This window comes from Vibrio sp. 2-Bac 85, from assembly GCF_037546705.1.
Taxonomy (GTDB): Bacteria; Pseudomonadota; Gammaproteobacteria; order Enterobacterales; family Psychromonadaceae; genus Psychromonas.
The window spans coordinates 1-57,671 of the sequence record NZ_JALAAB010000005.1; the positions used below are offsets into that span (position 1 = coordinate 1).

The window sequence follows — 57,671 nt, forward strand, 5'->3', positions numbered from 1 at the left end:
GATATTAAATAACTTTATTCGATATTAAATAACTTTAAGCATTAACATCCCATTCTGCTTGAATAACAATAAACCATAAGGAACAACTGCAATGACTAATACGACCAAAACTGCCTTAGTAACCGGTGCATCGCGAGGCATTGGCCGCGCAATAGCAGAACGTTTAGCTAATGACGGTTATAGCGTGATTGTAAACTATGCCGGTAATAAAGAGAGTGCACAGGAAACGGTCAGCATTATTCAAGCGAAGGGCGGGCAAGCTGTTGCTATACAAGCTGATATCGCCAGTGACGAAGATGTGAAACGCTTATTTAATGAGAGTATGGCGATTAACGGACAATTAGATGTTGTGATCCATAATGCAGGCATGATGACCATGACAAAAATAACGCCAGAAGGCTTAGCTGATTTTGATAAAACCATTCAAACCAATTTACGCGGTGCCTTCCTAGTGCTTGCTTATGCCGCACAACACTTAACAGATGGTGGACGAATTATTGCAATTTCTACCAGTGTGATTGCCAAATCATTTCCAGCTTATGGCCCTTATATCGCGTCAAAATCCGGAGTAGAAGGGTTGGTACACGTACTCGCAAACGAGCTAACTGGCCGCAATATTACTGTGAACGCGATAGCACCAGGCCCAATCGGTACAGAGCTATTCTTCACGGGTAAATCAGAAGAACAAATCAATGGCATGGCAAAAATGTCTCCCTTAGGTCGCATTGGTTCACCAGAAGAAGTCGCCAACGTAGTTGCAAGCATCGTTGGTCCAGATGGTAATTGGATAAACTCACAAGTCATTCGTGTCAACGGTGGTTTAGCTTAATAAGTTATTTGCCTAAACGACATAAAGGCAATATTCGGTAAATCTCAAAGCCTGCTTTCTTATTAATAAATTGACGCATTCACATGCGCTAATTAAGTGGCAGGTTATTTATCATTATTCTTGCTGAGAGAGTATTTTATTGCGTTCGACAATGTAAGCACTAAAATTCCGGTGCAAATTTAATGTAAAAAAAAAATAATAACAGCGCGATGGTTAATACGTTTGTAAACATATACCCATGCTACCTCAAGATGCAAAGTCAGCAAGGCAAATTGTACCGAGATGCTAGGCATAAAATTGAAGTATAGTTATTCTACATAGAGATTTTATAACAACGCAGATTGGTGCAAGTTGCCTTGCCCTTCGGGGCGCAACCTCGAAAATCAGCCCTGCGTTGCAACAATCAAAAAGGGAGTAACCATTACCTCGTGTTGCGCCTGACAAAGCATCTTGAGGTGGCATGGGTATAGCATTAGCTGTTAAATCTTGCGGGTAATAACTATGGTCAGCGGTCTCAATATTTTGACTAAAAAATTGACCCTCCATCAAGGTCATCGCTTTCATAATGAGGGGGAGCACCCACCCATTTATTGCCCCGATCATTGGTTTGATAATAAGGTTTTGCATCTTGCATGGTGACGTGTATTCCCATGTTGCTTCAAAATGCTTATCAGGCTCGATTTTGGATATCAGAGCAGACCATATGAGTTAATGGCCACTCTCTGTTGCAATGTGGGATTGGTTAATAAGCGAAGCCGATAGGGCAACGCAAATAAAACTAATTCGTATTATTATAAAAGATTAGCAACTGAACCTCGTTCGATTAACTCAACGGATACGCTAGAACGTGTTGTTGTTTTATTTACGCTATTGGCATTAGTCACCAGTTTATGTAAGGCTGTTTGAGCAATTTTATTATAATCGGTAGCGATTGTTGTCAGTGGTGGTTTAGATATTGCGCCCATCCCTAAATTATCAAAACCAATAACAGAAACATCTTCAGGTACGCGAATACCAACACTTGAGAGGGCTTCTATTAGGGATAATGCGATCATGTCACAAATGCAGAAAACTGCAGTGCACTGATCGAAAGCATTCTCTTTTATCAATAAGGGTAAAATCTCTCGAGCGCCAAAATCTCCCGATGGATTAGTGATTAATGCTTCACCAGCCAACCCTCTACTAGATTTAACTTTATCGATGTAATCAATGAAATCGATAACAGTATCTGCTCTATTATATTCTATACCTGACATCGTTAACGCACGTAGAAAACCATCCGTTCGCTGGAAGGTCGAGTGTCGGTCGTTGGCCGTGAGTATTTTTATACTTCGATGACCATTTTTAATAAAATAATCGGCTGCCATAAACCCACCAAACTCATAATCTGGAGAAATACTCTGTGTTTTCATATAGGGGTCTACGCCGTTAATGATAATAACAGGGGTACTGTTTTGGGCTGCTAAATCAATGATATCTTTATTTGGGTTACCTAAAACCAATAATGCTTCGGTATCATTGAATTTTTGACTGACTTGGTTTAAGGATGTGAGTTGATTAAACATCGACATCTCGAGTTGAATAAACAACTTATTCGCTTCAATTTTTAACTCACTTAGTAGGTTTCCATAAAAAGTATGAGAGGCCACTGCGGAATCGTCGCAGATTACCGTTAACTTATTAAACGGTAATGATATATCAACACTTTTTCTTTTTTTTACATAACCTATTTGTTGAATTACTTTTTGTACTCGAGATATAACTTCAGGTTTCACCAGAGGATTATCGTTTAACACTCTAGAAACTGTTGCCTTTGATACCCCAGATAACTCTGCAATTTGCTCAAGAGTAGGTTTGCGTTTAATTATTTCTTGCTTATTCAAGGTTGAGTCCTTGTTTTAATTGTTTTTAGATTTTACCAAAATAGTGCAACCCGAGTTAACGTTAGAAGGCAGTCTAGCACTTTTTAATACATAATCCATTAATTACTGAAACGTTTCATAAAAATAAATGTTTCAGTGGGGTGAGTTTAGTCACAGAAATTATTTTAACACCTGTATACCATGTTTCAGGCAAGTTAAGGGGGAGTTAAGTGATTTAGATGTTGATTTGAACTCTTTTTATGAAATGTTTCAATTTATGACCATGAGTTGTTTCTTGAACAGGTGAGGCTTAATAAATGATGAATGACTTGGAAAAAATAAAATTAAATATTGTTGATAGTGTTGAACGTAACGCACCAATTATTGGTTTAAGAAATCCAATGATAGGTGCAGGCGCAGATGCACATCAATGGATATATCCTGAAGAATACTTTTGGACTGATTCTTTTTGGACTGGTGAGCTGTGGCTTGCATATATGGTTACCGGCAAGCAAGAACTAAAAAATATGGCTCGTATGCGCAATGCACATTTACAAAAAATATTAAATACACCGCTTTGGTTAAACCATGATTTAGGTTTCGAGTTTAGCCTTTCAGCAGTTGCTGATTACAAATTGACTGGTAATTTAAAGGCTAGAGAATTGGGTTTAAGAGCAGCAGAAGCTTTAAGGAGTCGATACAACTGGAATGGTGAATATATTGTTGCTTGGACTGCTGGTGCAGAAGATAAAGCACATGCTGAAAGTGTTCAGGGTAAAATTATTATCGACTGTATGCAAAATTTACCCTTATTACTTTGGGCTTACGAAGAAACTAATATTGAGTCATTTAAACAAGTCGCTATTGGACAAGCTGAAACATCACTTAAGTATTTAGTACGTGATGATTTTAGCACTTACCATACTTTTGACTTCGATCCTGTTACCAATAAACCCCTAAGAGGCTGTACACATCAAGGATACAGTGATGAATCATGCTGGAGTCGAGGCCAAGGTTGGGCAATACACGGTTTTGCACAAATGGCCATTATGACGGGGGATCATCGTTATGCAGAGTTAAGCGAAAAGCTGACTGAATATATGCTCGACAAAATCACTGACGACATGGTGCCTATTTGGGACTATTTACTGCCTGAGCATGAAACGCAATTTAAAGATACTTCTGCAGGCTCCCTTACTTCCGCGGGGCTTTATATCTTATCTGAATATTTTAGTAAACGTGGTCAAAAAGATAAAGCCGAATATTATCAAAAAATAGCAACTCAGATGTTATTAGCATTGCGTGAAAATTATGATTTGACGCAACAAGAGGGAGCACAAGGTTTGCTTTCTAATTCAGCTTCTTCAGTACCTCATTCGATACAACGAAACTTGCCTAATTTGGCAAATGCAATGCTTCCTTATGGAGATTATTACTATTTTGAAGCAACTTTACGATCAATTGGACATACCAAGTTTTTTTGGTAAACAACAAATAAAATAAGGAAAGGTGATGTATGAAAGGTCTTAAATTAAAACTATTACTTGTAAGCGCTTTAGTGATGGCTACAACCAACTTACAAGCAAAAACTTACAAATTTGCGACAAATATTCCTAGTAAAGATGCCGCTGGTACTTTGCTAACTGCAATGGGCGAAAATATTAAAGATCGTACCGAAGGGCGAGTTAAAATACGTTTCTTTTGGAATGGTACTTTAGGCGGGCAAGCTCAATACTTACAACAAGTGCAAAGTGGTGTAATTGACTTAGGATTAGTTAATAGTGCTACCTTAGAAAATTTAGCTCCTGAAATCACAGCTGTGAATCTACCTTATGTATTCCGTAGTTTAGATGAATACAAAAGTACAATGTTGAATCCTGAAGTTGCAAAAATTATTGAAGATTCAATTGCAGCTAAAAATGTTTACTTATTCGGGTTCCTCAGTAATGGCTTTAGAAGTATTTATACAACTAAACCGACTTCATCATTGAAAGACTTAGAGGGGCTTAAACTTAGAACTTCTCCTAGTGAAACCTATATGACTTTGGTTCGAAACTTAGGGGCTGTACCGACACCAATGGACTTTGGTGAAGTTTATCCTGCGCTTCAGCAAGGGATTATTGATGGGGCAGAAGGTGGTTTAGCTGGTCTGTGGGAAGTGAAGTTTGGTGAAGTATCAAAATATGCACTACGTACTGAGCATACTAGATTGACAGACTTTCTTGTTTCCAGTGAAAAATTCACTAAATCAGTCAGTGCTGAAGATATGAAAATAGTGAAAGAAGAATTCTTAAAAACCAGTAAAGAGTCTTTCAGCGCAGTAGCGAAGCAGATTGAAAAATCTGAAGCGTTAGCAGAATCTAAATTAGGTGTTCAATATACGGTTATTGATAAAGAACCACTTATCAAACGTATGCAACCTATGTATGACAGCGCGCTTGCTGATCCTGTTAAATCTAAATTGTTGGAAACTATATTTAAAATACAAGGACGTTAGGCTTTAACTGGCAAGATACTTCTTGTCAGTTTCACTATTTTATACCAATTAATTTAATGAATAAATCAGATGTTGTATGGGTCATTTCTGCACTGGCAGGGCGTGAGCGTGGGAGAGAGCATTCTGCATTTAAAGTTCACCACGCAGTTAAGGGGCCCACTTAACTAGATTGAACAGCTCTTTAGTTTTTTGGTAATCGTATATTGCATATTAGGATATTCGCATGAATCAGTTAAATTCAACAACACCAAAAGTCATCGAATGCAAGCCTTGGTCTTTTAACCAAGTTTTGGAAAAATTTTTAAAAACAGTGCTCGTTTCATTACTTGCTATCATGAGTATTCTCATTGTTTATCAAGTGTTGGTGCGATATGTTTTTAATTCTCCTAGTGCAATGTCTGAAGAGTTACTACGATTTTCGCTAATTTGGCTAGGGATCCTAGGTGCTGCATTGTGTTTTATTAAATCAACACATCTCAGCCTGCCGTTATTGCTGGATCATGTGACGTCATCGACACGCCATAAAATGAATCTATTTAATCTCTACATGTATGTGTTACTTGGTGCTGTGATGACTTGGGGAGGGTATGTAGCATCATCAAAAAACTTCAGTATGTTAACCCCAACCATGCAAATACCTTTGGGTTTTGTACAAAGTGTTTTCATTATTAGCGGTCTAATAATTGCCGGAAGTCAACTCTATAAAATATGTCAAGATATCAGCAAAAAACCTAAACAAGGGGTTATATTAGCAATCTATATAGCGTTGTCGATTTTCATATTCTTTGGATTTACCTATGTAAAAGGCTTAGATAGCTTTGATACATATCTTTATGACAACATTGAAATAATTTCTTTCTTTATGTTGTTTGTTTCATTTATATTTTTCCTTCTAATGGGAACATCAATTGCTGTTGGTTTAGCATTTTCAGGCATATTTACGTTATTTCTACAAATTGACTTTGTCAATCTCATTGGCACCACCAGTGAGAAATTATTCAGTGGTTTAGATAGTTTTGGCTTTTTAGCTCTGCCTTTTTTCATTCTTGCGGGGAATATTATGAATCAAGGAGGCATTGCAAAGCGACTCATAATTTTTGCTATGTTAATTGGTAAAGGAATTCCTGGCAGCCTTTGGCAAACGAATATTGTCGCAAATATGATGTTTGGGTCACTATCTGGTTCTGCTATAGCAGCCTCTACAGCTATTGGTGGAATAATAACGCCAATGGCCAGAGAAAAGAAATATGACATGCCTTTCTCAACAGCCGTTAATGCAAGTTCATCTATTGCAGGAATGCTTATTCCACCAGCGGGTGCTTTTATTGTTTACTCTATGATCACTGGAGGGGATGCATCAATTGCTGCCTTATTCTTAGCAGGTTATTTTCCAGGGCTTATTATTGGTGCGAGTGTTATGTTGGTGGCTTATCATTTTGCTAAAAAAAATAACTATCCAGTAGATACTACACACTACGCATTAGGTGATATTGCCAACATTATTTGGCGCGCATTACCAAGTATGTTCCTTGTTTTTGTTGTTATAGGAGGAATTATTGGCGGGATGTTTACTGCCATTGAAGCCTCTGGTATTGCCGTAGTATATAGCCTATTGCTAGCGCTTTGTTATAGAACACTGACTATCAAAGGCTTAATTAAAACGCTTTATGATTCTGCTTTAAGTAGCGCTGTGATCTTATTCTTGATTGCTTGCTCTAGCTTGATGAGCTGGTCAATGACCTTCGCTAGTATTCCGGAGGTGGTAGGTGAGATGCTAATTGCAGTGAGTGATAACAAATATGTCATTTTATTGGTTATTAATATCACTCTATTACTGGTTGGTGTGTTTATGGATATGGCTCCAGCACAGCTTATTTTTACGCCTATTTTATACCCTGTCGTGACTGGGTTAGGTGTGGATCCAGTACATTTTGGCGTGATCATGATTTATAACCTATCAATGGGCATCGTAACTCCACCTGTTGGTACAGTATTATTTGTCTCATGTGGTATTAGCGGTGAAAAAATTACCAACGTAATTAAACCTCTTCTCCCCATTTTCTTAGTACAATTTGTCGGGTTGTTATTAGTCACCTACCTTCCAATTATTAGTCTAGGTTTACCTCGATTCTTTGGCTTAATAAATTAAAAGGATGAATTAATGAAGTACTCGTTATTCTCTGGCAACACTATAGTTAATAAAATTGACATTCAACAACTAGCGAAGGATTTAAAATGAAGTATTCATTATTCTCTGACAACCCTATGGTTAATAAAGCTGATTTTCAGCAGCTAGTGAAAGATTTATTTGAACCATTGATTCCATTTTATGAGAAGCAAGGTTCACTGATTGATTTTGATGAAGGCGGAGCTTGTTTTGACATGGTCGCAAGTTCACTGGAAGGTGTTGCTCGCCCATTATGGGGGTTAGTGCCTTTACAGCTAGGTGGTGGCAATTTTGAACACTGGGGATTAATGCGTCAACTGATCATACAGGGCACAGACCCTAGCTCAAATGGATACTGGGGTATTTTACATGATGTTGACCAACGTAGTGTAGAAATGGCCGCAATTGGTTTTTTTATCGCTCTATTACCAGAACAAGCTTGGCAACCGTTAACTAAAGCACAGCAAGAGAACTTAGCGATTTGGTTAGCCAGTATTCAATATAAAGAAACATCGCATAATAATTGGCTCTTTTTTACTTTAATCATTCAACATGCTCTTAAAACAGTGGGTCGAGAAGATCTAGTTGACTTGAAATTAGAACAGAAATTCTTAGGTAAAATAATAAACTGGTACCTAGGTGATGGTTGGTATGGTGATGGCGATATTGAAGCAATTGATCACTATGGTGGTTTTGCTTTACATTATTACAGTCTCATTTATGCAACAAAATTCGATCACAAAAATGATCAACTCGCTAAACTTTTCAAAGCAAGAGCAGATGCGTTTGCAATTCCATTTAGTTACTGGTTTGCAGACAATGGCGATACCTTAGTGCAGGGACGTTCATTAACTTATCGTTTTGCCTGTTGTGGTTTTTGGGCTGCTTACGCCATTAGCGATAATACGGTATTCACTCTAGGCCAAATTAAAGGACTTTGGGCAAGGCATCTACGCAGTTGGAAAGATAAACCAATTTTTACCGAGAGCGGCATTCTTACGCGTGGTTATAGCTACCCGAATCTACAAATGTGTGAAGTCTATAACTCACCCACATCACCGTATTGGGCAATGAAAGCATTTTTACCTTTAATGCTTGCTGATGATGCTGAATTTTGGACAAGTAAAGAAGAAGCTATTGAATATCTGGCTGAAATACAAGCGATGCCAGCAAACAAAACCATTGCTCAACGTGTTGATGGCAACTCAATTATTCACTATGGGGCTGCCGTTCATCCTGGTTTTCAGCTAGATAAATATAATAAATTTGCTTATTCAACCTTCGGTGGAATGGACTGTAATGCTTTATTGTATTCAGAAAAATTGAGCTTCGGCGATAATATTTTAGCGCTGAGTTTCGATGGTGGTTGTAATTGGCAGATGCGACAAAAGAATCTTGATGTGAGTATCGAGGGAGCTAGGCTCAATATAACGTGGTCAACGGGTAAAATAAATATATTTACAACCATTGATGTTGGCGTAAATGGTCAGTGCATCAGAACCCATTCATTTGCTAGTGATGAGGATGTTTGGATCGTAGAAAGTGGTTTTGCTGTTGGTAAGTGGTATCAAGAAGAGCTGATAATGAATGCAGGAAATCATACCCCAAATAATGAGGCTTCAGAAATAGCTGTTAAAGGCAGTAATGGCACTTCAGTAATAAAAAGCTTAGATAAACATCTAAAATCTATACATGTCACTACGCGAGTTAATAGTGATGCATCTTTTCCTCGCAGTGCAGTTCCTTTTTTATTAACTAAATTAAAATCAGGAAAGCATATTATCTCAAGTCAGTTTAAAATGAATAAATGATTTTTTGCTGGTTAAGTTTCAAGATTGATAGTTATTATCGGTCTCCTTAGTCACCATCATAAAATGGTGGCCAATAATAAGTACCTGGAACTGGTCAGGTACTTTTTTTACTCGATTTTAAAAGTGTTGAGTGTTTGATTTTATTATTTAACAGTTCTTCGTATGCAGCCCCATCAAGTGGCATTTCAACGGTCATCTCTTTAAAAGATGAAAAAATCATCGCATTAGCTAGTTCAACTGATTTAACTCCTTCTTCAGCTGGTGCGATAAGGGTTAATTCTTTATCGAGAATACAATCACAGAAGTTCTCTAAAATGACTTGATGCTCCTGCGTTTTCTGCTCTTTAATTTCAACATCTATCTTCTGTACTTCAGGCTTTGAAAACCTTTGCTTTGCTTGCTTACTAAATATTGACATTTCTTGCTGATTACGGGTAAAAGTGAGCTTATCGTCTTCTAAGACAAATTTTCCTAATTCTCCTGTTACCTCTAGTCGATTTGTTCCCGGCGCTTCTCCTGTTGAAGCAATAAATATACCTGTAGCACCATTTTTAAATTCACAGTAAGCAGTTACGTTATCTTCAACTTCAATCTGGTGGTATTGACCAATTTGGCAGAATGCTCTCACCTTGATGGGGAGGCCAAAAAACCATTGAAAAAGGTCAAGCTGGTGAGGGCATTGATTAAGGAGAACACCTCCTCCTTCTCCTTGCCATGTGCCTCGCCAGCCACCGGAATTGTAATAGTGTTCAGTTCTAAACCAGTCCGTAATGGTCCAGTTAATTCGACGAATTTCGCCAAGCTCTCCATCTTCGATTATTTTTTTTATTGCTAGGTGGGCAGGCTTTGTTCTCTGGTTGAACATTGCTGCAAAACGAAGATCTGGTCGAAGGTTATGTGCGGTAATCATTTTTAGGGCATCAGCTTTATGGACTGCAATAGGCTTTTCAGTCAAGACATGAAGGCCTGCTACGAAAGCTTTTAATGCGATTGTGGTGTGCTCGTAATGTGGAGTTGCGATGATAATTGCTTCAATATCGCCAGAATTTATCATTTCATCCACATCGTAGTAAGCTTTAGCATTTATTTTTTTAGCGAATATATCGGCTTTATTTTTTTGTAAAGCACAGATAGCGGTAATATTTGCGGTAGGCATTTTACCCAGCGTAGCAGCATGGGCCATGCCCATATTGCCGATACCTACAATACCAATATTTACTTTTCTGTGTAACATTAACATATCCTTGTGCCTGAAAGATCCTACTCACATCTTACTTGAATAGGCTCTTTCAGGCACGAGTTCCATGCACTGAGTAGATCACAATGTGAGCTAGCGATTATTATCTTTTTGATTGTTGTAATTGAGACCTTTTTGTTCAAATGTTAATCAAAGCAATCAACTGGCAAATAAACAAAATATTCAATTATCGCAGCTACAAAATGAACAGTTTATTATTTTTAATCTCGATGAAGCACTCGACTTGTTCGATGAAATAATTATGCTTTGTAAACACTAAAATTCCGGTGAAAATTCAATATAAAAAAATAATAACAGCGCGACGGTTAATCCGTTTATAAATATTGCATTAGCTGCAAAGCATGAAATACAGCAAAGTATGGCAAGTTAAATAGGATGAAAAGCTTTTGTATTGAGCTAGATTCAGATAAATTAACTTTAGTACCTAATTTTGAGTAATCAGCTTGATAAAAATATTTTAGATTCAAAATATTCAAGACAGATAAAACTGGACTACACTCAACACTTATTTGTATTTTACCTTCAGGAGCTGATGTTGAAACATTCTTTATTCTTTCGCTTTTTCGTTATTCGTTTTTCACTTTTACGTTTTGGTTTACCTATTTTTTCAGCGCTTATCTTCACGTTTGCATGGACTTCAGTACAAGCTTGCACAAAAGAAGATCCAACGTGTGTTCAAGTCCAAGTAAATAATGTAAAGAATCAACCTTTGGCTAATATGGTGGTATATCTTGAACCGTTAGCAAATCAGGTTGTTCCACAGCAGAATAAGACGCTTGAAATTAGCCAACATAGCAAATCTTTTATTCCCTATATCAGTGTTAGCCAAAAATCCGATAAGGTTAACTTTGTGAATAAAGATGATATTACCCATCATATTTATTCAGCCGATAGTGAAAACAAATTTTCTTTTAAAATTCGCGCCGGTGAGACTGATTCATCAACACATTTTGATCACGCTGCTGAAATTGCTATGGGATGTAATATTCATGATTGGATGAGCGGTTACCTTTTAGTTGTTGATACATCATATTTTGCTAAAACTGATGAGCAAGGAGTGGCGAGTTTTACATTAACTGAATTAGGAAAGTACAGAGTAGTGGTTTGGCACCCACAAATGCGCGCTGAAAATAATCGCATGATAGTAGAAAAAGACCTATTAAGTGCCGAGAACACCACATTTACGCTACAAAAAGCGATGGATGATATCCCCGTGCAAACAAGTGATGATTTTGATTTTATTTCCGATTACTAGCCGCAGAAAATATAAGAAGTTAATGCATGAAAAGTTTACAGAATAAAATATTTTTATTTTTTGTCATCCTACTATTAATGGTTCAATCGATAGCTTTTTGGACCCTTTACAGCGGTAAAAAGAATCAAGAAGCAGCAGAAATCAATAATCGTTTAACCACTGCAAAAACAATTTTTACTGAGTTATTTGATCGCAGATTGACTTACCTATCAACGTTTGCCGAAACTGTCGCTAAAGATTATGGCTTGAAGGAAGTGTTTAACGAGGATACGCGCAGTTTATTGTTTGCTTTAAATAATCATAGAAAGCGTATTGATGCTGACTTAGCGATGACAATCACAGCAGAAGGCGTTATCAATGGCCAACTACAACGATACTTCATCAATGGAAAAGATAAAATTCGACAAGGCGCGGAGCGAGACACTATTTTTCGTTTTAATGAGTGGCTTGGTGCTGGGCAAGCCGCCCATCTTTATATGATTGACAATGCACTTTATCAACTGAGTTTATCACCCGTAACTGTTGGTGCTAAAACATTAGGATGGATTGCTTTTGGTTTTGAAATTGATCACCGATTAGCGAATGAATTTAAAAAAATAACCGACTTAACTACTGACTTTATTATAAAAGATGAAGGTAAGTGGCGATTAATTTCAATTAAAGAAAATAACAAAAACTATAATCACGCACTTAAATTAGCAGTGCAGGTTATTGACAATAAAACACCCGATAAATACATAGCAACACACTCACTGATTAACGAATTTGATGATAAAGAATTAGGTGTAGCAATGCATGGCTTACGCGCTAATTTTGTGGCGTTATTACAAGAACAATGGTGGAAATTTTTATTTCTAGCTGCGTTAACACTATTGTTATCGCTTACTAGTGCTTATTTTATCGCAGCTTCTATCAGCAAACCTATCAAGCGCTTAGTTACTCAAGCAAAAGTGATTGCCAGTGGTGATTATCAGCAAAAAGTGTCGTTAAAAGATAAAAATGAAATAGGTCAACTTGCTGAAGAATTCAATCAAATGCAAGCGGCAGTATTATTACGAGAAGAAACGATCACCCATAGTGCAAATCATGATCCTCTCACCGATTTACCGAACCGTAACTTGCTTAATAAAACAATTAACCAACAGATTGCACAACAACAAAGCTTTCAAGTTTTTCATTTAAACCTGAGTCGTTTAAATGACGTAAACGATACATTAGGCCGTGATGTTGGTGATAAAGTGATCAAAGAATTTGCTGGTCGTTTACAACGCTTATGCCAAAAAAATGATTTTAAAGCGTTAGCTCATATAGGGGCGGATGAATTTGTTTTGTTGGCAGAAAACATGAATGTAGATGACATTATTACGCAACTCAATGTTGAGCTAGAGCCTACATTTAACTATCAAGGTATTAGTTTACACTTTCAAGTTCGAGTTGGTATTGCAGTTTATCCAGAGCATGCGACTGACGCGAAGTCATTATTACAAATGGCTGTTATGGCGCTTCACAGTGCAAAAAAACAAAGTAAATTAGTACAAATATATCACCCAGATCTTGATATCAATACCGTTGAACGTTTAAATTTAATTAATGATTTAAAGCAAGCTATTCCAGCAGGGGAGTTAGCGTTACATTTTCAACCTAAAATGTGTTTAAAAACCAGAAAGGTAACCCATGCCGAAGCCTTAGTTCGCTGGGAACATCCTACTTTAGGTATGATCCCACCCGATAATTTCATCTATATTGCAGAGCAAACAGGTCAAATTAAAGCCCTAACTCGTTGGGTGTTTATTACTGCATTAGCGCAATACAACGCTTGGAAAATACAAGGTATAGATTTAAATATAGCCATCAATATTTCAGCTGAAAATTTAAAAGAAAGTGACTTTCATCAGTTTATTTATCAAAGCATGATAGCCGCCAATGTCCCAGCTAAAAAAATTACGCTTGAGGTGACGGAAAGCTCAGTGGTAGAAGATCCTGAAGCAGCGATTAAAGTCTTAGCTGAGTTTAAAGACTACGGAATGAAAATATCTATTGATGATTACGGAACTGGCTATTCCTCATTAGCACAATTAAAACAATTACCCGTACATGAATTAAAAATAGATAAATCATTTATCCAAAATATTGAAAATGATGAAGACGATCAAATCATAGTACGCTCGACTATCGAACTTGCCCACAATATGGGATTGCATGTAGTAGCTGAAGGTATAGAAGATGAGTTTGCATTAAATTGGTTATCAGATAATGGCTGTGAATTAGCACAGGGTTATTACATCAGCAGGCCTAAACCAGCAATCGACTTAACACCCTGGTTATTAACTCACTTAAACATTAAAGAAATTAAGGGAAGTACGTGATTAATACGGGTATTAAGTCTTTACATCTATTATGGCTTGTTGCTTGCCTTCCTATGCAGGTAGTTATTGCTGCGGAATATAATGCTCATGGTATCTTAGACTTTAGAGTTAACCACATTAACTCATCCGGTCAAGGCTATCTAAAGGGTGGGCAAGGTAAATTAGGGCTAGGTGATGGAGTACATTTTTCAGCTGCACAAATAGGCGCAGATTTATCTGTATCATGGGATAATGGCCTAAGTGCTCATGGCGTCTTTAATGCTTATCCAGAAGCAACTAGTGATGGAGAAAAATCCGCCTTAGGATTGACTGAGATCTTCTTAAAATTCCGTTCAATACCCAATAGTGCCGGTTATCGCCTACAAACTAAAGCTGGTCTTTTCTACCCTGAAATCTCACTTGAAAATAATGCCTATGCGTGGGCAAGTAAAGATACCTTAGACTCCTCAACATTAAATACCTGGATTGGTGAAGAAATTCGAGTAGTCGGTACAGAAATAAAAGTAACGCGGTTAGGTCGAATAAATAACGATAAATATGACCTATCATTTTCAGCAACAGCCTTTATCAATAACGACCCAGCAGGGGCTTTATTAGCTTGGCATGGTTGGGCAATAAGTAACAGGCAAACTCTTTGGAATGAACAACGTACTTTTCCGTGGTTTCCTGCTCGTGAAGATGGAAAAAATTTAGCAGGACAAGCGCATAAATCAGATCCTTTTTTAGAGCTTGATAACCGTGTTGGATACCATACGCGAGGCGAGTGGAAACTAAGAGGAAAAGGCTCAATATCAGCAGGTTATTATGATAATAGGGCCATCCCCTATAAAGTAGTCGATGGTCAGTATGGGTGGCGAACACGTTTTTATCACTTAGGAGCACGCTGGCGTTTGAGTGATAATTTATCCTTAACCGCACAGTACTTGTCTGGCGATACCTTGATGCAAAGTCAAGCAAAAGAAGATGTGGTTAATAATGACTATGCCAGTGGTTTTGTTGCTTTACATTATAATTGGCACGCTTTAGTCGCCAATAAAAAGCATAAAAGTACACTCAGAGTTGAAGACTTTTCAGTGACTGATAATGATAAAACAGAAGGTGACGATAACAACGAAGATGGCCAAGCATTAACATTTAATCATAGTTACCGATTGAGTAAGCAGTGGTTTTTATCCGCAGAATTCACTGTGATTGACAGCCACCGGCCAGCGCGCTCTTATAGTGGACAACCTGTCGATTTAGTAGAAACACAATGGCAGTTTGCAACACGTTATTTTTTATAAGTTTTAGTATCCATATTGAATAAATAAGTAGTTATTTATTATTTACCACAATACCTACCATATAGGTCAAGAAGGCAACAACAAAGCCATCACTCACTGTGGACGAACAACCTCACCGTTGAGTTTTCCCAAGTCATCCATTCCTTTTAGCAAAGCCAAACAGGACGTTTGGCTTAAGCTCATTCAGCACATGGATGTGCTGATGCGTTAAAAAGGAATTGATTACTTGGATAAGAAAACGATCCGGTGTCAGTCTCTTTGCCGCCTTTCTCTTCTGATAAGAGAAAGACGTGTCGCCGACAGGGCGAAACCACTGCTATTAATAATCAAGTTGCCCCGACGAGCATAGACGAGCCACATAACTCAAAGCATTTATTGCTCGCCTTTGATTTTTAATAAAAAAGGATCACCAACCTTTAGTCCAATACAGCAACAACAAAACCATCACCCATTATGGACGAACAGACCCACCGTAAAGTTTTCCCAAGTCATCTATTGCTTTTAGCAAAGCCAAACAGGACGTTTGGCTTAAGCTCATTCAACACAGGGATGTGCTGTATGAGCTGATGCATTAAAAAAGCAATGGATTACTTGGATTAGAAAACGCCTCGGTGTCAGTCTCTTTGCCGCCTTTCTCTTCTGATAAGAGAAAGACGTGTCGCCGACAGGGCGAAATCCCAGTTAATAAATATCAAACAGACTAGCCGAGCGCAGACGAGCCAAAACTTAAAGCCATACTCAAGTGAAATTCAAAGCAGTGCTAGCATTCCCTCGCTGAATATGTGGAACGAGATTAATGGTGCTATTTTCAGTGTTTTATATTAATGAGTAATTAATCCCTATTCAACGTACAACTAAATATCGATATATAACACAGTAACAACCAAACCATCACTCACTGTGGACGAACAACCCCAGCGTAAAGTTTTCCCAAACTAAACTGACATTTTAGCAATCGCAAACAGGACGTTTGCGATAATGTCAGAATGGCCATGGACGGCCATCCTGACATGGTGCGTTTAAAATGACAGTTTAGATTGGATCAGAAAACGCCTCGCTGTCAGTTTCTTTGCCGCCTTTCTTTTCTGATAAAAGAAAGACGTGTCGCCGACAAGGCGAAAACACAGCTATTAATAATCAAGCTGCCCCGACGAGCAAAGACGAGCTAAAACACCAAACCAAAGTCATTAAAGTACAAGATAACTTGTTCACAGCAAAAACTTTGCACGTCCATGCGAAGCATTTAAAACCAGCTTATACTAAATTGACTAAACCAAAAAAGTCAGCACAATTAAATATTAAATTTTCCCATCTATGTATGTTGAGTCTCAATTCGATGACCGATAAGGATAATCAGAATGAAAACTAAACCAGACACATTAACTGAAAAATTAAGACTAAATATTGTGCGTCATAAAATACAAAGCATGTGTAAACAAAAATATCACAAAGAACAAAACGACCCCAATGGATACGATGTTCAAGCATCCTGTGTTGCCATTGCTGATTACGAAAGCATCGCATTACAAATCGAGGCCAACACTACCGAAGCATTTTTAAACGTTTTAACTGAAAAAGCAGAATATGCCCAACAACATTGCGCTTTTCCTGGGGAATTTAACGGAGGTAAAGCCACCTATGGTAGTTTACAAAGCGATCTCCAATATTGGTATGAGCATAAACTGATCAACTACTCTTTCATCGATTTATTGATGATTGCTTCCTATCATCGACTTCTACAAACTTTTAAAAAATAAAATGAAGCACTGAGCTAAGCCCCTTCAATCATTACCTTGTTAGGAAAATAAAAAATAAACGAATTAGTCTCAGTATTATTCAACGCAAAACGATAACAAACGTGTGTTGTGAGTTAATTTAAACTATCATTAAAGAGGTAGTTTAATCAGTGAGGAAATAACTGACAATGCATAATAAAATCGCCAAAATATTAGAACAATTAAATGCCGTTTTATTAGGTAAAGAGCAGCAAACTAAATTAGCCTTAGTCTGTTTACTTGCCGATGGACACTTACTCATTGAAGATTTACCGGGCATGGGCAAAACAACACTGGCTGGCGCGTTAGCTAAAACATTAGGGTTAGACTATCAACGCGTACAATTTACCAGTGACATGCTGCCCGCTGATATTTTAGGCGTGTCGATTTTTGACAAACAACGTCAACAGTTTAGTTTTCATCAAGGGCCTGTTTTTACACAAGTACTATTAGCCGATGAAATAAACCGAGCCAGCCCTAAAACACAAAGTGCACTGTTAGAGGCGATGGAAGAGCGCAAAGTATCCATTGATAAACACAGCTACTCATTAGGTCAGCCATTTTTTGTAATCGCCACACAAAACCCACAAGATCAAGCCGGAACGTTTCCACTACCAGAATCACAATTAGACCGCTTTATGATGCGCATCGAGTTAGGTTTCCCAAATAAAGATGCCGAATTAGCCATGCTTAAAGAGCAAACCGCAGTAACATCAATTAACGCGATCATCGATAGTCAGCAATTACAAACCATGCAAGTGGCGGCAAAACAAGTACAAGCGAGTGATGCTTTACTCAACTATCTCATTCGCTTAGTAAATGAAAGCCGATATGCTGCCGAGTATGCTAATGCGCTGTCACCACGTTGTTCAAAATCCTTATTAAATGCCGCAAAAGCGATGGCCTTTATCGAACAGCGGGATTACGTAGTACCTGAAGATATTCAAGCCGTTTTTGCAGCGGTGACCGATCATCGATTAAACGGAGTGCACGGCGTCAAGCAAGGTAGCCAAGCCTTAAGTCAAACCCTACTCAATAGTGTTGATCCGCTACAATCATGATCGTTCATAAGTTGAAGGCATTAAAAGCAAAATACTTTGAGCGATGGCTTAGTAAACGTATGCCGGCGGTGGAGCAAATTACCCTCAATCGTAGCAATACATTTATTTTTCCATCACGTTTTGGCGGCATGTTATTAGCGACTTGCTTAGTCATGTTTCTGATTGGCACCAACTATCAAAATAACTTAATTTTATTGCTCGTCTTCTTCCTCTTAAGTTTTATGGTCACTTGCTTGTTATTCAGCTATCAAAACTTATCTGGCTTAAACCTAACTGCTGTTGCCAGCGATGATCAATTTACAGACCAAGCATCAATCTTTCGTTTACGCGTCAATGCTAAAAAAGGTGAAGCGCAACAAACACAGTATTTCTTTAAAAACAGCACCTCCAATATTAACAGCGTGGTTGACCAACAAAGTGTTCAACTCTTTGCTAAAAGCACACAACGTGGCTGGTTTAAACCAGGCCGAGTAACGGTTCAATCTTATTATCCCTTTGGCCTATTTAAAGTGTGGACTTATTTAGACTTTGGGTTTTCTTGTTTGCTCTATCCAGCACCCCTTGAGAATAAATTACAGAACATTACCTTAAGCGGAAAAGAGACCGCAATAGGTGGACATCAAAAGAAAGTTGGCTTTGATACGTTTAATCACTTAAAACCATTTCAGCAGGGCGAATCCTTAAAGTCGATTGCTTGGAAACAAGTCGCACAAGGTAAAGGCTTTTTTACTAAACAGTTTGAGCAAGAAATAGGTGGCGATGTTTATCTATCGTTATCCGCTTTAAAAGGCGTCAGTCTAGAAGATAAACTAGCAATGCTCACTTACCAAGTGATCAACTACCAACAACAGGGCGTTCGTTATGGGCTAGACCTTGGGCAAGTAGTGATAAAAGTTGATACCGGTGCTAGCCATAAAACCACTTGCTTACGCGCCATTGCCCTATACGGACTAAACAATGCTTGAGTTCTTAACCCGCCAAAGCTTATCGCTTATCCTGTTAAGTTATGCCTTGATCATGGTGTTATTAACGGACCAATTACACAGTGTGATGATCATTTTTGGTCTCTTGTGTGCGTTATGGCGAGTGGCTGTTTTTACTGGGCGTGTCGCCTTATTAAGCAAACTAATAACCAATATTTTTACCCTTATTTGCAGTGCATTAGTAATTGCTTTGGTCTACCGACAGGGGATGCTAAGCATCCTAGTACACCTTGTGGTCTTAGGCTTTAGCTTAAAGTTTCTTGAGCTTAAATCAGTGCGAGATGTGCACTTTTTTGTCAATACAGGGTTTGTTTTAGTCGCGCTGTTTCTGGTGTTTAATCAAAGTATGCTGATGGCCGGAATCGCCATGGTTAGTACACTTTTGTTATTAACTATTCTGTTATCACTCCACGCCAAAGCCTTAGCAAATTATCAACAAGTTAAGTTATTGAGCAAAGCGGTGTTACTCAGTGTCCCCTTGGCCGTTGTATTATTCGTCGTATTACCCAGACTCCCTTCAATGTGGAAAATGCCACTTCAAAACAAAGCAACCACAGGGTTAAGCGATAGCGTCAGCCCTGGTAGTATTGCTGAATTAAGTCAATCTTCTGAACTTGCCTTTAGAGCCAGTTTTGATGGCAACATACCCGCAACTGCAACACGTTATTGGCGCGTCTTAACCTTAGATCAATTCGATGGCAAAACTTGGACCCAAAGCTCACAGCTTAAGTACCAAGAACAACAGGTGAAAATAGGGAAAGGGCCGATATTTAATCGCGGCAGTTTACAATATCAGAGTAAAAATACTCGCGCGAGTACGCAGTCAGCAGCGACTAAAGAAAATAGCTATCAGATAATCATCGAGCCACATTACAAGCATTATTTGCCAAGCTTAGATTTTGCAAAGGCAACAGCTGGGCGTGTTTTATTGAGTGACTATAGCTTGCGTACGCTAAAGCCAGTGTTCAAACGTCAAGCCTTTACTATTGATCAATTTAGCCAAGTTGACCGTACATTTCAGTCATCGCAATCCCTTAAACAGTTTCTGCAATTACCCAAAGGCGGCAACCCAAAAACAAAAGCCTGGATAGCCACACAACAAGCGTCAGGGTTAGATAGCTACAGCATCTTAGAGCAATTATTAGCAAAATTTAACCAAGATAACTTTCGTTATACGCTACAGCCAGCCCTATTAGGCGAACAACAAATTGATGATTTCTTGTTTACGTCACAGGCAGGGTTCTGCGTGCATTATGCCAGTACCTATTTGTACGTTGCCAGAGCATTAAATGTGCCTGCACGTATGGTCACGGGATATTTAGGCGGGGAATTGGACAGCGATAGCGAATTCTTAAGTGTGCGCCAGTACGATGCCCATGCATGGGTTGAAATATGGAAGAATGAACAATGGCAACGTGTTGACCCCACTGCTTACGTAGCACCTGAGCGAGTAGAGCAGGGCATCATGCAAGGGTTGGACGACCAAAGTGAGTTTTTATCGGGACAATATTTATCAATACACCGCTGGCAAGCGAATCCGTTCCTTAATCAACTAAGAAGCGCCTTTGCCAAAGCCGATTACCTGTGGGCAGTGTGGGTGATAAATTATGATAATGAAAAGCAATTTAAATTATTACAAAATTTACTCAAAGGATTACCTTGGTTAAACCTCTCGATATTGATTTTGTTATTACTCTTGTCAGCGGCCAGCATATTAATACTCTGGGTATTTAAACCATGGCAAACTGAAAAAGTACCCAGTGAAGATCGCCTATTTAACAAACTCTATCAAAAAAGCACACAACAGCACCTAATAAGAGAAAAGGGCCAAACCGTTGCTGACTTTTGCCACGCACTCAGTCAATTAAAAGCAGCAGAACCACAGCCGTTAATTGACTTTGCAAAGCTGTATAACCAAATCAAATTCAAACCGAACTTATCCGCAACACAACGTAAAACCTTGCTAGTAGAGTTGGGGGAGCTGCAGAAAAAAATAAGTAAGCAGTTTTAAAAAAATTTTCATGTTTATAACCGCACGTAAGCTCAACTTAAATCCAGAAAATGCGAGCTATCTATTTAAGCATAACTTGTTGTTTAATGTGTTTGCTCGGAATTATGATGATCACGCTAAAATTTTGGTTTTTTGTTAGATACAGAAAAATGCCCGCTTACGATTTATGATATAGCTAAAAACCAAATAACCAATGGATGAGTAAACACTGGACGACCTAAACGACAAACCAGACAGTCTTACCCGTGACGACTTCTATAGCCCATTTTCACTAAACGAAGAATAAACGACATCTTAGACAACCCCAACGAAGCCATACAAAGTGGAAGTACATTGACTCCTAATAAAGCTCTTAAAATCACTAATAACAGAAATGAAATGAGTATTAACTTAAAGTTTATCTGAATTACAACAAAGGTATAAAAACTGTGATTTTTTCATCAATAATACTAGGGAAGGGTTAACTAACTTGCTAATATCTTTAGCAAATAAGAAAAAGGTCTCATTATATGGTCAATATCAATCAACAGTATTATCAAGATAATGCTCAACACTTTTATGAATCGACCATTGATGTTGATATGCGGTCACTTTATCAATGTTTTTTACCCTTAGTGAAGCAAAAAGGGCGAATCTTAGATGCAGGTTGTGGAACAGGTCGAGACAGTAAAAGCTTTATTGAATTAGGTTTTGAGGTTGAAGCTTTTGATGCCAGTGAACAACTAGCGGATATGGCTTCAAAGTTAATTAAAAAAACAGTCAAGGTTGATCACTTTGATACCTATCATAATAAAAATGCGTTTGATGCTATTTGGGCTTGCGCTTCATTACTACATGTCCCTCATAAAGAGCTAAAGAGTGTTTTTAAATCACTCACAGATTTATTGTGTGATCATGGTGTTTTTTATTGTTCATTTAAATATGGCGATGAAGAAGTTGAGCGAAATGGACGCTTATTTAGTAACTTAACTGAAGCGAGTTTTACACACAAAATTGCTGGTTTGCCTCTCGAAATAATAAAACAATGGAAAACAGCGGATTTACGGGAAGGTCGAGAAAATGAAAAATGGCTTAATGTCATTATGCGTAAGGTTGTATAAATGCAGAATAAAAGCCTAAAAACTTCTACCTTAAAAACAACTGAGCGACAGTTAACAACAGGTGCAGATGATCCTTTATTACCGAAACTGATTCATGCGATTAATCAGGCGACGATCATAGAGATAGCGGTGTCATTTATTCAACGTAGTGGCTTAAATTTATTATTTGAACCTTTAAAAGATGCGCTTCTAAATGGCGCAGAACTAAAATTATTAACCTCAGATTATCTTGATATTACCGATCCTATCGCTTTAAGAGAATTGATGCCATTGGTTGAGCGTGGTGCTGATATTCGTATCTATCAAAACGATCATAAACAATCTTTTCACATGAAGTCGTACATATTTGTAAAAACAGCAACCCAAGAAATAAGCAGTGAAATTATCGATGGTTGTGCTTTTATCGGTTCAAATAATATTAGTAAAAGTGCGTTAACAAATGCCCATGAATGGTGTTTTAGACATGATTACTTACCTCCCAATACTTCGCGAGAAGCGCTAGAGTTTTTACATATCCGATCTCAGTTTTCCATTATCTTTCAACATTTATTAGTAAAACCATTAACTAATGAATGGATTTCAAGTTATTTAAAACGACGTAAAAAAATGCAGTTTGTAAGTGTGGCAAGTGGTGAAATAGATAATGAAATAGTCGAAAAAGTCACACCCAATAGTATACAAATTGAAGCCTTAAATGCGCTGCAAGCAACTAGAGAAGAAGGTTTCAAGCGGGGCTTAGTCGTTTTAGCAACGGGTATGGGGAAAACATGGTTATCTGCTTTTGATGCTTTACAGACTTCAGCAAAGTGCATTTTATTTGTGGCCCATCGAGAAGAAATTTTATTACAAGCTCAACGCACCTTTGCGCAGTTATTACCTGAAAAAAGCACAGGTTTTTATAATGCTCAAAATAAAGATAAACAAGTAGATATCCTATTTGCTTCAGTGCAAACATTGGGGCGTGAAAGTCATTTAAAGCAATTCCAAAAAGATCACTTTGATTATATCGTTGTGGATGAATTTCACCACGCCAGTGCGCCAGTTTATAAAAACTTATTAGACCACTTTGAGTCATCTTTTTTACTCGGTTTAACGGCGACACCAGAGCGGACTGATCAATCAGATATTCTTGGTTTGTGTGATAATAATTTAGTGTATGAGCGTAATTTAACTCAAGGAATTGATGACAAAATATTAGTTCCATTCAAATATTATGGTATATGGGATGAGTCTGTAAATTATCAAGCAATCCCTTGGCGTAATGGTCGATTTGATCCACAGGCGATAGATAACGAATTCATCACTAAAAAACGTGCTGATCATGTATTGAAAAATTGGCAACAGAAAAAACAACAAACAACTTTAGCTTTTTGTCTCTCAACGAAACATGCTGATTACATGGCAAAACAGTTTAATAAAGCAGGTATTCCGGCTTTATCTGTTCATGCAAATTCAAAGGTACGGCGCAATGAGGCATTAACGCAATTACAAGATGGTGCGATTGAAGTGCTCTTTTCGGTTGATCTGTTTAATGAAGGAACGGATCTACCTGCAATTGATACCATTTTAATGCTACGGCCAAGTGATTCTAAAATATTATTTCTACAGCAATTAGGGCGTGGTTTACGGTTGCATGAAAATAAAACGCATCTTGTGGTACTAGATTTTATTGGTAATCATCATTCATTTTTAAACAAACCGCTTGCGCTACTTGGTCGCTCTTCAGTAAAAGAATTAGTAACAAAAATACATGATCCTAAATTAGCTGGTGGCTGTGCTATTAATTTTGATATTGAAATAACTCAGTTTTGGGAACAGCTTGCTAAACTGCAACGAACAACCGCAGCAGAAGATTATCAGAGCCTGTTTGAGCAACTTGGTCATCATCCCACTGCAAGCGAATTCTGGAATGAATATCAGGATTTAAATAAAGTTAATAAGCAACATGGTAGTTGGGTGGGATTGGTTGCATCACAGCAGCCACAACCGGAATTTATCGAATTAGTTAAACGTCATGGCGAGTTTTTGTTAAATGCTGTTCAAGGCACCTCAATGGCAAAATCCTTTAAAATAATCTTATTAGAATCTTTTTTACGCTTAGATGGTTTTACTAATCCTCCTACATTAGAAGCACTTGCTAGCGATAGTAAATTAGTTTTTGACCGTTATCCTTTACTTAAACAAAATGATCTCTCTTTAGAAAAGCAAGAGTTAGCACCGACTTCTAAAAAATGGTTAAAGTATTGGAAAGATTTCCCTATTAAATATAGTTGTACTGCGGACAAAAAAACGGGCAAGCAATGGTTTTCAATTATTGATGATAAATTAACTGTAAATATTGATGTACAAGCTCATGAAAAACAAGCGCTACATGATGCGGTACAGGAATTGATAGCATTGTGTTTATTGCGTTATTCACAACGTCCAAATAAAGTGAAAGAAAAACAAGCCGTGACTCAACCAGAAACTAATAATTTACTTAAGTTACCAGAGACAGAACAGCTTATTTTTTACCCCAATCTTAAAATTGCTTGTGGCCATTTCAAAACAGGTGATGATTCGGAATTTGAATATCAAGATGCGCCAACAGGCTTTGGTCATTTGAAAGCAGAAAATCACTTTCTTGCTAATGCTTCTGGTAACTCAATGAACGGTGGAAAAAATCCTATCAAAGATGGTGACTTATTATTACTTGAGTGGATAACACCAACCAGCTCTGGTTCTTTACAAGGTCTAACGGTTGCGATTGAAATGCAAGATGAAACAGGTGATAGCCAATACTTGCTAAGAGTAGTGAAAAAAATAGCAGATGGTCATTATCAGTTATTGGCGAATAATCCTGATTATCAACCGGTTGACACGAATGAAAACATGAAAAGCTTTGCAAGATTAAAAGGGATAGTGAGCTAGTTGGTTTGGTTTTACTTATTAATTTAAATTGATACATATTAAGAGAAAATTATGGATTTAAGTGTTTTGTTTGAAGGTCTGTTTAAGCAACTTTGGTATTTTATACCATTATTTATTTTTGTGATGGTGATTAAAAGTGCTTGGTTTAAAGGTGTGATGGGCGAGTTTTTTGTTAATTTATTATTGAAACGTTTTTTGCCTAAAAGCGATTATACCTTAATTAAAAATGTCACTTTACCAAGTGAAGATGGTACTACGCAAATTGATCATATTGTTGTGTCTCAATTTGGTGTGTTTGTGGTTGAAACTAAGAATATGAAAGGCTGGATTTTTGGTACTGCCAAGCAAAAACAGTGGACGCAAAAAATATTCAAATACTCAGGTAAATTTCAGAATCCTTTGCATCAGAATTATAAACATACTCAAACCTTAGCCAGTTGTTTAAATATACCAAATGAACAGATTTATTCAGTGGTTGTTTTTATTGGCGATAGTACTTTTAAAACAAAAATGCCAGATAATGTAACCTATGCGCGAGGCTGTATTACTTATATTAAATCACAAACGACTAAATGCTTTAGTCCTGAATTAGTTGATGAAATTGTTAATAAAATTGAATCAGGCCGATTAACGCGTGGCTTAAAAACTAACTTTCAACATAACAAGCATGTTAAAGAAATTATTAAACAAAAAAGAGAACCGAAAGATAATGCATTTGAAAAAGTTTCTACTGCAAAAATTGATTCCCCTATAGTTGATTTTCCAATAAGTGAAAAGTCGAGGATCCCTGTGTGCAATAAATGTGGTTCTTCGATGGTGTTAAGAAAAGCTAAAAAAGGTAAGAATTTTGGTAATGACTTCTGGGGGTGTAGTAACTTTCCAAAATGTAGAGGAGTCGTTAATTATTAGGATTAACAATGAGAGGTTGAAATGGATCCAGTAACAGCTTTTATTGCAGCATATTTAACGACTGCAACAAATCAAGTGAATCAGCAGGTTTCAGATATTTATGGAACAGCAATAAAAACTGAATTCATCAAATACGAGGGAATGAATATCTCGTTTCAGTATCAAATGTGGAGAATAAAACATAACACGGTTTGTTCATCGTATAATCAAAAAATGGCTGTTTATTCCCAGTGTACAATTAAAGCTAAAGTGCTTTTTAATTCACTTTGCAAAGAACTTTCTGAACGTAAAGATTCTCATTGGAAAGCTAAAAAAATTAAGAATATGTTTTGTACTGCAGGTGTCGCTTATAAACCTGTCATTGCTAAAATTTCTAATCCTAAAGAGTTGTCAGAATCCCGAGCGAATGAGAAGAAATGTAACTTATTAATCTTAAAAACAATGAACAATAGAAATAAAGATTTAATTGCTGAAAAGAAATTAGTTTGTGGAAAAAATAAATAGATTTAAGGTAAGTTGAACTGGTCTAAATTAAGCTATTAATTTAGACCAGTTGATTTTGTTAAATCACTTAGTGAAGTAGAAAAATAGCTCGTAGAAGCTCTTCCCGACTGAAAAGCTTTAATGTTTCTTATATCCGATTGGTTATTACCCATAGGAGTAAACGGACAAGTTCAATTTCAAAGATGGGGTACTATTCCTGAGACGATTTTGCAGGGTAGCTAAGATTAAGTAAATCTTGTCTACATTTTTAATGTTGGTGTTGATTTTACTAGGAACATATTATTGGTGACCAGTTCATTCTTTCGATGCAAAAGCAGTTATGTTGCCCTCATTTCATTAAGGCCATATTTTCCAAATTTTTTTATTGTCAATACGAATATTATAAAAAAACAGAGCTTTCTATCTTATTATATTACGGTGATTATAGAATCCGATCAGCATTGTATTACTTTTATTGTGTTGCTTACTGCAGCTATTGAAAATGAAAGGTCCATTAGAATAGAAACTGTCGTTTTTACTTTTTTAAAATAACGATATTTTGATTAAGTCGCATTGAGGTTAAATAGTTTAATTTTTGCTTACATTGCGGTTTGTCTTACTTTCTCACTTAAATTTCCTCCAAAATACTGTATAACAGTGCTTTTCTGCCAATGTTGATTTTTTGTCTATTTAGGAGTTGTTGTGGAAGTTACTTTATTGTTGTTGCAACAGCTTAGTGTTTACTTGGTGATCACTTATTTGCTGAGTAAAACCCCGCTTTTTATGCCGATGCTTTTCATCTCTGGGCGTAACTCTCACCGTATCGCGTGTTATTTATTGTTCAGTACGTTTTGTATTTTAGGCACTTACTTTAGTTTGTCGATTGAGAATGCGTTGGCTAATACGCGTGCTATTGGTGCGGTAATGGGTGGCTTGATGGGCGGCCCTGTTGTTGGTCTGGCGGTAGGGCTCACAGGTGGTTTGCATCGTTATTCGATGGGTGGTTTTACCGATGTCGCTTGTATGATTTCAACAACCTGTGAAGGGTTGATTGGTGGATTACTGCATCTTTATTATTTACGTAAAGGGTGCATAGAGAAAATTTTTAGGCCGCTGACTGCTATGGCGATCACTCTGTTTGCTGAAATAGTGCAGATGTTGATTATTCTTATTGTTGCGGAGCCTTTTGATAAAGCTTTGTTGTTGGTGCAATCGATTGCGTTACCGATGATTATTGCAAACTCAGTGGGGGCGGCTTTGTTTATGAGCATCATTCAAGATAGAAAAGCGATTTTTGAGAAGAACTATAATGCGTTTTCTAATAAGGCGTTACGTATTGCGCAGCTTTCAGTTGGGGTGTTCCGCAATGGTTTTGATGCTAAAAGTTGTCAGAAGATTGCTAATATTATTCACCAAGAGACGGGTGTTGGCGCGGTATCTATCACTGATAGAGAAAAGATTTTAGCTTTTATTGGTGTGGGGGATGATCATCATCTATGTGGTACGGTGATCTCCTCTGACTATACTTTACAGGCGATTAAAAGTGGCGAAATGACTTATGCCGATGGCTATTCTACGGCTTACCAGTGTTCTATTCATGAAGATTGTAAGTTAGGTTCGGTATTGGTGATCCCGTTATTAGAGGCAGATGGACGTGTATTGGGTACGGTTAAGTTGTATGAGCCTAAGCAGAAGATGTTTTCGACGTTAAATCGTAGTTTGGGTGAGGGCTTGGCTAAGCTTATCTCTAATCAAATTTTATTAGGGCGATATATTCAGCAAAAGAATTTATTGAATCAATCTGAAATTCGTTTGTTACAAGCGCAGGTTAATCCTCATTTTTTGTTTAATACGTTAAATACAATCAGTGCAGTGACAAGAAAAGATCCTCAGAAAGCGCGTGAGTTAATTCAGCATTTATCGCACTTTTTTAGAAGTAATTTAAAGCAAAATATTGATCAAGTAACGGTTAAGGAAGAGTTAGAGCACGTGCATGCTTATCTTGAGATTGAGCTTGCGCGTTTTGCTGACCGTTTGAGTGTGCGAGAGAATATTGCCGATGAATTGTTATCACTTAAAATCCCTACTTTTACTTTACAGCCACTGATTGAGAATGCCATTAAACATGGTACGTCGACGTTAATTGGTAAAGGGGAGTTGGATATTAATGGTTATTTGCTGGAGCAAGGTAAGGAAACGTTAGTGGTGTTGGAGGTGATTGATAATGCCGGAAACTATAAAACGCCAACTAATATGAATAGCAAAGGGTTAGGGTTGCAGATTGTTGATAAACGTATCAAAAATGAATACGGACAGCGTTATGGATTAACGATGACCTGCGAAACGGGTGTATATAGTAAGGCGACTATCCTTATCCCTCTGCAAAAACGAAAGGAAGCATGATGTTAAAAGCAATTATCATTGACGATGAGCTGTATGCGCGTGAAGAGCTTAACGAGTTATTAGTTGAAACGAATCAAGTACAAGTGATTGAGCAGTGCAGTAATGCTATTGAAGGGTTAAAGGCGATTAATTGTTTGAAACCTGATGTGGTGTTTTTGGATATACATATGCCGCAAATTAGTGGTTTAGAGTTATTGAGCATGCTTGACCAAGAGACGATGCCGAAGGTGGTATTTGTGACTGCCTATGATGAGTATGCGGTGAAAGCTTTTGAAGATAATGCTTTTGATTATTTGCTTAAACCGGTTGAGAGTTGCCGTTTATTAAAAACCTTAAAGCGGATCAATGCAGAAAGGTCTGAGGTGCCTAATTATGAGCCGATTATTAATAATAAGCTAGAGTTGATCCCTTGCTCAGGGTTTAATCGTATTTTGTTACTCACGCCCAATGAGATTGAAATTGCGATGTCTGAGCAAACTGGTGTACATCTGTTAACTGAAAAAGATAAGTTTACGGCGAGTTTGTCTTTGAAGGTGTTAGAAGAGAAAACTGATTTGATTCGTTGTCATCGTCAGTATTTGATTAACCCGACCTGTATTCGTGAGATCAAGTTATTAGATAATGGCTCTGCGGATATTGTAACTAAGTCTGGCCATCATGCCCCTGTTAGCCGTCGTTATTTGAAAGTTATTAAAGATCGTTTTGGCTTGCTGTAAATCAACTAACCTGTGCTGCTAATTCCCTAGGAACAGCGGCAAGGATCACACTTTTGTTATGCTCCCAACCCACGTTATTGCTCGATTAGCTTGTTATTCTTTGAGTTTAAGTTAGCAGTAGAAACCACTTAATTTCGATATTAACCGTTTAAATGTGTATTTGACCACTTAAGTAATCAACTACTGTTATTTAACAGCGGAAGATTATAGTGCCAGCATCAAATTAACTCATTTAAAAGGAATTTAATCATGCTTTGGTTTCTCTTTTGTTTAGCACTGCTCATTGGCGGTTACTTTATTTACGGTAGCTTTGTTGAAAAAGTTTTTGGCGTTAAAAAACAACGTCAGACACCTGCCTATGAAAAACAAGATGGCGTAGATTATGTTGCTATGTCGACTCCTAAAGTTTACTTAGTACAACTGCTTAACATTGCCGGTGTTGGCCCAATCTTTGGTCCTATCATGGGGGCGTTATACGGTCCTGCTGCGATGTTGTGGATTGTATTAGGTTGTATCTTTGCTGGTGGCGTGCATGATTATTTCTCTGGTATGTTATCAGTGCGTAATGGTGGGGCATCGGTTCCTTCTATTACTGGTAAATACTTAGGTAACAATGCGAAACACTTTATGAATGTGTTTGCATTGGTACTTTTACTGTTGGTTGGGGTTGTTTTTGTTTCGGCACCTGCTGGCATGTTAACTAATTTAATCAATGACCAAACGGATATGACGGTATCGTTAATGACGATGGTTGCGATTATTTTTGCTTACTATGTTGTGGCGACAATTGTTCCGGTTGATAAAATCATTGGTCGTTTTTACCCATTCTTTGGTGCGTTATTAATCTTTATGTCTGTTGGCTTAATTGTTGCCGTGTCAGTCTCTGCCGATCATACTTTATTAGGTGATTATGAGATGGGCCAGATGTTCACGAATATGAACCCAAATGACCTTCCATTATGGCCTGCATTGTTTATCACTATTGCTTGTGGTGCGATTTCTGGTTTCCATGCGACACAATCTCCTTTAATGGCGCGTTGTATTGAAAATGAAGAGAATGGCCGTTTTGTATTTTACGGTGCAATGATTGGTGAAGGTGTGATTGCGCTTATCTGGTGTGCGCTTGCTTTATCATTCTTTGGTTCTGTTGAAGCGTTATCTGAAGTGGTTGCAACGGGTGGTCCTGGTGCTGTGGTATACGGCGCGTCGTTTGGTTTATTAGGTGTGTTTGGTGGTATCTTAGCTTTCTTAGGTGTGGTTATTTTACCGATTACGTCTGGTGATACTGCTTTCCGTTCAAGCCGTTTGATCTTAGCTGAATACTTTAATATGGAACAAAAAACGATGCGTAATCGTTTGTTCATGGCATTACCTTTGTTCATTTTAGGTGCGATTCTAACGCAAGTAGACTTTGGTATTATCTGGCGCTACTTTGGTTTCGCTAACCAAACAACTGCTGTGATGATGTTATGGACGGCAACTGCTTACTTAGCACGTCATAACAAGTTCCATTGGATTGCGACAGTCCCAGCTATGTTTATGACTGCTGTGGTTATTACCTTTATCTTAAACAATTCAACATTAGGTTTTGGATTGGCGATGCAAACATCAACGGTGATTGGTATTTTATCAACTGTTGCGATTACGGTTTATGTATTAACTAAAGCGAAACGTGAGTTGTTTGTTAATGCAAAAGGTAAGGCTGTTGATGATGATGGTGTTGAAGTAGAAGTTTTAGCACAAAAGAGTTAAATCCCTCTTAACTGATGTGCTAAGCCCTCTTTAAACGAGGGCTTTTTTGTATCTGGTGTTTTATTTGAGGGGGAGGTTTTTACGTGTGTTTTGCGAAGCTATTTATTTGCTAGTTTTCTCGTTGTAAATGCTCGGCGTGGGAATGTGGTTTTGGTTTGAATATAGCTGAGTATGGTTTGATGTTTTAGCTCGTCTGCGCTCTACGGGGCGGTTTGAACATTATTAGCAGTGGTTTCGCTCTGTCGGCGAGTCACCTTCTGGCTCCTCATGCACATTATGGGAATGTGATTTTTTGTTTGAATATAGCTGAGTATGGTTTGATGTTTTAGCTCGTCTTCGCTCGGCGGGTCGGTTTGATCATTATTAGCAGTGTTTTCGCCCTGTCGGCGACACTACTTTCTTTTATCAGAAAAGAAAGTATGCAAAGAAACTGACACCGAGTCGTTTTCTGATCCAAGTAATCAATCCCTTTTTTAACGCACCAGCTCATACAGCACATCCATGTGCTGAATGAGCTTAAGCCAAACGTCCTGTTTGGCTTTGTTAAAAGGAATCGATGACTTGGGAAAACTTTACGGTGGGGTTGATCGTCCACAGAGAGTGATGGTTTTTTGATGACCGTATTGAACTAAATATTGGTGATCCTTTTTGATTTAAAATGAAAGGCTAGTAATGAATGCTTTGAGTTTTAGTTCGTCTGCGCTCGTCGTGGTTGCTGGTATTGATTAACAGCATTTTCTCCCTGTCGGCGACACGTCTTTCTCTTATCAGAATAGAAAGGCTGCAAAGAGACTGACACCGAGTCGTTTTCTTATCCAAGTATTCAATTCCTTTTTTAACGCACCAGCTAATACAGCACACCCCTGTGCTGAATGAGCTTAAGCCAAACGTCCTGTTTGGCTTTGCTAAAAGTAATAGATGACTTGGGAAAACTTTACGGTGGGGTTGTTGACGCCACGTTGATTGACCTAGTTTGTTAATTGAAATGGATTGATCAATTGATAGGCTTCTGCAAGTAACTAAAGCGGCAAAGAGACTGACACCGAGTCGTTTTCTGATCCAATCTAAACCGATATTTTAAACGCATCATGTCAGGATGGCCGTCCGTGGCCATTCTGAAATTATCGCAAACGTCCTGTTTGCAATTGCTAAAATGTCGATTTAGCTTGGGAAAACTTTACGGTGGGGTTGTCGCAGCCACGTTGATTGACCTAGTTTGTGAATTTAAATGGATTAATTAATTGATAGGCTTTTGCAAGTAATTGCATTTACATTGCTTTAAGTTTGTTTTTGAAGCTTTGTCGCTCGGCTTGGCTATTTGTATTTAGTTAAATATGGTTTTAAGTTTTAGCTCGTCTGCGCTCGACATGGCTGTTTGATATTTATTAACTTTGGTTTCGCCCTGTCGGCGACATGTCTTTCTCTTATCAGAAGAGAAAGGCGGCAAAGAGACTGACACCGGGGCGTTTTCTGCTCCAAGTAATCAATCCCTTTTTTAACGCATCAGCTCATACAGCACATCCATGTGCTGAATGAGTTTAAGTCAAACGTCCTGTTTAGCTTTGCTAAAAGGAATGGATGACTTGGGAAAACTTTACGGTGAGATTGTTCGTCCACAATGGGTGATGGTTTTGTTGTTGCTGTATTGGACTAAAGGTTGGTGATCCTTTTTTATTAAAAATCAAAGGCGGAGCAATAAATGCTTTAAGTTATGTGGCTCGTCTATGCTCGTCGGGGCAACTTGATTGTTAATAGCAGTGGTTTCGCCCTGTCGGCGACACGTCTTTCTCTTATCAGAAGAGAAAGGCGGCAAAGAGACTGACACCGGCTCGTTTTCTGCTCCAATCTAAAGCGTCATTTTAAACGCACCATGTCAGGATGGCCGTCCGTGGCCATTCTGACATTATCGCAAACGTCCTGTTTGCGATTGCTAAAATGTCGATTTAGCTTGGGAAAACTTTACGGTGGGGGTGTTCGTCCACAGTGAATAATAGCTTTGTTGTTGAAGTGTTGGATATTGAGCGGTGAGCTCACTACGGATTAATTGCCCATTAATACAAAACATTGAAAACGGTACCATTAATCTCGTTCTACATATTTTGTGAGGGAATGTATTGTTTGATGAATTGGATTATTGTTGTTCTACATACTTTTGATGAAGGCGTTGCGATATAAGTTGGTTTGTATTGTTGCAAACAAAAAGGGCTAACTGGTTCGCACCTGTTAGCCCTTTAGGAATGACAATGCTATGGGATAGCAGTGTCTGAAGTCAGTATTATTCTTCGTCGTAATCGTAGTCTAATTCTTCATCATCAGCTTCTAGTGCGCGTGCACGAGCCTCTTCTCTTTTTGCTAAGAATTTTTCATTTGCTGCTTCTTTAGCGGCTGCTGCTTTTTCTGCTTGTGCATTACGTTCTGAACGACGTTCTGATTTACGTGCGTTAGCTTGCTTTTGTTTCTCTAAAAAGCCAGCTAACTCAGCCGTTGCCCATTCAATGGCCAAGGCTTCAGATGCAAAACCATCTTGTTGTTTTGAAACACTGCTTCTACGAGCACTAACACGACGGGTGATTTCTGCACTCCAGGTATTAGCGTCCTGTTTGATTGTGTAATCGAACTTTTTTTGTTGGGTCATGAGCTATTCCTAGTTTAGACTTGTGGTTATTTTAGGCGCGCGATAGTAACACAGATTAGTTACAATCATCACCGCTTATTTGTTGTTAATTTTTGCCCATTCAAATCCATCATTACTTTTTATCACTGATGGCTTTTTCACTTCTTTTGGCGCGGGTTCTTGTTGCTTTTTATCTTGTGTCGCTAAGATACTGCGTATTAGCTTAGACGTTTCAGGATGTTTGCTACAAAAGGTTTTTAAATATAAAATCTCAACACGGCTTCTCGCCCAAGGTGTTTGACGTAAAAATTTAAGGCAAGATTTTTGAGTCGGGTTATTTAAAAAGCATTTTATCCCTAATTTTTCACCCATCTCTTTCCAGGAATGTTTAGTCTGTAAATCAGTGAGTATTTGAGCTAATTTGATGCCGTATAAAGGGTCATTTGTTTGCATGTGTCATTATCTTATTTATATCGCGTGATTGAGTATGAAGCTTATAGCGTGTCAGCTTACAGCAACTTGAAATTAATGTTTACTTAAATGAAAAGATGGTGCAACTTTTAGTGCATTAGTAACGCTTTTTTAATGCGAATTAGTTCACAATAGGGCGATGAAAACATATGATAGCGCTGAAACTGATAGCAAGAGGTAGTGATGGCTTATATTCCAAGTAATTATAAAAGTTTAGAACACGATTATCGTGATAAAGCATTAAAGTTGTTTCCCTGGGTTTGTGGGAAGTGTACTCGCGAGTTTGTGTATTCAAATCTTAAAGAGTTGACGGTACACCATATGGACCACGATCACAGTAACAATCCTGCTGATGGCAGTAACTGGGAATTGTTGTGTATTTACTGTCATGACCATGAGCATGATAAATATACTCAGGCAGATTTATACGGTAGTCATGTGGAAGCGGGCGATGAAAATGTAGCAACAGCAACTTATAACCCATTTGCTGATCTACTCTCCAAAATGAACAAATAAACGCTCACTTTATTTCAAATCATACAATGGTTATTTTTTGATTATTGTATGATTACTTTTCCCCTGAAAATTTTTTCTAGCCTCTCCTGTATCGACCTTACCCATATCTCTTTGTTATTAATCACACAAATCGTTATTTTGTATTTGAACTATTTATTGGTTTTTTTGCATATTTATTCACTCTGGCTATATATTTTATAAAATTTGGCTATTTACTTTTGTTTTTGTAGTGATATTTTGTTTCGCCTAATTAACACCTTGTTTACATAATTTGATGTAAGTATCTGATGCTATTAAATAAAATTAAGGAAAATATATGCAGGAAGTAGTAGATTTTTTGAACGGTATTATATGGAGCCCTGCGCTCATTTATTTATGTTTAGCGGCGGGATTATTTTATTCAATTCAAACTCGATTTGTGCAAGTTCGATTCTTTAAAGAGATGTACACGTTACTGTTATCAGGAAAAACTTCTTCAAAGGGTATTTCCTCTTTCCAAGCTTTGTCGGTTTCATTATCTGGCCGCGTGGGTACGGGTAATATTGCGGGTGTTGCGGCCGCGATTGGTTTTGGTGGACCTGGCGCTGTATTTTGGATGTGGGTAGTAGCTTTTTTAGGCGCTGCAACGGCTTACATTGAATCAACGTTGGCACAAATCTACAAAGAAGTGGATCAAGGTGAGTATCGTGGTGGTCCAGCTTATTATCTTGAAAAAGTAACTGGTCAGCGTTGGTATGCGGTTATTTTTGCTATTGCTACTATTGCTGCCTGTGGTTTTTTATTACCGGGTATCCAATCTAACAGTATCGGAAATGGTGTTGAAGTCGCATTTGGTACTGGCATGATGATTGAAACGGGTTTAGGTGTGTTCAGTGAAGCTAAAATAATGACCGGTATGGGCATTGTTTTGATGCTTGGTTTTATTATTTTTGGTGGTGTTAAACGTATCGCTAACTTTACTCAAGTTGTTGTGCCATTTATGGCATTAGCTTACGTATTAGTGGTTTTTGTTATTATCGCGTTAAACATCTCTCAATTACCTGATGTATTTATGATGATTATTGGTGATGCATTCAGCCCAATGGCGGGTGTTGGTGCAGCTATTGGTTGGGGTGTTAAACGTGGTGTTTACTCGAATGAAGCTGGTCAAGGTACGGGCCCACATGCTGCCGCTGCTGCTGAAGTTGAGCATCCTGCACAGCAAGGTTTAGTACAAGCTTTTTCTGTATACATTGATACGTTATTGGTTTGTTCAGCTACTGCATTTGTTATTTTAATTACCGGCGCATATAACGTTCACGGCATTGGCGATACATTCTTAATACAAAATGTTGCAACTGAAATAGCGGCAAATGGCCCTGGGTTTACACAATTGGCCGTTGAGCGTGTTTTACCGGGTATTGGTAAACCGTTTATTGCTTTTGCGTTGTTCTTTTTCTCTTTCACTACTATTTTGGCTTACTACTATATTGCTGAAACGAATGTGGCTTACCTTCGTCGTACATTAAAATTACCTGATTTTACTTTCCTATTAAAAGTGGCTTTAATTTCTGCAACTTTTTACGGTACGGTGAAAACGGCTAATCTTGCATGGGGTTTAGGTGATGTTGGCGTTGGTCTAATGGCATGGTTGAATATTTCAGGCCTATTAATTATCTTCTTTATGGGCAGACCTGCTATTAAAGCGTTAAAAGATTACGAGCAACAACATAAGCTACAACCAGAATCGTACACATTTGATCCGCTTAAATTAGGTATTAAAGATGCGACTTTTTGGGAAAATAGATTTTCAAAGAACCAAAACAAGTAATCTTGATAGATTAACCTATCGAGTATAGCTAACTTAGGTTCAATCAATTGAATCGTAAAACCGCCATTTTATTAGATAAAATGGCGGTTTTTTATTTTCTGCATTACGTTGATCTCTGAACCTAAGTCAGTATATTAAGCGCTAACTTTTTATTAAATAATATGACAACAGGATAACCATCATATGACTACTAAAGCACATCAAGTTGAATTAGAAGCAGCAGCATTTCGTCGTTTATTAGCACATTTAGATAGCCGTAAAGATGTACAAAATATTGAGTTGATGAATACGTCTGGTTTTTGCCGTAATTGTTTGTCTAAATGGATGTTAGCAGAAGCTAAAGAGCGCGATATTGAGATGACTGACGATCAAGCTCGTGAGCATATCTACGGCATGCCATACAGTGAATGGAAGGCGAATCACCAATTACCAGCAACACCTGAGCAAATGGCTAAGTTTGAAGCTTTAAACGCTAAAAAGTAGATTTTTAAGTTAAGGTCAAAATGATTAACCTCGAAGGGGTGAAAAGGTTAAAATTAAAATCAAAAGCTAAAAACGTTTAACCACGAAGGCACGAAGGCACGAAGGGTGAAGAAGGTTGGGTTAAAACCTTAATCGCTATATCTAACGTTCGTCTCTGCTCGTTGATGCCTCTTGATGTTTATTCACAGCGTATTTCGCCCTGACGGCGATCTTCTTTCTCTTATCAGAAGAGAAAGAAGCAAAGAGACTGACACCGAGCATTTTCTTATCTAAACCCACCCCTTATTTTTAACGTACCGGCTCTTACGGTACATCCCTGTACCGAACGAACCTAAGACAAACGTCCTGTTTGTCTTTACTAAAATAAGCGGTTGATTTAGGAAAATTTAACGGTGGCCCCTGGTGTCAGACTAGCTGTTATCGTGTTTGGGTAAGGATATTTGTGGATAATAGTTTTTTCTTTAAAATCAAAATCAAGAGCTGTTAACCACGAAGGCACGAAGGGTGGAGAAGGTAAGGTCAAAACCTTTTAAAGTAATCAACAAATTCAATCTTTATACATTTATTGTCTTAGGGTTATATCTTATCTTTGCTGTTTTATCTTTTCTTCGTGCTCTCTGTGCAGCGGAGCGGCTTCGTGGTTGCTTTTGGTTTTTAAGGTCAAAAGCGCTTGACCACGAAGGCACGAAGGGTGAAGAAGGTAAGATCAAAACCTTTTAAAGAATAAAAAACTTACATCTTTTATATCCATTACTTTGAGGTTGTATCTTATTTTTGCTGTTTTAGCCTTTCTTCGTGCTCTCTGTGCAGCGGAGCGGCTTCGTGGTTGCTTTGGTTTTAAGATCAAAGTCAATAGCTGTTAACCACGAAGGCACGAAGGGTGGAGAAGGTAAGGTCAAAACCTTCTAAAGAATAAAAAAATTATGCTTTTTATATCCATTCCTTTAAGGTTTTAGCTTTTCTTCGTGCAGCACAGCGGCTTCGTGGTTGCTTGTGTCTTTATAGCTATATTTCGTTTTCTCGGTCTAACAGTAACTGCCACAATGCTTCGTAATTGAGCATGTTGAGGTGTTTTCTGGTCTGGTTATGGCGCAGCTTATCTTCCGTATTATTATAAGGGCCTGTTGCACACAATTCGCAATAGGCTTCACCTTTATATACCGCTGCACTTAGTTCTTGTTTTAAAGGGTGTTGTTTATTATCACTCCAGACATAAGTAATGCCTTTAGTATCTTTAACATGTTTATCTCGGTCTACGTTGCGCACTTTATAACCTGGGAAAGCATCAATATCGAAGTTATGCCAGCCTAAGTATTCAACATCAGTATTTCTGTGCAATGCGTTCTCGATGTTCCACTCTTTATAGGGTTTTACATCTTTAGAGGTTATGTAGCATAAACGAGCACCATTAGGATCTAAAAAATGTTCAAAAGAATGAATCAAAAACGTCCGTAATAATTGACGATTTAACGTATTGATATGTACTTCTTTACACTTTTCTTGGAATTCTTGATGCGATTTAAAAGCAGGGATAAGCGGGAATTGAAAAATAACCACATCAAAATGATGCTTTTTTAGTGCGCCCCATGAGCTTGGTTCCATCACATCGAAGCCACATAAAACAGGGCATTTTTGTTGTAATAGAGTGTCATAATCATTGACCGCATATTTTGCTAATAAGGTCTCGCTAGCATCAAATACGGTGGCCGTTAAACTTGATGGCTGGTGGTGTGTTAATAATGAGGCAGAAAATGATAGATCACCGTCACCCACTGTTAATACGCGCCATTCTTTATTAATGATCATGTTTTATTCCTATCTGAAAAATCGCGCGCAGTATAACAAATAGAACGCTGAATACTTATTTTTTACGCTTAAATGGAACGGTTTTGGTAGTCTGAATGTCGAGGTCATTGGTGTGGCTGAATTTTACTTAGTAGTTACCTATTAGCAACGTTGTGCCATCTATTAACGGCTTTATGGTTGCGGTTGGTAAACTGAAGATATCGATTTGTGTTATTCACGGATAACCTAAAGCGATAACACTAAAACAGGCTAAATAAATGTATCTAATCAGCCTGTTTTGCGTTTCGGAGTATTATTTTGATTGTTATGCGTCAGAACTTGTTAATAGAGCATCAAACTTGTCGTTGCCACGTAAATTCTCAAAGTCATCTTCCTCGGCTGCTAATTCTCTTAGTGCGGAGCGGCCCTCTATGGCTTTTTCTAAATCGCTGATTGCTTGATCTTCAACTCCTAAACAAGCATAGGCACAGGCTCGTTGGTAAAATGCATCTTGGTTTTTATCATCCATGTCTAACACTCGGTTACAAATACTTAATGCCCAATGGAACTCTTTCATTTCCATTGCTGCATCGGCTTTAGAGGTAAGCGCTTCTAAGTCACCGGGTCTGATTTTTAAAATCGCATCATAGGCTGACATTTTTTGCTCAGGCGTTTGGCTTTTTTGAGCACGTAACCATAGATTGTGTATTTCATTTATTTTTTCAATTTCAATGTGGTTATCTGCAATGCGTAATGTTTTTCTGCGTAACTCTTTCTCTAATCGTTGAAACTTTTCTTCATAGGATTCTGCAATCATTTTAATTTGAGTATTTGCTTTCTTGGTGGTGTTAACGCGGATCTCATGTAATGATTTCCAGCCAAATAAAGCAACTAATGATGCGACACCGGCAATAACATAGAAGAAAAAGTTAACGGTTTGTTCTGCATAACTTAATGATTTATCTGCAACATTTAATTCTCTATCGGTAATTTCAATGGTGAGGCGACGTTCTAAATCTTGTAAATCATGTCGAGTGGCTTTTAGCTCATCAAGAATATAGCGTTCGACCAAGGCTTTTTCAGAAAAGCTAGGGGTTGCGGTATTATTGGTTTTTGATGCGACGGCAGCCAATGATTGCTCTTGTATTTCATTCACAGAGGCTTCATCTACTGATTTTACGTCCGCCCAGCTAACAGTTGAAATGATGCTGCAGAATGACAGTAACAGTGCTTTTCTTGACATGATTTCTTATTCCTTTGGATCTCTTTAAGTAATCTGAAAGTATGACCTATGTCTATATTTTTACAATAGCCAAGGGTAACATTTATCTTGAATTTACGATTAATTACGGGTTGAATAGCTAACCCATTCCTATAGTGAGAATCAACAATGCAAGAGCCTGAAAATAATCAACAAAAGTGGCTATCTGGTTTTATGAAAGAAACCTTCAAAGAGCAAAAAAGAACCCGTCGTTGGGGGATATTTTTTAAACTGTTAACTTTTACCTATTTATTTGTCGCACTTTTTTTATTTATGAATACGGGAGTGTTGGATAAAGAGAAGAAGAATCAACAACCTCATACCGCGATGGTGGTGGTGAATGGTGTTATTGCTGCTGATGAAGAAGCCAACGCTAATAATATTGCGAGTGCCTTAAGAGCGGCTTTTAAAAATGAACAATCAAAAGCGGTAATGTTAGTGATTAATAGTCCCGGCGGTAGTCCAGTGCAATCCGGTTATGTTAACGATGAAATAAAACGCTTACGTGGCATTTATCCTGATAAAAAATTATATGCTGTGATTGCCGAGTTAGGTGCGTCGGGTGGTTATTACATGGCGGTAGCGGCCGACCAAATTTATGCTGATAAATCTAGTTTAGTGGGTTCTATTGGTGTGACTGCATCGAGTTTTGGATTTGTTGATTTGATGGAGAAAGTGGGCGTTGAACGTCGTCATTATACTTCTGGTGAACATAAAGCATTTTTGGACCCTTTTTCACCGGCTAAAGCGGAGGAAGCTGAGTTCTGGCAAGGGGTGTTAGACAGTACCCATAAACAGTTTATTAAAGTAGTTGAAGAAGGCCGTGGCGATCGTTTAGTTAAGGATAATAAAGATCTTTATTCTGGTTTGATCTGGAATGGTGAACAAGCTTTAGCATTAGGTTTGATTGATGGTTTAGGTAGCCCTGGTTATGTTGCAAGAGAAGTGATTAAAGCGGAAGAGATTGTTGATTATTCATTTAAGGAATCAAAATTAGAAAGCTTTACTAAAAGCCTTGGTTTATCAATCGGTGAAGGTTTAGGGGAGTTGCTTAGCACATCAAGCGGTTCGCTAACGTTAAGGTAAAGTGATTTTTAAACATAAAGCTAAAAGTGGCAAGGTTAAAATAAAAAGCGATTAACCACGAAGGCACGAAGGGTAAAGAAGGTAAGATCAAAATTTTTGTGACTCATTAAATTGATTGATTTTGGTTGTTATCTAACTTTCGTCTTTGCTCGTTGAGGCATCTTGATGTTTATTTACAGCGTATTTCGCCCTGACGGCGATCTTCTTTCTCTTATCAGAAGAGAAAGAAGCAAAGAGACTGACACCGAGCATTTTCTTATCTAACCCAATAGTTTATTTTAACCGTACCAGCTCTTACGACACATCCCTGTGCTGAACGAGCTTAAGACAAACGTCCTGTTTGTCTTTACTAAAATAAACTGTTGGCTTAGGAAAATTTAACGGTGGGATGTCCTTGCCGCCGTTGCGCTAGGGTGCTTTGCAGATAATAGTTTCTTTGTTTAAAGTCAAAAGCGACAAGCGTTTAACCACGAAGGCACGAAGGATAAAGAAGGTAAGATTTAAGTCCGTTAGTTTTTTGGCCTTTATTTTTTAGCTTTTCTTCGTGTTCTCTGTGCAGCGGAGCGGCTTCGTGGTTGCTTTGGTTTTAAGATCAAAGCGAAAATAAAAAGCGGTTAACCACGAAGGCACGAAGGGTGGAGAAGGTCAGATCAAAACCTTTATGAGTAATCAAAAAACTCAATCTTTATACATTTATTGTCTTAGGGGTTTATCTTATCTTTGCTGTTTTATCTTTTCTTCGTGTGCACTGTGCAGCGGAGCGGCTTCGTGGTTGCTTTGGTTTTAAGATCAAAATCAAAAGCTGTTAACCACGAAGGCACGAAGGGTGAAGAAGGTAAGATCGAAACCTTTTAAAGAATAAAAAAACTTACATCTTTTATATCCATTACTTTGAGGTTGTATCTTATCTTTGCTGTTTTAGCCTTTTTTCATGCTCTCTGTGCAGCGCAGCGGCTTCGTGGTTTCTTTGGTTTTTAAGGTCAAAAGCGGTTAACCACGAAGGCTCGAAGGGTGAAGAAGGTAAGGTCAAAACCATTTAAAGAATAAAAACCTTATGCTTTTTATATCCATTGCTTTGAGGTTGTATCTTATCTTTGCTGTTCTAGCTTTTCTTCGTGTGCTCTGTGCAGCGTAGAGGCTTTGTGGTTGCTTGAGTCTTTTGAATCTAAATCAAGCAACCGCTTACTTATTTAATCAATGGCTTTTAGAGTGGCTTTTAATAGTGACCAGTAATTATCTACTGAGGCTATGTGTACTTTCTCATCGGGGCTGTGTGGGAATTTAATCGTCGGACCAAATGAAATCATATCCCAGTGCGGGTATTTGTCGCTGAATAAACCACATTCTAATCCTGCGTGTATGACCATTGTTTTAGGCTTTTTATCAAATAAGCGTTGATACTCGTTCTCCATGGTTTTATATATTGTCGATTGCTTATTGGGTGTCCAACCTGGGTAATTTCCTTCCTTTGCTACACGAGCATTGAACTGTTGAAAATGCTCTGCCATTAAATCGGCTTGATGTTGCTTGTCAGCTTCTACTTGTGAACGAACTAATACTTGAATGGCAAAATGATTCACCGCACCGGTTTTTTGTGTGATCACGCCTAAGTTACTTGACGTTTCTACTACATTAGGAAAGTTATCATCCATCGCAAATACGCCGTTTCTACAGGTCAGTAATGCTTTTAGTAAATTTTCATGACTACTGTGTGTTAAAACTGAACTCGGTAATGCGCAAGATTTAATACTAAGTGTAAAATTACTCTCACTTTCTTTGAATTTATCATTAAGTTTAATTTTTAAGGTACTGATTACTGTATCAATACTATTTTGATATTGCTGATCACAAACTATTACTGCGGTCGCTTCACGAGGAATCGCATTACGTAAGCTACCGCCGGAAAATGAAGAGATTAAAAAGGGTGCTGCGTCTAAGTCATCAAGTATCGATGCTAATTCTTTAATCGCATTGGCACGGCCTAAATTGATATCTACGCCGGAATGGCCGCCTTTAAATCCTGAAATAGTGATTTCATAGGCGCTGTCTGCACTATCTGGTTCCATTTTTTCAAAGGGGAGCAATACGTTAACATTTACTCCGCCTGCACAGCCCACGTATAATTCACCTTCTTGCTCTGAATCGGTGTTGATTAAAATTTTTCCGTTCAATACGCCTGCTTCTAAACCAAATGCACCGGTCATGCCTGTTTCTTCATCGGTGGTGATCAATACTTCAATAGGACCATGTTCGAGGCTGTCATCATCTAAAACAGCTAAACAAGAGGCCATACCTACGCCATTGTCTGCGCCTAAAGTTGTATTGTCTGCACGTAACCATTCTCCATCTACAATTGGAATGATTGGATCGGTTAAAAAATCATGCACTTTATCATTATTTTTTTGCGGCACCATATCTAGGTGACATTGTAGGATTACAGGGGTTTTGTCTTCAAACCCTTTAGAAGCTGATTTTTTAAGTATTAAATTGCCTATTTTGTCCATTTCACAGTCAATATTTTTTGATTGTGCCCAATTAGTAATCCAATCAGTTAATTGCTTTTCATGCTTAGAAGGATGAGGGATTTCGCATATTTTTTCAAAGAATGACCAGACTGGTGCAGCGTGATGTGATTGTAATTGTTGCATAAATAGACCTTTTACCACTTTAAAGAAGAATAACCTCAGTTTTACTTAGTTTGATTTTCAATCAATTTACGTTACAATAACATTGATCTAAATCAATTTATCTATTTTAAGTTAAGGAAGTTACCGTGTCAGAAGAAAATTTTAAAGACCCATATAGCCTACGTCATTTTCTTGGTTTATTGGTTGTGTTTTTGATCCCAACCTTGCCAGCTACTTTAACTTTAATTAAAGTACTGTCTTAAAAATCAAACGGTTATTGATTGATTAAACTATATTCAGTAACCGTTATTTCCCCTCAACGCTACTCTTCTTTATCTCCACTGTCATTAATTTCTAGCTGTTCAAGCACTAAAATAAACGAAACTTGATCTCCGTAACTTTTCTAGCATTTGCTAACATATTTATAGTGATAAATGAATTGAGATTTATGTAATTTTTTTTATAAAAAATTAAAAATTAAATGGCCAACGTCACAGAAGATCTATAAAATACGCGGAATTTGCCAAATTTTACTATTTTCTGGTGAAAAAATGCTCTGCATGGCCTCACTCAGATTATATAAATTTTTATTTATTTGCTATTCATGGAGGTTAACTTGAGTCATTCTGCCATACTGGTATTGGAAGATGGGACTGTTTTTAAAGGCGTATCAATTGGCGCTCATGGGAGTTCTGTTGGTGAGGTTGTTTTCAACACGTCAATGACAGGCTACCAAGAAATTCTGACTGATCCATCCTATGCACGACAAATCGTTACACTCACTTACCCCCACATCGGCAACACCGGCACTAACGACGAAGACGAAGAATCCCCATCAATTCATGCATGTGGTCTTGTTATTCGTGATTTACCTCTTCTAGCAAGCAACTTCCGTAGTCAAGCATCTTTAAGCGAATACTTAACCACACGTAATGTAGTGGGTATTGCTGATATCGATACACGTAAACTAACGCGTATTTTACGTGAAAAGGGCGCGCAAGCAGGTTGTATCATTGCTGGTGAAAATATCGATGAAGCTGCTGCACTGGCACAAGCTAAAGCTTTCCCTGGCTTAAAAGGGATGGACTTAGCTAAAGAAGTGACAACTGCAGAATCATTTGAATGGTCACAAGGTAGCTGGACGTTAACAGGCGGTTTACCAGAGCCGAAAACAGATTGTAAATACCATATTGTTGCCTATGACTATGGTGTTAAACGTAATATTTTACGTATGTTAGCTGACCGCGATTGTAAGTTAACCGTGGTACCTGCACAAACACCTGCATCTGAAGTGTTAGCAATGAATCCAGACGGTATCTTCTTATCTAATGGCCCTGGTGACCCAGAACCATGTACTTACGCGATTGAAGCAATCCAAGAAATTCTGAAAACTGATATTCCAGTATTTGGTATCTGTTTAGGGCATCAATTACTTGCATTAGCAAGTGGTGCAAAAACTGTGAAAATGAAATTTGGTCATCACGGTGCTAACCATCCTGTGAAAGATTTAGAACGTGATGTTGTTATGATCACTGCACAAAATCATGGTTTTGCGGCTGATGCAGCAACGTTACCGGCAAATTTACGTGCGACGCATGTGTCATTGTTTGATGGCTCATTACAAGGTATTCATCGTACTGATAAAGCGGCATTTAGTTTCCAAGGTCATCCGGAAGCGAGCCCTGGCCCACATGATGCAGCGCCTTTATTTGATCACTTTATTGAATTGATTGAACAGTACAAAAACGCTTAGTTAATCAGAACACTTGTTTTCGAATACATAGAACAGATATTAAAGGTAATTCAGATGCCAAAACGTAATGACTTAAAAACTATCCTCATCATTGGTGCTGGACCGATTGTTATCGGTCAAGCCTGTGAGTTTGATTACTCAGGTGCACAAGCTTGTAAAGCGTTAAAAGAAGAAGGTTACCGTGTTGTCTTGGTAAACTCTAACCCTGCAACCATCATGACTGATCCAGAAATGGCCGATGCTACTTATATCGAACCCATTCACTGGCAAGTCGTTGAAAAAATTATCGCTAAAGAGCGTCCATGTGCAGTATTACCAACAATGGGTGGCCAAACGGCACTTAACTGTGCATTAGAGCTTGAAGAAAAAGGTATTTTAGCGAAATACAATGTTGAGATGATTGGCGCTACAGCGGATGCGATTGATAAAGCTGAAGACCGTAGTCGTTTTGATACAGCAATGAAGAAAATTGGGCTTGAATGTCCACGTGCTGGTATCGCACATACAATGGAAGAAGCTTACGGTGTATTAGACATGGTTGGTTTCCCTTGTATTATTCGTCCATCATTTACGATGGGTGGAACGGGCGGCGGTATCGCGTATAACCAAGAAGAGTTTGATGATATTTGTTCAAACGGTTTAGACCTTTCTCCAACAAGTGAATTATTGATCGATGAATCATTAATCGGTTGGAAAGAGTATGAAATGGAAGTGGTTCGCGACAAAAATGATAACTGTATCATTGTTTGTGCGATTGAAAACTTTGACCCAATGGGGATTCATACGGGTGACTCAATTACCGTTGCACCAGCGCAAACACTAACAGATAAAGAATACCAATTAATGCGTAATGCTTCTTTAGCAGTTTTACGTGAGATTGGTGTTGAAACTGGCGGTTCCAACGTACAGTTTGGTATTAACCCTGCCGATGGCCGTATGGTACTGATTGAGATGAACCCACGTGTATCACGTTCATCTGCTTTAGCATCAAAAGCAACGGGTTTCCCAATTGCTAAAATCGCTGCAAAACTTGCGATTGGTTACACACTTGATGAATTGCAAAATGATATTACTGGCGGTAAAACACCAGCATCATTTGAACCAACAATCGATTACGTTGTAACTAAGATCCCTCGTTTTAACTTTGAGAAGTTTGCTAACTCAAACGATCGTTTAACGACACAAATGAAATCAGTTGGTGAAGTCATGGCGATTGGCCGTAACCAACAAGAATCATTACAAAAAGCACTTCGTGGTTTAGAAGTTGGCGCTGATGGTTTCAGCCCAATGGTTGATTTAAACGATGCTGGCGCAAAAGACAAAGTATTATACGAACTACGTGAAGCTGGTGCTGAGCGTATTTGGTACATCGGTGATGCATTCCGTTTAGGTATGACGATGGAAGAAATTCATAATATCACCATGATCGATAATTGGTTCCTAGTTCAAATCGAAGATTTAATCCTTGAGGAGAAAAAACTAGCTGAAGGTGGTTTACGTTCTTTAGATGCTGACACATTACGTAAACTAAAACGTAAAGGTTTTGCCGATAGCCGTATCGCTTCTGTAATTGGCTCATCTGAAACTGAAGTACGTAAATTGCGTGAGAAGTTTAATCTACATCCAGTTTACAAACGTGTTGATACCTGTGCTGCAGAGTTTTCATCTGATACTGCTTATATGTATTCAACATACGATGAAGAGTGTGAAGCTAACCCAACTGATAATGAAAAAATCATGATCATTGGTGGTGGTCCTAACCGTATCGGTCAAGGTATTGAATTTGATTACTGTTGTGTACATGCTGCGATGGCAATGCGTGCAGACGGCTACGAAACGATTATGGTTAACTGTAATCCAGAGACAGTTTCAACGGATTACGATACCTCTGACCGTTTATACTTTGAATCAATCACCCTTGAAGATGTACTTGAAATCGTACGTGTTGAAAAACCGAAAGGTGTTATTGTGCAATACGGTGGTCAAACACCACTTAAATTAGCACGCGCACTTGAAGCCGCTGGCGTACCAATCATCGGTACTTCACCTGAAGCGATTGACCGCGCAGAAGACCGCGAACGTTTCCAACAAGTGGTAGAGCGTTTAGGCCTTAAACAACCTGAAAACGATACAGTTACAACACTTGAACAAGCTGTTACTTCAGCAACACGTATTGGTTATCCATTAGTTGTACGTCCTTCTTATGTATTAGGTGGTCGTGCGATGGAAATCGTCTATGACGAAACTGATTTACGTCGTTACTTTAAAGAAGCTGTGAGTGTTTCTAACGAATCTCCTGTTCTTCTTGACCGTTTCCTAGATGATGCAATTGAAGTTGATATCGATGCAATCTGTGACGGTACTGATGTTGTTATCGGTGGCATCATGGAGCATATTGAACAAGCGGGTGTCCACTCTGGTGACTCTGCATGTTCATTACCGGCTTATACATTAAGTGTTGAAATTCAAGATGAAATGCGTGGTTACATTAAAGCCTTAGCATTAGAGCTAGGTGTTGTTGGTTTAATGAACACGCAGCTTGCTGTTAAAGATAACGAAGTTTACATGATTGAAGTAAACCCTCGTGCTGCACGTACCGTTCCATTTGTATCTAAAGCGACTGGTGTGCCAATTGCTAAAATCGGTGCAAGTGTGATGGCGGGTAAAACACTGAAAGAACTTGGTATTACTGAGGAAGTTATTCCACCGTATTACTCTGTTAAAGAAGTAGTATTACCGTTTAACAAATTCCCAGGCTCAGATCCAATCCTAGGCCCAGAAATGCGTTCTACCGGTGAAGTGATGGGTGCAGGAGCAACCTTTGCTGAAGCGTATGCAAAAGCTGAACTTGGTTCAACTAAAGAAGTGCCTGAAATTGGCCGCGCATTAATCTCTGTACGAAACAGCGATAAAAAGCGTGTTGCTAAACTTGCGCAAACAATGTTGGACTTAGGTTTCGAGCTAGATGCAACGCACGGCACCATGATCGTGTTACAAGATGCAGGTATCAATGCTCGCCTTGTGAATAAAGTAAGCGAAGGTCGTCCGCACATTCTTGACCGTGTTAAAAACAGTGAATATAAATACATTGTGAACACAACAGAAGGGCGTATTTCTATTGAAGATTCGCGTCAGCTACGTCGTGCAGCATTACGTTACAAAGTAAACTACACTACAACGCTAAACGGTGCATTTGCAACTTGCCGCGCTCATACTGCTGACCCAACAGCACCAGAAGCAACAGTAAGTTCAGTACAAGAGCTACATAAACAAATTAATGGTTAATTATTTATTTGATAATTAATAATCTAGTTTAAATAGCTAACAAGAAGCCACTCAATTGAGTGGCTTTTTTTGGTTATTAGTAAGTGATTTACTCAAATTACTTACTAATAACCAAAATAAATACCTACAAATTTCCCTTCTGATAAGCAAGATATAAATTCAATAAACTAGAGATTTGTCATAATTTTTGCTGTATTTTATTTGTTTGTATGTGACCTATTATTGATATTTTGGCCGATTTTGTTGATAAAAGAGAATAAAAGCCTAGGTTAAATTTATGGAGTGTTGTAGAACAGTTTTTAGATAGATAAATACATTTTGGTCTATTTTGAAGAAACTTATGTATATATCAGCTAAACAAAGGTCGATGAATTTGGCTATGTTTAAAGTTGGAGAGTGTATGAAAGTGTTCTTAATTTTTATTTTATTAACATGCATTAGTTCATGCTCTGTCATCAAAGTATCTTCAAATGATGACGTTAACATTACTCGAAAATTTGGGTTTGTTAATGTGATTAATGCCCCTAATGAAGGTATGTATACCGAACATTATTTTCTAGGTATTGGATTAGTAGATAGTGATTTTGTAATCGGCTATCAAAATGCCAAAAAATTAAGTCTGCCAAAAGACGCCTGCGCTATCTTCATCGATAACAAGTCCAAGATTAAAAGCTCCACTTTACATTACCTTAAAAAAATTAATTGCACCTTTATCTATCTAAACGAGGAGTAAATTATGAACATAAAACTATGTACTTTGATCACTTTTTCATATGTCAGCCTTATGGGGTGTTCGCTGGGGCAGGATAGTGTTTTATTTGTAACTAAAACATCGGTAGCTATCGATATAGATACAAACCCACTTACTTTTGATGTTGGTTATGGTCGATATGAGGGAAGTATTGCGCCAGTCGCTGAAGATGGTCAAATACTTCCTTTATTGGCTAGCGTTAACGCAGAAAGCACTATAAGTTCTGATGTTTTTGGTGCAGGAGTTAGTCAAAATTTTGGAGTTGGTAATGCAGCTGTCATCATGAGTCAGTATTTAGGTACGGACTCGAATCCAATCGAGAATAAATCAGATAATTTTTCTCAACTTATTGATAAACCTGCCAGCATAAAAGGCACGATAAACGACAATACTAAACGTTACTTTTTTGGCACCAAAACAACTCTGGGTTTTACTACTAGCTTTGCACCTGAAAGAGGCTACACGCCAGACAGTATTTCACTTGGGTATAAGCGAAAAGAACTTGCCTATGTGCCAATTAAGCAAAATGGGGAGGAAATATCAATTCCATCAATGATAGCTACAACCGGTACTTCTGCGAATGCGGACATAAATAATTCAGGCTTCTCAATCAGTCAGTTTTATGCAACGGGTAAAGCAGCGAGTTATTTAGCTGCAAATCCTACCATTAGAAATTCTGTTATTACTAAAATTATTGGTGACGATGAAATTGATAAAAAATTTGCAGAAGCACGGATAAAAGCAGAAGAAAAAACTATTGCTGAAATTAACGCACAACGGAAATTAGGGAAGGAAGTTTCATTAAAGGCTAACAATATCATTGATAATTTTTCTACTGTTCAACAATTAGACAGTGCACTTAAAACAATGATTGAAATGGGGATTGCTCAGTCCGATGAAAAATTCGGTGATAATATGTCCTTAGTCGAGAAAAAATCACTTTTAAAAAAACAAACTGTATCTCTTGGTGATAAATCAAAAATTGTAAAAATCGAGAAATGGATATCTAATAACAGTTAATTAAAGGGGGTCATCATGCCTATTAATAATGTAGAAGTAGTTATTTCACAGCAGAGTAAAGTAGAAATTCAATCAGCACTTGATATGATTAATGAGCATAGTGGAGTAGTAAAAAAGTTAATAATAGAAGATCAAATAATTGATGATATATCAGTGTCTGTTTTAAAAATATTAGTTGAGACTTAGATGGTGTAGTAGCTGGGGGGAAGTCGCTATACTTTAAATATGCTAATTAGCAGATTGCTCAACGATTTATTATTTAATTTTAATGCTAAATAATTAATTAAAATTGAGTGGTATTTATATTAAATAATTCTGCTTTTTATGCAGAAATATTAGTGACTACCAATTAGTACTAGGATGGAAGGAGATAAAATTTTATGCCTGAACTCGATATTGCATTTAAAATAAGTGATCAAATAATAACTTTTTGGCAGTTTTACGTTGCAGGTATTGCGAGCTTGGTTGGCTGGGTTTTTTCCAGAAATAATGCTTGGGCAAGACAAAAGCGTATTGGCGTTGGTATATCTGCTGCCATCTTCTTATCGTTCAGTTTTGGAGCCTTATATAAAACAATTAACAGTTTGACAAAAATAGTTAATATTTTAGATTCCAAATGCACTGCTTCTATAGCTAATATTGATTACGAGGTATATAAAGCAACACTTGAAAGATTAGAGCAGGGAGGCCTTTTATTAAACCTTGGCTTTCACTTATTAGCTGATTTTATTGTGCTTTATTTAATTTTTATTGTGTCAAAAAATGATCCTATAACTGGCCGATAAAATATACTTATAAATGGATCGAACAGTCAAAATATTTTGATTGTTGATTTTTAGCCTTCCTGTATTACAAGAAAACTCTCTACTGATAGTTAATTTGCTTATTAAGTTATTTAACCATTTTATTTTGACTCATACCTGTTAAAGCACATACATTACTGCCACTTTTATCTTACCTGTGGCAATTATGTTTTTTGTAACAGGTGCACTTTATACTTGGGGTATAAAAGGTGGAACTGAGAAAACGAACCAGGAACTACATATTAAAGAGCCAATTAAAGTAGAACTGACAGAGCTTGTTGCATTGACAAAAAATGAATTACAAAAACAAGATGTAGGGTTGCCATCAGGTAACGCGAAAATTAAAAAAATAGGTTCTTCTTTTCAGCTAGAATGGAGTGGTTCAACCGTTAGTGTTGTTTTAGCGCCTAATTTCAGCCTTTAAATTATTACATTAACCATAGAAAATGCTAGCTGGTATCGACAGCTTGTACAGCTACACAAAGCAAAAGGTAGTACTCCTTTTAAAGTCTATGCGACTGCGTTTGCCATTGCTTTACTGTTACTAATTATCTCTGGTTTTTTGATGGCATTACAAATGCCAAAGTTACGTCAGCTAACACTCATTTCTGCTTTGCTCAGCATTGCATTATTTGTTGCCATGGTGATAAGCAGTTAAGTTTTTTTATAAATAATATGTTGATAACTCATTTCAAGTCTATCAACGTTTGCTATTTGTCATAACAACGCCATCTTTTGGCTATTTCACTTTATAGATTTAAGGAAGGCTCAATCAGACAGCCAAGTTGAGTTCAATTGTCGGTAGCCTGAACCTTGGATAGTCAGTAGTCAAGTTCTGGGAAGTGCTGGAAATCTATAAGCTTTGGCTGATGATTATTTATAAACTATCTTTTAAAGATGCATATTGTTGCACTTGGAGGTAGTTTGTCATGACTCAATCTCGCTAATCACCAGTTTCCCTGTCTGATATGCCTTTGTATCATTGTATTTCGCATTTGTTCACCATGTTTTGTTGTGTGGTGGAAGTCGTTACTTTATATGTCCTGTTCAACTTCTATCTTAGTCAATTGTTGTTAATAATTAGTGCATTTTTATCCAATTCACCTCTAATCTATTATCTCCCTTTAGTTGATGCAGGTCTTATCTTTGACATAAATATTACCTTTGTCATGTTTATGTCATACTATTTTGCTTATATTGATTCTCTTATTTGGTATTACTTTTTTAGTTATAACAGACATCTATGGAGAGAATAATGCAAATTTCAAATTGTAGGTCACTAATTGCAGTCGGTTTTACCTTATGTGTAACAGCACAATCAGTGAATGCTGAAACACTTCGCTTATTGACATGGGGTGGTTATGCGCCAAAAGCTGTTGTTGATATGTTTAAAGCTGAAACTGGAATAGATGTTGAGGTGACTAAATCTAACAATGAAGACATGATTGCGAAACTTTCTGCTACTCGTGGTGGCGGCTTTGACCTAGTTCAACCTAGCCAAGATAGGATCGCCAGCGCACAAGCTGAGTTTAATATCTATAAACCGATTGATTTATCCAAGATAGATAATAGTTTGTTTGTAACGAGTATGCTTGATTCAACATTGAAGTCATCAATGTATGACGGTAAACCCTATGGCGTGCCGCATATTTGGGGTACTTCTGGTTTAATTGTAAACTCTGAAAAAGCAGCTGATGTAAAAGATTATGCAGACCTATGTAACGATGCTTATAAGGGCAAAGTGACTTATCGTTTGAAACGTCCTACTTTAATTGCTTTTGCATTTTCAATGGGCTTAGACCCATTTGCAGCTTATAACGACCCTGCAGAATATGAAAAAATTATGTTACAAGTGCAGGATAAGTTAATCAGCTGTAAAGGTAACGTTAAGGCTTACTGGTCAGGTGGCGATGCCATGAAAAATTTAATGCGTAGCGATGAAACTGTTGCTGCTATGGCGTGGGATGCAGGTGGTTGGCAGTTAAATGATGATAATAAAGCGATTAACTTTATTGCCCCAACATCGGGGGCATTGGGCTGGATCGATGCATTTGTAATACCGCGTAAAAGCAAAAATGAAGCGGCTGCTTATAAATGGATAAATTTTGTTATGCAACCAAAAATAGCGGCGTTGATCACTGACTCTGCAGGTAATTTCACTGCCTCAAAAGGGGCTGATGAATTCGTGAATGCACCATTAAGAGCTAAGTATCAATCAAGCTTTGATACGGCGTCTGTTGATAACATTAAATGGTATCCACCTGTGCCTGCTGGCTTAGAAATGATTGAAGGTAAAGTATTGGACCGCGTTAAAGCAGCAAAATAGCCCTCAGTTTTTTAATTCGTCTTATTTAGGTGTAACCTTGGTTGCACCTAAATTTTTATTTAATGTAAAACCAATTCAATTTTTAATTAGGAATTCATTTGCTTAATCATACGGATTTTGATTTGCAATGCACTGATATCGTCAGACAGTTTGATGATTTCACTGCCGTTGACCAAGTCTCCTTTGCCATCAAAAAGGGCAGTTTCTTTTCTATTCTAGGGCCTTCTGGATGTGGTAAAACAACTCTATTACGCATGCTAGCGGGATTTGACGACCCGACATCGGGTGATATTTTTATCAAAGGTAAATCGGTGGTGGGCGTTGCGCCTAATAAGCGCCCGGTCAATATGGTTTTTCAGCACTTAGCACTCTTCCCTAATATGAATGTGTCAGAAAATATTGCCTATGGTTTGCATCGCCAAGGGATTAATAAAGTTGAAATCAAACATAAAGTAGAGCAAGTGTTAGCGCGTGTTAACCTTAGTGGCAGTGGCGAAAAGAAAATAGCACAATTATCTGGCGGACAAAAACAGCGGATAGCGATTGCGAGATGCTTGGTGCTGAATCCTGATGTTCTGTTACTGGATGAACCTTTAGGGGCCTTAGACCTGAAGTTGCGTGAGCACATGAAAGTAGAACTAAAAAAACTGCAACAGGAGTTCGAAACCACTTTTGTTTATATTACCCATGACCAATCTGAAGCGTTGGTGATGAGCGATCAGGTTGCGGTGATGAATCATGGGCAATTTCAACAAGTAGGTGATCCTCAGCAGTTATATTTTCAACCAGATAATGCCTTTGTAGCAGGTTTTGTTGGTGATAGTAATAAGTGGTCAGCTAAGGTAATGGATATTTTATCAGATTCATTACAGGTAAAAACAGCATCTGGCTTAGTGTTACAAGTACAAAAACCTGAGAATAAAACGTTTATTATTGGTTCAGAGGTTGAGGTGTTTATACGCCCTGAAGCTATCCATATTTCGCCGATGTTAGAATCTAAAGTAGAAAGCACTCAATTACAAACGAATCAATTACATACTAATCAACTACATAGCAAAGTTAACAATATTTTATTTGATGGTGCAAATAGTCAGTTGTTAGTAGAAGAGCAAACCTCTAGCGAAGAGATAAAAGTTAAGCTGCCACAAACTGCTGAATTTATGCACTTAAAGAAAGGCGATAAATTACAAATTTCATTTCCTATGCAGCAAGTTAACGTTTTTCCTAAAATACAGGACAAATGAATAGATGGCCATTAAAGGAAAATCAAACACACCGCTTAAATTAGGCTTACTGTTACTGCTTTGCCCGTTATTACTATGGCTAGTATTGTTAGTTATTTTGCCGCAGTTGACCATGCTGAATATTTCATTGCAAGAGCGTGTTGCACCACGCATCTATGAATATGGTTTGAGTAACTATATTGAATTTTTTACTGAGCCTCTTTATTGGAACACTTTTCTGCGCACTGCTGTGATGTCAATAATTGCCACTATATTAACGTTAATCATCGCTTTTCCAATCTCTTACTACATCGCCAAGATGTTACGAGGTCGTGCCAAGGGCTTGTTGTTGGTGCTTTGTTTGGTTCCATTTTGGGTGAGTGAGTTAGTCAGAACTTATGGCTGGATGATTCTGTTACGTGAAAGTGGTGTGATAAGCTCTTTTTTACAATATATAGGCTTTACGGAAGGGCCGATTGAGTTTCTATATACCGATGCCACCATTATGTTAGGGCTAGTTTATAGCAGTATGCTGTTTATGGTTGTGCCGTTAACATCGACCTTAGAAAGTCTTGATGATAGTTATATTGAAGCGGGATATGATTTAGGCGGCAACGGATTATCTGTGTTTTGGCACATTATTGTGCCGCATGCTAAACCTGCCATCGTATCTGGCTGCATTGTGGTCTTTATGCTTACGCTGGGTAATTATTTAACGCCTATTTTATTGGGTGGTAAATCAAGTTTATGGTTCACTGAGCAAATATTTACGCAATTTATTACGCGGTTTAATTGGCAACAGGGCTCGGCATTTGGTGTTCTATTGTTAAGTATTTCTTCTTTGATTGTTTGGCTTGGGTTGAAACTTAGCCGTCAATCATTCAGCAAAGTGATGTCCTAGGAGACGTAATATGATCCCATCGATTCCGCAGTCAGCACTGTTTAAGTCTAGTTTTAGGATATATGCTTTTATATTTTTTACTTTTTTAATGGCTCCTTTAGTGGTTGTTGCTGTATTTGCGTTCAATGACAGTATGTTTCCCTCTCTCCCTTGGCATGGTTTTACCTGGGATTGGTTTTTCTCTGATCAAGAGCCGATGCTAGGGTTATTTCACGACCCTCAGTTATATCAATCAATTGCAACCAGCTTTCTAGTTGCAACTTGCACGACGGTTTTGGCTGTTGCGTTAGCCGTTAATAATGCTTTTTTGTTTGAACGGGCAACATTTCGAGGAAAAAGTGTTTTATATATGTTGATGTTATTACCTTTGGTAATACCTGGAGTTATTTTAGGCGTATCGATTTTAATCATGAGTTCAAGTATTGCTAATTATTTTGATGATGTATGGGCAATCGATATTGAATTGTTGAGGCCAGGTTTAACATTGGTAGTAATTGGTCAATTTGCTTTTATTACCACGATTTGTACCTTAATTGTTGCTGCCAGATTGCGCAGCTTTGATTTAAGTTTAGAGGAAGCTGCTTTGAACTTGGGAGCCACTAAATTACAAGCAATACGTACAATTACTATTCCGTATTTATTACCTGCAATTATTGGCGCTGCCGTGATCAGTTTTTTAATGTCTTTCGAAAATTTCAATACGACCTTGATGTTAGTTGGCTCAGATAGTCCTTTAACAATCACACTTTATGACCGTCTCAGAGAGGGCGCGACACCGGTGATTAATGTTGTTTCATTATTGTTAATGTTAACAAGTGTGGTATTGGCATTAGGTAATTACTTTTTATCAGGTCGGAAAAGTACTGCTGAATAAAAAAAGTGGGTGCTTTTCTTCCGCGTAAGGTGTCTTCAGTGCAAGGTAAAAGTTGTCAGGTTAGTCGTTGTCGCCATATTGAATCAGGCTTTAAAAGCTTTGCTTGGCGTTTTATTACGATTCTGCTAGTTAGAACCGTTTGAATTTTATTCGCTATGGTTTTGCGTTATCGGCGGTTGACTTTCTTAATCTAAAAAATGAGCAAATAAAATTACACTGCACTTGTTGTAACATCGTCTAATAAAATAATGCCTCATAAGTGATTACATTATTCACTTCATTGACACAATTAATAACTCCGCCGGCACAGGGGGGCACTTATAAAACAATTTCTTTTCGACAGTCATTTACTTCCACACCTAAAAAAGAGCCTAATAGCTCAGCATCTTGTAGCAACTGCTGTTGATCGTTGTGGTTTAAAATATTAATTCTTCGTCCATGTTCAGTTAATAAATTCAATTCAAAACAGGCGTAGTTTAATGCATGTTTACGTTGAATAACTTTGTTATTTATTTGCAAAGAAATAATGTTTTGCAGTTTAACGTCGCGGTCTTTATGGTTATTAAACAAACCGGTTTTTCGATCAAAACTGACTCGACTTAGAAATGGTTGAATTAATGAGATGCCGAAAGTGCTTATAGCAATACCAAA

The 57,671-nt window shown here is 37.8% G+C and carries 43 protein-coding genes (1 of these 43 running past the window's edge); 35 read left to right on the plus strand and 8 right to left on the minus strand.

The window, feature by feature from the left end; translation table 11 throughout:
* Nucleotides 1–91: 91 nt before the first annotated feature.
* On the plus strand, nucleotides 92–829 hold the full coding sequence (locus MT390_RS07085) for an SDR family oxidoreductase (protein ID WP_499440367.1): 738 nt from the start codon (nucleotides 92–94) through the stop codon (nucleotides 827–829).
* A 791-nt stretch (nucleotides 830–1,620) separates the two neighbouring features.
* Here the strand turns inward: MT390_RS07085 and MT390_RS07090 are convergent.
* Entirely contained in the window at nucleotides 1,621–2,712 is a 1,092-nt protein-coding gene (locus MT390_RS07090) for a LacI family DNA-binding transcriptional regulator (protein ID WP_299659224.1), read from the minus strand.
* Nucleotides 2,713–3,008: 296 nt separating this feature from the next.
* Between MT390_RS07090 and MT390_RS07095 the strand changes: the two genes are divergently transcribed.
* The 4 genes from MT390_RS07095 to MT390_RS07110 all read left to right on the plus strand — a co-directional run bounded on the left by MT390_RS07095 (nucleotide 3,009) and on the right by MT390_RS07110 (nucleotide 9,166).
* Nucleotides 3,009–4,178 carry a glycoside hydrolase family 88 protein gene (locus MT390_RS07095; protein WP_499440369.1) on the plus strand — a complete coding sequence of 390 codons (1,170 nt, stop codon included), beginning with the start codon at nucleotides 3,009–3,011 and terminating at the stop codon, nucleotides 4,176–4,178.
* Nucleotides 4,179–4,207: 29 nt separating this feature from the next.
* Nucleotides 4,208–5,188, plus strand: coding sequence for a TRAP transporter substrate-binding protein DctP (gene dctP / locus MT390_RS07100; RefSeq protein WP_299659230.1), 981 nt, complete (start codon nucleotides 4,208–4,210; stop codon nucleotides 5,186–5,188).
* A 223-nt stretch (nucleotides 5,189–5,411) separates the two neighbouring features.
* Nucleotides 5,412–7,337, plus strand: a complete 1,926-nt coding sequence (locus MT390_RS07105; RefSeq protein WP_499440370.1) for a TRAP transporter large permease — start codon at nucleotides 5,412–5,414, stop codon at nucleotides 7,335–7,337.
* Between the two features lie 86 nt (nucleotides 7,338–7,423).
* Nucleotides 7,424–9,166, plus strand: coding sequence for a DUF2264 domain-containing protein (locus MT390_RS07110; RefSeq protein ID WP_499440372.1), 1,743 nt, complete (start codon nucleotides 7,424–7,426; stop codon nucleotides 9,164–9,166).
* A 94-nt stretch (nucleotides 9,167–9,260) separates the two neighbouring features.
* Here the strand turns inward: MT390_RS07110 and MT390_RS07115 are convergent, their stop codons facing one another.
* Entirely contained in the window at nucleotides 9,261–10,400 is a 1,140-nt protein-coding gene (locus MT390_RS07115; protein WP_299659239.1) for a Gfo/Idh/MocA family protein, read from the minus strand.
* Nucleotides 10,401–10,956: 556 nt separating this feature from the next.
* Here MT390_RS07115 and MT390_RS07120 point away from each other — a divergent pair.
* The 15 genes from MT390_RS07120 to MT390_RS07190 all read left to right on the plus strand — a co-directional run bounded on the left by MT390_RS07120 (nucleotide 10,957) and on the right by MT390_RS07190 (nucleotide 33,095).
* A complete protein-coding gene (locus MT390_RS07120; protein WP_499440373.1) occupies nucleotides 10,957–11,679 on the plus strand; it encodes a cupredoxin domain-containing protein in 723 nt (240 codons plus the stop codon).
* Nucleotides 11,680–11,705: 26 nt separating this feature from the next.
* Nucleotides 11,706–14,045: a bifunctional diguanylate cyclase/phosphodiesterase gene (locus MT390_RS07125; RefSeq protein WP_499440374.1), complete on the plus strand. Its 2,340-nt coding sequence runs from the start codon at nucleotides 11,706–11,708 to the stop codon at nucleotides 14,043–14,045.
* Nucleotides 14,042–15,328, plus strand: a complete 1,287-nt coding sequence (locus MT390_RS07130) for a hypothetical protein (RefSeq protein WP_499440376.1) — start codon at nucleotides 14,042–14,044, stop codon at nucleotides 15,326–15,328. Before MT390_RS07125 ends, MT390_RS07130 begins: the two co-directional genes overlap by 4 nt.
* Before the next feature lie 1,358 nt (nucleotides 15,329–16,686).
* Nucleotides 16,687–17,085 (plus strand): hypothetical protein, encoded by a 399-nt coding sequence (locus MT390_RS07135; protein WP_499440377.1) that lies wholly within the window; start codon nucleotides 16,687–16,689, stop codon nucleotides 17,083–17,085.
* 167 nt (nucleotides 17,086–17,252) lie between these two features.
* Nucleotides 17,253–18,164 carry an AAA family ATPase gene (locus MT390_RS07140; RefSeq protein WP_499440378.1) on the plus strand — a complete coding sequence of 304 codons (912 nt, stop codon included), beginning with the start codon at nucleotides 17,253–17,255 and terminating at the stop codon, nucleotides 18,162–18,164.
* Nucleotides 18,161–19,129: a DUF58 domain-containing protein gene (locus MT390_RS07145; protein ID WP_499440379.1), complete on the plus strand. Its 969-nt coding sequence runs from the start codon at nucleotides 18,161–18,163 to the stop codon at nucleotides 19,127–19,129. Before MT390_RS07140 ends, MT390_RS07145 begins: the two co-directional genes overlap by 4 nt.
* Nucleotides 19,122–21,158, plus strand: a complete 2,037-nt coding sequence (locus MT390_RS07150) for a transglutaminase TgpA family protein (protein WP_499440380.1) — start codon at nucleotides 19,122–19,124, stop codon at nucleotides 21,156–21,158. The genes MT390_RS07145 and MT390_RS07150 overlap by 8 nt, the downstream gene beginning before the upstream one ends.
* 509 nt (nucleotides 21,159–21,667) lie before the next feature.
* Entirely contained in the window at nucleotides 21,668–22,258 is a 591-nt protein-coding gene (locus tag MT390_RS07155; RefSeq protein ID WP_499440381.1) for a class I SAM-dependent methyltransferase, read from the plus strand.
* Nucleotides 22,259–25,168: a DEAD/DEAH box helicase family protein gene (locus MT390_RS07160; RefSeq protein WP_499440382.1), complete on the plus strand. Its 2,910-nt coding sequence runs from the start codon at nucleotides 22,259–22,261 to the stop codon at nucleotides 25,166–25,168.
* Nucleotides 25,169–25,219: 51 nt separating this feature from the next.
* The gene (locus MT390_RS07165; protein ID WP_499440384.1) at nucleotides 25,220–26,077 is read left to right on the plus strand and encodes a nuclease-related domain-containing protein; all 858 of its coding nucleotides are present in this window, start codon (nucleotides 25,220–25,222) and stop codon (nucleotides 26,075–26,077) included.
* 21 nt (nucleotides 26,078–26,098) lie between these two features.
* Nucleotides 26,099–26,581 carry a hypothetical protein gene (locus MT390_RS07170; RefSeq protein ID WP_499440385.1) on the plus strand — a complete coding sequence of 161 codons (483 nt, stop codon included), beginning with the start codon at nucleotides 26,099–26,101 and terminating at the stop codon, nucleotides 26,579–26,581.
* A 681-nt stretch (nucleotides 26,582–27,262) separates the two neighbouring features.
* Nucleotides 27,263–28,963 (plus strand): LytS/YhcK type 5TM receptor domain-containing protein, encoded by a 1,701-nt coding sequence (locus tag MT390_RS07175; RefSeq protein WP_166370434.1) that lies wholly within the window; start codon nucleotides 27,263–27,265, stop codon nucleotides 28,961–28,963.
* Nucleotides 28,963–29,679, plus strand: coding sequence for a two-component system response regulator BtsR (gene btsR / locus MT390_RS07180; protein WP_499440563.1), 717 nt, complete (start codon nucleotides 28,963–28,965; stop codon nucleotides 29,677–29,679). The genes MT390_RS07175 and btsR overlap by 1 nt, the downstream gene beginning before the upstream one ends.
* A gap of 249 nt (nucleotides 29,680–29,928) precedes the next feature.
* The gene (locus MT390_RS07185) at nucleotides 29,929–31,431 is read left to right on the plus strand and encodes a carbon starvation CstA family protein (RefSeq protein WP_166370430.1); all 1,503 of its coding nucleotides are present in this window, start codon (nucleotides 29,929–29,931) and stop codon (nucleotides 31,429–31,431) included.
* A 1,532-nt stretch (nucleotides 31,432–32,963) separates the two neighbouring features.
* Nucleotides 32,964–33,095, plus strand: a complete 132-nt coding sequence (locus tag MT390_RS07190; RefSeq protein ID WP_499440386.1) for a hypothetical protein — start codon at nucleotides 32,964–32,966, stop codon at nucleotides 33,093–33,095.
* A 611-nt stretch (nucleotides 33,096–33,706) separates the two neighbouring features.
* On the opposite strand, the gene MT390_RS07195 is transcribed toward MT390_RS07190, so the two are convergent.
* Nucleotides 33,707–34,066, minus strand: a complete 360-nt coding sequence (locus MT390_RS07195) for a DUF3622 domain-containing protein (protein ID WP_499440387.1) — start codon at nucleotides 34,064–34,066, stop codon at nucleotides 33,707–33,709.
* A gap of 75 nt (nucleotides 34,067–34,141) precedes the next feature.
* Nucleotides 34,142–34,498 (minus strand): VF530 family protein, encoded by a 357-nt coding sequence (locus MT390_RS07200; RefSeq protein ID WP_499440389.1) that lies wholly within the window; start codon nucleotides 34,496–34,498, stop codon nucleotides 34,142–34,144.
* A gap of 201 nt (nucleotides 34,499–34,699) precedes the next feature.
* On the opposite strand from MT390_RS07200, the gene MT390_RS07205 reads away from it, so the two are divergent.
* From MT390_RS07205 to MT390_RS07215, 3 genes are all read left to right on the plus strand, one after another.
* Entirely contained in the window at nucleotides 34,700–35,032 is a 333-nt protein-coding gene (locus MT390_RS07205) for a YajD family HNH nuclease (protein WP_166370424.1), read from the plus strand.
* Nucleotides 35,033–35,348: 316 nt separating this feature from the next.
* Entirely contained in the window at nucleotides 35,349–36,842 is a 1,494-nt protein-coding gene (locus tag MT390_RS07210) for an alanine/glycine:cation symporter family protein (protein WP_499440391.1), read from the plus strand.
* Between the two features lie 183 nt (nucleotides 36,843–37,025).
* Nucleotides 37,026–37,325 (plus strand): DUF1244 domain-containing protein, encoded by a 300-nt coding sequence (locus tag MT390_RS07215; RefSeq protein ID WP_499440393.1) that lies wholly within the window; start codon nucleotides 37,026–37,028, stop codon nucleotides 37,323–37,325.
* Between the two features lie 1,005 nt (nucleotides 37,326–38,330).
* On the opposite strand, the gene MT390_RS07220 is transcribed toward MT390_RS07215, so the two are convergent.
* Nucleotides 38,331–39,131, minus strand: a complete 801-nt coding sequence (locus MT390_RS07220) for a class I SAM-dependent methyltransferase (protein ID WP_499440395.1) — start codon at nucleotides 39,129–39,131, stop codon at nucleotides 38,331–38,333.
* Between the two features lie 304 nt (nucleotides 39,132–39,435).
* The gene (locus tag MT390_RS07225; RefSeq protein ID WP_166370416.1) at nucleotides 39,436–40,353 is read right to left on the minus strand and encodes a tetratricopeptide repeat protein; all 918 of its coding nucleotides are present in this window, start codon (nucleotides 40,351–40,353) and stop codon (nucleotides 39,436–39,438) included.
* A gap of 147 nt (nucleotides 40,354–40,500) precedes the next feature.
* On the opposite strand from MT390_RS07225, the gene MT390_RS07230 reads away from it, so the two are divergent.
* A complete protein-coding gene (locus tag MT390_RS07230) occupies nucleotides 40,501–41,457 on the plus strand; it encodes a S49 family peptidase (RefSeq protein WP_166370414.1) in 957 nt (318 codons plus the stop codon).
* 1,190 nt (nucleotides 41,458–42,647) lie between these two features.
* Here the strand turns inward: MT390_RS07230 and MT390_RS07235 are convergent.
* Nucleotides 42,648–44,105, minus strand: coding sequence for an aminoacyl-histidine dipeptidase (locus MT390_RS07235; protein WP_499440397.1), 1,458 nt, complete (start codon nucleotides 44,103–44,105; stop codon nucleotides 42,648–42,650).
* 595 nt (nucleotides 44,106–44,700) lie between these two features.
* Here MT390_RS07235 and carA point away from each other — a divergent pair.
* The 11 genes from carA to MT390_RS07290 all read left to right on the plus strand — a co-directional run bounded on the left by carA (nucleotide 44,701) and on the right by MT390_RS07290 (nucleotide 57,020).
* The gene (carA, locus tag MT390_RS07240) at nucleotides 44,701–45,837 is read left to right on the plus strand and encodes a glutamine-hydrolyzing carbamoyl-phosphate synthase small subunit (protein WP_499440398.1); all 1,137 of its coding nucleotides are present in this window, start codon (nucleotides 44,701–44,703) and stop codon (nucleotides 45,835–45,837) included.
* A 54-nt stretch (nucleotides 45,838–45,891) separates the two neighbouring features.
* Complete coding sequence (carB, locus tag MT390_RS07245) at nucleotides 45,892–49,122, plus strand: carbamoyl-phosphate synthase large subunit (RefSeq protein WP_499440399.1); 3,231 nt, start codon at nucleotides 45,892–45,894, stop codon at nucleotides 49,120–49,122.
* A gap of 400 nt (nucleotides 49,123–49,522) precedes the next feature.
* Nucleotides 49,523–49,855: a hypothetical protein gene (locus MT390_RS07250; protein WP_499440400.1), complete on the plus strand. Its 333-nt coding sequence runs from the start codon at nucleotides 49,523–49,525 to the stop codon at nucleotides 49,853–49,855.
* A gap of 3 nt (nucleotides 49,856–49,858) precedes the next feature.
* Nucleotides 49,859–50,893, plus strand: coding sequence for a hypothetical protein (locus MT390_RS07255; protein WP_499440401.1), 1,035 nt, complete (start codon nucleotides 49,859–49,861; stop codon nucleotides 50,891–50,893).
* Between the two features lie 15 nt (nucleotides 50,894–50,908).
* Nucleotides 50,909–51,079, plus strand: a complete 171-nt coding sequence (locus tag MT390_RS07260; protein WP_499440402.1) for a hypothetical protein — start codon at nucleotides 50,909–50,911, stop codon at nucleotides 51,077–51,079.
* A gap of 194 nt (nucleotides 51,080–51,273) precedes the next feature.
* The gene (locus MT390_RS07265) at nucleotides 51,274–51,678 is read left to right on the plus strand and encodes a hypothetical protein (RefSeq protein WP_499440403.1); all 405 of its coding nucleotides are present in this window, start codon (nucleotides 51,274–51,276) and stop codon (nucleotides 51,676–51,678) included.
* A gap of 184 nt (nucleotides 51,679–51,862) precedes the next feature.
* Nucleotides 51,863–52,120 (plus strand): hypothetical protein, encoded by a 258-nt coding sequence (locus MT390_RS07270; RefSeq protein ID WP_499440405.1) that lies wholly within the window; start codon nucleotides 51,863–51,865, stop codon nucleotides 52,118–52,120.
* Nucleotides 52,121–52,951: 831 nt separating this feature from the next.
* On the plus strand, nucleotides 52,952–54,022 hold the full coding sequence (locus MT390_RS07275) for an extracellular solute-binding protein (protein ID WP_499440406.1): 1,071 nt from the start codon (nucleotides 52,952–52,954) through the stop codon (nucleotides 54,020–54,022).
* Nucleotides 54,023–54,120: 98 nt separating this feature from the next.
* Nucleotides 54,121–55,266: an ABC transporter ATP-binding protein gene (locus tag MT390_RS07280; protein WP_499440407.1), complete on the plus strand. Its 1,146-nt coding sequence runs from the start codon at nucleotides 54,121–54,123 to the stop codon at nucleotides 55,264–55,266.
* Nucleotides 55,267–55,270: 4 nt separating this feature from the next.
* A complete protein-coding gene (locus tag MT390_RS07285; RefSeq protein WP_166370392.1) occupies nucleotides 55,271–56,146 on the plus strand; it encodes an ABC transporter permease in 876 nt (291 codons plus the stop codon).
* Between the two features lie 10 nt (nucleotides 56,147–56,156).
* A complete protein-coding gene (locus MT390_RS07290) occupies nucleotides 56,157–57,020 on the plus strand; it encodes an ABC transporter permease (protein ID WP_499440408.1) in 864 nt (287 codons plus the stop codon).
* Nucleotides 57,021–57,338: 318 nt separating this feature from the next.
* On the opposite strand, the gene MT390_RS07295 is transcribed toward MT390_RS07290, so the two are convergent.
* Nucleotides 57,339–57,671 carry the 3' portion of a hypothetical protein gene (locus MT390_RS07295; protein WP_499440409.1) on the minus strand. Its footprint extends 246 nt past the window's final position, so 333 of the gene's 579 nt are visible here — the last part of the coding sequence; the start codon falls outside the window, past its right edge; its stop codon occupies nucleotides 57,339–57,341.

Bases quoted from the DNA above. Each gene is read 5' to 3' on its own strand.
- MT390_RS07085 (WP_499440367.1), top strand. From the start codon at position 92: ATGACTAATACGACCAAAACTGCCTTAGTAACCGGTGCATCGCGAGGC.
- MT390_RS07095 (WP_499440369.1), top strand. From the start codon at position 3,009: ATGATGAATGACTTGGAAAAAATAAAATTAAATATTGTTGATAGTGTT.
- dctP (WP_299659230.1), top strand. From the start codon at position 4,208: ATGAAAGGTCTTAAATTAAAACTATTACTTGTAAGCGCTTTAGTGATG.
- MT390_RS07105 (WP_499440370.1), top strand. From the start codon at position 5,412: ATGAATCAGTTAAATTCAACAACACCAAAAGTCATCGAATGCAAGCCT.
- MT390_RS07110 (WP_499440372.1), top strand. From the start codon at position 7,424: ATGAAGTATTCATTATTCTCTGACAACCCTATGGTTAATAAAGCTGAT.
- MT390_RS07115 (WP_299659239.1), bottom strand. From the start codon at position 10,400: ATGTTACACAGAAAAGTAAATATTGGTATTGTAGGTATCGGCAATATG.
- MT390_RS07120 (WP_499440373.1), top strand. From the start codon at position 10,957: ATGTTGAAACATTCTTTATTCTTTCGCTTTTTCGTTATTCGTTTTTCA.
- MT390_RS07125 (WP_499440374.1), top strand. From the start codon at position 11,706: ATGAAAAGTTTACAGAATAAAATATTTTTATTTTTTGTCATCCTACTA.
- MT390_RS07135 (WP_499440377.1), top strand. From the start codon at position 16,687: ATGAAAACTAAACCAGACACATTAACTGAAAAATTAAGACTAAATATT.
- MT390_RS07140 (WP_499440378.1), top strand. From the start codon at position 17,253: ATGCATAATAAAATCGCCAAAATATTAGAACAATTAAATGCCGTTTTA.
- MT390_RS07145 (WP_499440379.1), top strand. From the start codon at position 18,161: ATGATCGTTCATAAGTTGAAGGCATTAAAAGCAAAATACTTTGAGCGA.
- MT390_RS07150 (WP_499440380.1), top strand. From the start codon at position 19,122: ATGCTTGAGTTCTTAACCCGCCAAAGCTTATCGCTTATCCTGTTAAGT.
- MT390_RS07155 (WP_499440381.1), top strand. From the start codon at position 21,668: ATGGTCAATATCAATCAACAGTATTATCAAGATAATGCTCAACACTTT.
- MT390_RS07160 (WP_499440382.1), top strand. From the start codon at position 22,259: ATGCAGAATAAAAGCCTAAAAACTTCTACCTTAAAAACAACTGAGCGA.
- MT390_RS07165 (WP_499440384.1), top strand. From the start codon at position 25,220: ATGGATTTAAGTGTTTTGTTTGAAGGTCTGTTTAAGCAACTTTGGTAT.
- MT390_RS07170 (WP_499440385.1), top strand. From the start codon at position 26,099: ATGGATCCAGTAACAGCTTTTATTGCAGCATATTTAACGACTGCAACA.
- btsR (WP_499440563.1), top strand. From the start codon at position 28,963: ATGTTAAAAGCAATTATCATTGACGATGAGCTGTATGCGCGTGAAGAG.
- MT390_RS07185 (WP_166370430.1), top strand. From the start codon at position 29,929: ATGCTTTGGTTTCTCTTTTGTTTAGCACTGCTCATTGGCGGTTACTTT.
- MT390_RS07190 (WP_499440386.1), top strand. From the start codon at position 32,964: ATGAGTTTAAGTCAAACGTCCTGTTTAGCTTTGCTAAAAGGAATGGAT.
- MT390_RS07195 (WP_499440387.1), bottom strand. From the start codon at position 34,066: ATGACCCAACAAAAAAAGTTCGATTACACAATCAAACAGGACGCTAAT.
- MT390_RS07200 (WP_499440389.1), bottom strand. From the start codon at position 34,498: ATGCAAACAAATGACCCTTTATACGGCATCAAATTAGCTCAAATACTC.
- MT390_RS07205 (WP_166370424.1), top strand. From the start codon at position 34,700: ATGGCTTATATTCCAAGTAATTATAAAAGTTTAGAACACGATTATCGT.
- MT390_RS07210 (WP_499440391.1), top strand. From the start codon at position 35,349: ATGCAGGAAGTAGTAGATTTTTTGAACGGTATTATATGGAGCCCTGCG.
- MT390_RS07215 (WP_499440393.1), top strand. From the start codon at position 37,026: ATGACTACTAAAGCACATCAAGTTGAATTAGAAGCAGCAGCATTTCGT.
- MT390_RS07220 (WP_499440395.1), bottom strand. From the start codon at position 39,131: ATGATCATTAATAAAGAATGGCGCGTATTAACAGTGGGTGACGGTGAT.
- MT390_RS07225 (WP_166370416.1), bottom strand. From the start codon at position 40,353: ATGTCAAGAAAAGCACTGTTACTGTCATTCTGCAGCATCATTTCAACT.
- MT390_RS07230 (WP_166370414.1), top strand. From the start codon at position 40,501: ATGCAAGAGCCTGAAAATAATCAACAAAAGTGGCTATCTGGTTTTATG.
- MT390_RS07235 (WP_499440397.1), bottom strand. From the start codon at position 44,105: ATGCAACAATTACAATCACATCACGCTGCACCAGTCTGGTCATTCTTT.
- carB (WP_499440399.1), top strand. From the start codon at position 45,892: ATGCCAAAACGTAATGACTTAAAAACTATCCTCATCATTGGTGCTGGA.
- MT390_RS07250 (WP_499440400.1), top strand. From the start codon at position 49,523: ATGAAAGTGTTCTTAATTTTTATTTTATTAACATGCATTAGTTCATGC.
- MT390_RS07255 (WP_499440401.1), top strand. From the start codon at position 49,859: ATGAACATAAAACTATGTACTTTGATCACTTTTTCATATGTCAGCCTT.
- MT390_RS07260 (WP_499440402.1), top strand. From the start codon at position 50,909: ATGCCTATTAATAATGTAGAAGTAGTTATTTCACAGCAGAGTAAAGTA.
- MT390_RS07265 (WP_499440403.1), top strand. From the start codon at position 51,274: ATGCCTGAACTCGATATTGCATTTAAAATAAGTGATCAAATAATAACT.
- MT390_RS07270 (WP_499440405.1), top strand. From the start codon at position 51,863: ATGTTTTTTGTAACAGGTGCACTTTATACTTGGGGTATAAAAGGTGGA.
- MT390_RS07275 (WP_499440406.1), top strand. From the start codon at position 52,952: ATGCAAATTTCAAATTGTAGGTCACTAATTGCAGTCGGTTTTACCTTA.
- MT390_RS07285 (WP_166370392.1), top strand. From the start codon at position 55,271: ATGGCCATTAAAGGAAAATCAAACACACCGCTTAAATTAGGCTTACTG.
- MT390_RS07290 (WP_499440408.1), top strand. From the start codon at position 56,157: ATGATCCCATCGATTCCGCAGTCAGCACTGTTTAAGTCTAGTTTTAGG.